The organism is Chloroflexota bacterium (assembly GCA_013152435.1).
GTDB lineage: Bacteria > Chloroflexota > Anaerolineae > DUEN01 > DUEN01 > DUEN01.
In genome coordinates this window covers 1-46,393 of record JAADGJ010000082.1, presented here as the reverse complement: position 1 = coordinate 46,393, position 46,393 = coordinate 1, and the positions used below count along the sequence as shown (strand labels likewise).

The 46,393-nt window shown below is 63.9% G+C and carries 35 protein-coding genes; 20 read left to right on the top strand and 15 right to left on the bottom strand.

All coding sequences use genetic code 11. The annotated features are described in order from the left end of the window. Positions 1-107: 107 nt before the first annotated feature. The 7 genes from GXP39_12370 to GXP39_12340 form a co-directional block, all read right to left on the bottom strand. Entirely contained in the window at positions 108-2,525 is a 2,418-nt protein-coding gene (locus GXP39_12370) for a beta-glucosidase (GenBank protein NOZ28832.1), read from the bottom strand. Between the two features lie 118 nt (positions 2,526-2,643). Beyond that, positions 2,644-3,582: an SDR family oxidoreductase gene (locus GXP39_12365; GenBank protein NOZ28831.1), complete on the bottom strand. Its 939-nt coding sequence runs from the start codon at positions 3,580-3,582 to the stop codon at positions 2,644-2,646. A gap of 21 nt (positions 3,583-3,603) precedes the next feature. Then, positions 3,604-6,621 carry a hypothetical protein gene (locus GXP39_12360; protein ID NOZ28830.1) on the bottom strand — a complete coding sequence of 1,006 codons (3,018 nt, stop codon included), beginning with the start codon at positions 6,619-6,621 and terminating at the stop codon, positions 3,604-3,606. Between the two features lie 507 nt (positions 6,622-7,128). Next, positions 7,129-8,157, bottom strand: a complete 1,029-nt coding sequence (locus GXP39_12355; GenBank protein ID NOZ28829.1) for an exo-alpha-sialidase — start codon at positions 8,155-8,157, stop codon at positions 7,129-7,131. An 81-nt stretch (positions 8,158-8,238) separates the two neighbouring features. Beyond that, on the bottom strand, positions 8,239-9,162 hold the full coding sequence (gene dapA / locus GXP39_12350; GenBank protein ID NOZ28828.1) for a 4-hydroxy-tetrahydrodipicolinate synthase: 924 nt from the start codon (positions 9,160-9,162) through the stop codon (positions 8,239-8,241). Positions 9,163-9,524: 362 nt separating this feature from the next. Beyond that, positions 9,525-11,915, bottom strand: coding sequence for a WD40 repeat domain-containing protein (locus GXP39_12345; protein ID NOZ28827.1), 2,391 nt, complete (start codon positions 11,913-11,915; stop codon positions 9,525-9,527). A gap of 183 nt (positions 11,916-12,098) precedes the next feature. Continuing rightward, entirely contained in the window at positions 12,099-12,341 is a 243-nt protein-coding gene (locus tag GXP39_12340; protein ID NOZ28826.1) for a hypothetical protein, read from the bottom strand. A 391-nt stretch (positions 12,342-12,732) separates the two neighbouring features. On the opposite strand from GXP39_12340, the gene GXP39_12335 reads away from it, so the two are divergent. Together GXP39_12335 and GXP39_12330 are read left to right on the top strand one after the other, a co-directional pair. Continuing rightward, positions 12,733-15,747, top strand: coding sequence for a tetratricopeptide repeat protein (locus tag GXP39_12335; protein NOZ28825.1), 3,015 nt, complete (start codon positions 12,733-12,735; stop codon positions 15,745-15,747). A gap of 156 nt (positions 15,748-15,903) precedes the next feature. Beyond that, complete coding sequence (locus GXP39_12330; GenBank protein NOZ28824.1) at positions 15,904-16,596, top strand: 50S ribosomal protein L25; 693 nt, start codon at positions 15,904-15,906, stop codon at positions 16,594-16,596. Between the two features lie 142 nt (positions 16,597-16,738). Here the strand turns inward: GXP39_12330 and GXP39_12325 are convergent, their stop codons facing one another. The 6 genes from GXP39_12325 to tilS form a co-directional block, all read right to left on the bottom strand. Next, on the bottom strand, positions 16,739-17,971 hold the full coding sequence (locus GXP39_12325) for a LysM peptidoglycan-binding domain-containing protein (GenBank protein ID NOZ28823.1): 1,233 nt from the start codon (positions 17,969-17,971) through the stop codon (positions 16,739-16,741). Further along, positions 17,961-18,521: a hypoxanthine phosphoribosyltransferase gene (gene hpt / locus GXP39_12320; protein ID NOZ28822.1), complete on the bottom strand. Its 561-nt coding sequence runs from the start codon at positions 18,519-18,521 to the stop codon at positions 17,961-17,963. The genes GXP39_12325 and hpt overlap by 11 nt, the downstream gene beginning before the upstream one ends. Positions 18,522-18,766: 245 nt before the next feature. Further along, positions 18,767-19,378 (bottom strand): hypothetical protein, encoded by a 612-nt coding sequence (locus GXP39_12315; protein ID NOZ28821.1) that lies wholly within the window; start codon positions 19,376-19,378, stop codon positions 18,767-18,769. Next, on the bottom strand, positions 19,375-19,866 hold the full coding sequence (locus tag GXP39_12310; protein NOZ28820.1) for an NUDIX domain-containing protein: 492 nt from the start codon (positions 19,864-19,866) through the stop codon (positions 19,375-19,377). The genes GXP39_12315 and GXP39_12310 overlap by 4 nt, the downstream gene beginning before the upstream one ends. Next, entirely contained in the window at positions 19,851-21,038 is a 1,188-nt protein-coding gene (locus GXP39_12305) for a class I SAM-dependent rRNA methyltransferase (GenBank protein ID NOZ28819.1), read from the bottom strand. The genes GXP39_12310 and GXP39_12305 overlap by 16 nt, the downstream gene beginning before the upstream one ends. Before the next feature lie 26 nt (positions 21,039-21,064). After that, a complete protein-coding gene (gene tilS / locus GXP39_12300) occupies positions 21,065-22,588 on the bottom strand; it encodes a tRNA lysidine(34) synthetase TilS (protein NOZ28818.1) in 1,524 nt (507 codons plus the stop codon). A gap of 215 nt (positions 22,589-22,803) precedes the next feature. On the opposite strand from tilS, the gene GXP39_12295 reads away from it, so the two are divergent. The 8 genes from GXP39_12295 to GXP39_12260 all read left to right on the top strand — a co-directional run bounded on the left by GXP39_12295 (position 22,804) and on the right by GXP39_12260 (position 30,640). Continuing rightward, positions 22,804-23,847 (top strand): rod shape-determining protein, encoded by a 1,044-nt coding sequence (locus GXP39_12295; GenBank protein NOZ28817.1) that lies wholly within the window; start codon positions 22,804-22,806, stop codon positions 23,845-23,847. A gap of 108 nt (positions 23,848-23,955) precedes the next feature. Beyond that, a complete protein-coding gene (gene mreC, locus GXP39_12290; protein ID NOZ28816.1) occupies positions 23,956-24,864 on the top strand; it encodes a rod shape-determining protein MreC in 909 nt (302 codons plus the stop codon). Between the two features lie 18 nt (positions 24,865-24,882). Further along, a complete protein-coding gene (gene mreD / locus GXP39_12285) occupies positions 24,883-25,383 on the top strand; it encodes a rod shape-determining protein MreD (GenBank protein NOZ28815.1) in 501 nt (166 codons plus the stop codon). 4 nt (positions 25,384-25,387) lie between these two features. Further along, a complete protein-coding gene (gene mrdA, locus GXP39_12280; protein ID NOZ28814.1) occupies positions 25,388-27,400 on the top strand; it encodes a penicillin-binding protein 2 in 2,013 nt (670 codons plus the stop codon). Then, positions 27,397-28,491, top strand: a complete 1,095-nt coding sequence (gene rodA, locus GXP39_12275) for a rod shape-determining protein RodA (GenBank protein NOZ28813.1) — start codon at positions 27,397-27,399, stop codon at positions 28,489-28,491. Before mrdA ends, rodA begins: the two co-directional genes overlap by 4 nt. A 177-nt stretch (positions 28,492-28,668) precedes the next feature. Beyond that, positions 28,669-29,205: an inorganic diphosphatase gene (locus GXP39_12270; protein NOZ28812.1), complete on the top strand. Its 537-nt coding sequence runs from the start codon at positions 28,669-28,671 to the stop codon at positions 29,203-29,205. 9 nt (positions 29,206-29,214) lie between these two features. Continuing rightward, entirely contained in the window at positions 29,215-30,096 is an 882-nt protein-coding gene (locus tag GXP39_12265) for a carbohydrate kinase (GenBank protein ID NOZ28811.1), read from the top strand. A 34-nt stretch (positions 30,097-30,130) separates the two neighbouring features. Then, a complete protein-coding gene (locus tag GXP39_12260; GenBank protein NOZ28810.1) occupies positions 30,131-30,640 on the top strand; it encodes a nitroreductase in 510 nt (169 codons plus the stop codon). A 127-nt stretch (positions 30,641-30,767) separates the two neighbouring features. On the opposite strand, the gene GXP39_12255 is transcribed toward GXP39_12260, so the two are convergent. Further along, positions 30,768-31,748, bottom strand: coding sequence for an aldo/keto reductase (locus tag GXP39_12255; protein ID NOZ28809.1), 981 nt, complete (start codon positions 31,746-31,748; stop codon positions 30,768-30,770). Positions 31,749-31,859: 111 nt separating this feature from the next. Continuing rightward, positions 31,860-34,040 carry a hypothetical protein gene (locus GXP39_12250; GenBank protein NOZ28808.1) on the bottom strand — a complete coding sequence of 727 codons (2,181 nt, stop codon included), beginning with the start codon at positions 34,038-34,040 and terminating at the stop codon, positions 31,860-31,862. Positions 34,041-34,336: 296 nt separating this feature from the next. Between GXP39_12250 and GXP39_12245 the strand changes: the two genes are divergently transcribed. From GXP39_12245 to glgX, 10 genes are all read left to right on the top strand, one after another. Further along, positions 34,337-35,038: a response regulator transcription factor gene (locus GXP39_12245; protein ID NOZ28807.1), complete on the top strand. Its 702-nt coding sequence runs from the start codon at positions 34,337-34,339 to the stop codon at positions 35,036-35,038. Next, entirely contained in the window at positions 35,038-36,489 is a 1,452-nt protein-coding gene (locus GXP39_12240) for a HAMP domain-containing histidine kinase (protein NOZ28806.1), read from the top strand. The genes GXP39_12245 and GXP39_12240 overlap by 1 nt, the downstream gene beginning before the upstream one ends. A gap of 446 nt (positions 36,490-36,935) precedes the next feature. After that, positions 36,936-37,148, top strand: a complete 213-nt coding sequence (locus GXP39_12235) for a hypothetical protein (protein ID NOZ28805.1) — start codon at positions 36,936-36,938, stop codon at positions 37,146-37,148. Between the two features lie 65 nt (positions 37,149-37,213). After that, positions 37,214-37,399, top strand: coding sequence for a hypothetical protein (locus GXP39_12230; protein NOZ28804.1), 186 nt, complete (start codon positions 37,214-37,216; stop codon positions 37,397-37,399). Between the two features lie 135 nt (positions 37,400-37,534). Further along, positions 37,535-38,086 carry a HEAT repeat domain-containing protein gene (locus tag GXP39_12225; protein ID NOZ28803.1) on the top strand — a complete coding sequence of 184 codons (552 nt, stop codon included), beginning with the start codon at positions 37,535-37,537 and terminating at the stop codon, positions 38,084-38,086. A gap of 244 nt (positions 38,087-38,330) precedes the next feature. Further along, entirely contained in the window at positions 38,331-38,933 is a 603-nt protein-coding gene (locus GXP39_12220; protein ID NOZ28802.1) for a PRC-barrel domain containing protein, read from the top strand. Positions 38,934-39,075: 142 nt separating this feature from the next. Beyond that, complete coding sequence (locus GXP39_12215) at positions 39,076-41,517, top strand: plasma-membrane proton-efflux P-type ATPase (protein NOZ28801.1); 2,442 nt, start codon at positions 39,076-39,078, stop codon at positions 41,515-41,517. 198 nt (positions 41,518-41,715) lie between these two features. Then, positions 41,716-42,774 carry a PrsW family intramembrane metalloprotease gene (locus GXP39_12210; GenBank protein NOZ28800.1) on the top strand — a complete coding sequence of 353 codons (1,059 nt, stop codon included), beginning with the start codon at positions 41,716-41,718 and terminating at the stop codon, positions 42,772-42,774. Between the two features lie 43 nt (positions 42,775-42,817). Beyond that, positions 42,818-44,059: a divalent metal cation transporter gene (locus tag GXP39_12205; GenBank protein NOZ28799.1), complete on the top strand. Its 1,242-nt coding sequence runs from the start codon at positions 42,818-42,820 to the stop codon at positions 44,057-44,059. Between the two features lie 33 nt (positions 44,060-44,092). Next, positions 44,093-46,231, top strand: a complete 2,139-nt coding sequence (gene glgX / locus GXP39_12200) for a glycogen debranching protein GlgX (GenBank protein NOZ28798.1) — start codon at positions 44,093-44,095, stop codon at positions 46,229-46,231. Positions 46,232-46,393 lie beyond the last annotated feature (162 nt).

Genomic DNA, 46,393 nt, shown 5'->3' with positions numbered 1-46,393 from the left:
GAGGGGCGGAGCCCCTCCGGGCCTCCCCACAGCAGAAGCAACGGCATTTCTCAGACACTCTCTCAAAGATACATCACATCACACGTGCCGGGCCGTTTCATCCGAGGTCATCCAGCGGTTACCCGGACGTCGGAGAAGAAGGCCCGATCACCGCCCACCTCCACCCGATCGCCGATGATCTCAAATTCACCTCGCAGCCGGATGTCCTCGGAAGAGTTCCCCACCATCACATCGACGTTCCCGGGCTCCACGACCAGCTGCATGGCCCGGTTGAGGAAGGCCAGCTGGCTCATGTACAAAGTGAAGGTCACCGTACAGCCCTCCCCCGGCCTCAGGTGGACTCGATGGAAGCCCACCAACTCCTGGACGGGCCGGGTGACATCCGCCTCTCGATCACGCACGTATAGCTGCACGACCTCGTCGCCGGCGAAACTTCCCACATTCCGCACGCGCACGGAGATATCGATGCTCCCCCGACTATCCACCCGCGCGCGGCTCAGGCGCAGATCGCTGTACTCGAACTCCGTGTAGCTCAGGCCAAAGCCGAAGGGGAACAGCGGCTTCGAGCTCTCCTCCACGTAGTCCCCCAGCCAGCGGGACTGCCCACCGGACGGCTTGTGGTAGTGATAGACCGGGACCTGTCCCACGCTGCGGGGGACCGAGATGGGCAGCTTTCCTCCGGGGACGGCATCGCCGAACAACACCCGGGCCACGGCAATCCCACCGCCTTGCCCCGGCACCCAGGCGTGCAGGATGGCCGGGACATGCTCGGCCGCCCACCGGATGGCCAGCGGCCGGCCATCCACCAATACGAGCACGACCGGCGTCCCCGTCGCGCACACCGCCTCCAACAACGGCTGCTGCACGCCCGGCAGCCCCAGATCTGTCCGGTCACGCGCCTCACCGCTGGTGGACTTCACATCCAACCCCGATCGCCCACCCAGGATCAGGATGGCCACATCCGCCCTCCGAGCGATCTCGACCGCCTCGGCAAAGCCCTCTGTGGACGCATCCATCACCCCACATCCACGAGCATACAACACCTCGGTGCCATCCCCAACGGTCTCCCGAATGGCCTCCAACACGCTCTTGGCGCCGTACGTATGCCGGATGAAGGACTCCGAGTTCTCATCCCCCACCAGATCCCGGAACATCTCCTCCAGGCCGCGACGCGCCACCGCATCGGTGATGGGGAAAGCGCTCTCATCACCCTCCTGCACCTTCTCTATGAGCCGCTCGATATGCGTGGGATAGGCGTAATCGCCGAACAGATTGCGCACGCTATCCGCATTGGGGCCGATGACGGCGATCGTCTTCAAGCCCTTGCTCAGCGGCAACAATCGATCCTCATTCTTAAGGAGGACGATCGACTTGACCGCGATCTCCTGGGCCAGCCGCTCGTGCTCGGGTCGGCCATATACCTCCGGAATCCGGTCCACATCCGCATAAGGATTCTCGAAGAGGCCCAGCCGGAATTTGGCCTCCAACACACGGCGGACGGCCAGGTCCAACATCTCCTCGCCGATCCTGCCCCCACGAATCGCCTCCAGCAGCGGCTCACCGTACCCCTCCACCTCGGGTAGCTCCACATCCAAGCCCGCCTCCAGCGCCTGGGCGGCCGCTTCCCGGATATCGACCGTGAGATGGTGGTAGTCGGCCAGGGTGGGAATGGTCCGGTAGTCGGACACGACAAGCCCTCGGAACCCAAGCCGATCTCGCAGCAGATCGGTGAGGATCTCCCGAGAGGCGCCACAGGGCACGCCGTCCAGCTCGTTGTAAGCGTTCATGATGGAGGCCAACCCGGCCGTGCGAATCGCCGCTTCAAAGGGACGGGCGAACACCTCGTACAGCTCACGCGGCGGGATATGCGCGGGCGCCCAGTTCATGCCGCCCTCGGAGGCGCTATACCCCACGAAGTGCTTCCCCGTCGCGATGACGCCCGCCCGCAGGTCATCGCCCTGCAATCCCCTCACGTAGGCGCTCCCCATGCGTGACACCAGATACGGGTCCTCGCCATACGTCTCCTCGGTGCGCCCCCACCGCGGGTCACGGGCGACATCCAGCACCGGCGACAACCCCTGCCGTCCCCCCACGGCCAGCATCTGCTCTCGGATCACGGTCGCCATGCGCTCGACCAGGCCTGGATCCCAGGTGGCCGCCAGACCGATGATCTGCGGGAAGACAGTGGCGCCCCGTGCCATATAACCGGCCAGGCACTCCTCATGGATAAGGGCCGGAATCCCCAAACGCGTCTCCTCCACCAGGAAGCGCTGGATCTCGTTGGCGATCCGGGCAGACCGCTCCGGAGATACGTTGAGCGCGCCTCCCACCCGGGTGATCTGTCCGATTCCCCGCCCGATCAGTCGCCTCATCTTCTCCGGATCGGGCACCTTTGACCCGATGAAGGCATAAGACCAATGAGCCCCCAACTGGGCCACCTTCTCCTCCAGCGTCATCCGCCGGAGGAGACCCTCCACGCGCTCGGGAATCGGTCGCGTCGCATCCTTGTATACTGGGCTCTCCATCGATACCTCCCCCCTGACAGCTTGGCGCCGCCACAGGCGACGGCGCAGGACGGCTCTCACAGACCAGTAGAGCGCCTCCGGTCATCCCGACTCGTAACCACGTCCTCGCCGAGGAAGGTCAACCGGCGGACACCTTCGCCCGAAAGTATTCGATGGTGCGCGCCAGCCCCTCCTCCAGGGAGATCTGAGGCTCCCACCCCAGCACCCGTCGGGCCTTGGTGATATCCGGTCGCCGCACGCGTGGATCGTCCTTGGGCAGAGGTTTGAAGACGATCCCCGCCTCATTGCCGGTCATCCGGTTGATCAGCTGAGCGAAATCCAGGATGCTCATCTCCTGCGGATTGCCCAGGTTCACCGGCTCCACTTCATCGGAGTGCAACAGCCGCACGATCCCCTCCACCAGATCATCCACGTAACAGAAGGAGCGGGTCTGTGAACCATCGCCATACACGGTCAAAGGCTGACCGCGCAGCGCCTGACCGATGAAGTTGGGCACCACCCGGCCGTCGTCCAGCCGCATCCGGGGGCCGTACGTGTTGAAGATGCGCACGATGCGAGTCTCCACACCGTGCACCCGATGATACGCCATGGCCATGGCCTCGGCGAAGCGCTTGGCCTCATCGTACACGCCGCGCGGGCCGATGGGGTTCACGTTGCCCCAATAGGTCTCCGGCTGCGGATGGACCAACGGATCGCCATACACCTCAGAGGTGGACGCCAACAGGAAACGGGCCCCCTTGGCGCGAGCCAGCCCCAACGCCTTGTGGGTCCCCAGCGCGCCCACCTTCAACGTCTGAATCGGCAACTGCATGTAATCGATAGGGCTGGCCGGAGAGGCGAAGTGCAATACGGCATCCACCGGCCCATCGATGTAGATGTAGTTCGTCACATCGTGCTTGATGAAGAGGAAATCATCCCGCCCCACCAGGTGGGCGATGTTGTCCGTGTTGCCGGTGATCAGATTATCCATCGCGATGACCGAATGCCCATCGGCCAGCAGTCGATCGCATAGGTGTGAGCCGATGAACCCAGCTCCGCCCGTCACCAGGATCCGCATACCTTCCTCCTCACGAATTGCTCAAGAGGCCATCGACCGTTCGCGCCACAGCCCGGCCAGCAGCCCCAGGGTCATCATCCACACAAAGCTCAAATCCACCAGGAAGATCGAGTTATCGATCAGGCCATGCGCCACCGTGGCCGCCAGGCTGGCCAGCAACCCCACCACCAACGCCCGCTCGTCGGCGGAGCACTGCCGCAACAGCCGTAACGACACCACGGCCGCCTGACCGAACAGGGCGAGCCCCACCGCCAATCCCGGGATCCCCAAGCGCGTCCACAGGTCCAACACAATATTGTGCGGGTGAGACAGGTTCAACTCCGCCCAGGCATCCGGCAACACGTACCGGTTGCGATATTGATAGAGGAAGTTGTCCGGCCCCACCCCCAACCAGGGGTGGTCCAGCGCCATCCGCCAAGCGCTCTGCCATAGCCGCAACCGAAAGAAGCCGGTGCCACTCTGAAAGTCCAACGAGCGGGCGAACCGTTCCGTATGCAAAAAGGGCACCAGCGCCACCCCCATGATGACCAACACGGACAAGGCGATCCACACCGGGCGTCGCCAGATCCGCCCCGACCGTCGAGCCATCCACACGCCGAGGCCGGCGATCACGACCAGCGCCGCGGGCACGCCTAGCAGCAAAGCCCCTTTGCTGAAGGTCAGGAAGCAGGCGGCGAGGGAGGGGATCGCGGCCGTCCCGTACAGCCAGCGCCGCCGATCTCGCCCGAACGCCGCCACGCCCAGCATCACCGGGATGGCCCGGTCCAGGTACAACGCCAGGTTGTTCGGTGAGCCGTATAGGGCCCGCACTCGCCACACGCCCTCAGCCGTGATCACACCAGCCCCGGTCACATACTGCCCGACGCCGATCAGGCTGACCAGCATCGCGCCGAGGACGAACGCGTCCACGGTGAGCCACGGGGAAAAGCGGCGACCCACCACGGCAGGCCCTCGGGTCAGAATCCAATAGAACAGCGCCGCCTCAACGATGACGACCCGCAGCTCGCGTAACGCCACGCCCCGCTCCTGCGCGGCCAACGTCGCCAGAGCGGCGACGAACACGAAAGCTGCGATCAAGACATCAAACGGGCCACCAGAGGGACGCTGGGGAGAACGCCCAGCCGCCCACCCCACCAGCCAACGCCCCAACAGGATCGCCAGGCCCAACCACACGACCAGCTCCGGCGCGCGAAACGCCCGCCCGGCCAGAACCAACGGCCGCAGATAGAAGGGGAGGTACAACATCACCAGGAGCGGGAGCAAATCCGGCCGAAACCACAGGGCGGCGGCCAGAGCCAGAAAGGCCGCCAAACGCACAGGGCCGATGGGCGCCAGCGCCACGAGGGCTCCCAGGGATACAACGAGGGCCATCTGCACGTGGTTCGGCACACGGCGTGCCCACGTGTCCAGGCGCTCGGACAGCGCCCTCAAGGCGGCCCATGTGGCCCGGGCATCCTCCCATCGCCACGATCGAAGCAACGCGATCCCCAGCAGGATCGACAGCACGCCCAGGATATGCCGAATCCACGCCCAGGCAGGCGGCGCCTGCCCTTGTACGATCACCCGCTCCAACGCCCACTGGCCCCAGCCGCCGGTGGCCTCAATCACCGCCTGGTGCTCCCCCAGGGGCAGGTCCACGGCCAGGTTCACGACCTCCGAACGCGGCTCCGGGCCATAGAGGACCAGGTAGGCCCGTCCCTGGGGATCGCGAGGCAACTCGGGAGCGGGTTGCCCATCGATCTCCACCGTCAGGTAAGCCCAATACGGGCCACGCCGCACCTGCAGTGCGATCCCCCGCCCCCAGAAGGGGATCACCAGCCGATCACCCGTCCGGCCGATATCCGCCGCCATGGGGGTCACGCGCCATTCCCCCTGGTAACGCAGCGCCGGATGGTCCGGCCGATGCGTGCCCAGCCCCACCCGTTCGGGCGGCCCCGACACCTCCGCCAACGCATCCCACGCCGCCCGCGACGAGCCATCGGGCTCCCACAGGGCGAATCCCCACCACGGATCGTCCTCGGGGACGGGCGGCTGCAACGTAGCCCATAGCATGGGCCCCATCCAGGGCCACTCCCGACGGGCTCGCATCACCGCCTGTCGCAGGTAGGCCGCCTGTGTGGCCTCGTCCACCTGTCCCCAAATGGAAGGACGTCCCCGCCAGCCAGCAGGCAACGCATTCCACCCGAACGCGACGGCCCACAAGGGCGTCGATCGATCGCCATGGCGCTCCATGATGGCCCGCAGCGCCCGAGCGCGTCCGAAGCCCTCGTCGCCGTCGGGAGGAGCGTCGAACCCGTATGGCTCGGCCGCCACTGCATCGAACCAGGCGCTCCCCCCCAGGGCATAGATCCGGTCCAGGAAGGTCAGATCGCTCAGGTTGGCGCCCCCCGGCTCGTCGTTAGGGGCCAGGGCGGCCAACACCACCCACGCGTCGGGGTCACGCGCCTTGACCTGGTAGTATCCCTCCCGTAGCAATCCCAGATACTCCACCGGATCGATGGCGCGCGCGCCCCAATGCGGGGCGATGTTCGGCTCATCCCAGATCTGATAGACGTCGACGCGGTCCCGATAGCGGTCCACAAATGCGGCGACGAAGCGGCCGTAATCCGCACGCTCATGCGGAGGGGCGAAGGGGTTCTCGGCGTCCACCGGGCTTCTGGCCCAGGCGGGGGAACGATCCAGCACGGCGATGAGGCGGAATCCCCGAGCGGAGGCGGCCTCAATGATGCGGTCCCAGGTCTCCCACTGAAACCGTCCCAGAGAGGGCTCGATCTGATCCCAGGGGAAGCGCTGACGCAGCCAGGAGATCCCCGCGGACTGCAAGCGGTCCAGGACAAGGGGCAGGGCGTCCGGATCATACTGTTCCAGGGCGACGTTTACGCCGATATCCGCATAACCCGGCAAACGGACGGCCGGTGGAGGGGGCGCAGGGCGAGATCGCCAATTCACAAAGGCGATCGCCAGCAACAATCCCGCCAGGACGACCAGGCCGACGACCTGCCGGGCCGATCTCCCTCGTGAAGACACCCGATGAGCCACGAACGGAAGCCCCCTTCCTCATTCCCTGGAAACGACGCATCATCGTACCACAACGCCTCGCGAGGAGCAAAAGGGGACAAGCCAGGGTAGTGAATGGTGGAAATTCCGCGAGGCCCATCGCAAGCCCACAGGGGAGGGGTGCGGAGGGACCTCCCTCCGCCAAAACATCCTCTTTTTCCGCTTTGCACCTGTCCTTTCCCGGCCTGATTCGGGTGGGCAAGGCCGGGCAAGGCAGGTGAGGGGCGGAAACCGGGAGGTTTCTTTTGAGGGGCTGCGCCCCTCAAAGCTCCCTGCTGTATTTCCACCGAAAAAGATACACTACCCAAGCCAGGGATCGTGCAGGGCCATGGAGGCAAAAGCTGAACGCACAAAAGAGCAGGAGCCGGGACCTTTTGAGCGTCCCGGCCCCCGATGGATTTCCCTGGGATCTCTGAGCGCATGAACAGATGGGGCTCGCCGGCGGCAGTCCTCAAATCGCCGCCGAGAGGCCCAATGAGCGAGCCCCCTTCAGCTCTCCCAGGCCAGTTCGTCAGGGAAGAAGGCCAGATGGGCGATGCGCTCCCGCTGATGGGTATACACCATGTGCACACGCCCATCGGGGCCCTGGATGACGGATGGATAGGAATACTCCCCGGCCCCCGTCTCGATGTCCTTCCGCCAGGGCCAGGTCTCGCCGTTATCCTCCGACATCAGCAGGGAAAGCGGAGTGCGCCCCTGGTGGGTCGGATTGCAGGCCAGGATGATCCGTCCATCCGCCAGACGGACGGCATCCAGCCCGCTATTGGGGTGAGGGATGCCCGTGAGCGTCACCTCCGACCAGGTGCGTCCGTAATCGTCAGACGTGGCGGAGCATACGAAGCCCACCGCCCGGGTGGAGCGCATTAACATCTTCAGCCGGCCGGGGGCATACTCCCATACCGTCGGCTGGATGATGCCATGATGCTCCTGGGGCAACCGCAGTTCCCCGGCCGACGCGTCCCACACGGCGCTGACCCGATCGTCCCCGCCGCCATCGTATCCGGGCGCCACCAGAGGGCCGTACCTCACCCAGGACCGTCCCGCCTCCCGGACGATCTCCACCCAACACGCCCAGGACCGCCACGCCTCCTGAGAAGTGCCACAGAGGATGTCGCCATTGCTGAGCAGGATGGGCTTGTTCTTGGCCGGGCCCAGCAGGCCCGCCGGGAGGAAGACGGGATCGGTCCAGGTCTCCCCCCCATCGAACGACCGTACGTATGCCCCCGTCCAGGCGGGGACGGTCGGCCCCACCTTGTAGAAAAGCCAAACCACGTCCTCGCCATCCAGAAACAAGACGGGATTCCACAACGGGACGTCCAGGGCGTCCGCCACCTTGATCGGCGGGCTCCATCCCACGCCATCATATCGGGACAGCCAGATAGCCACGTCGGGATGTCCCTCATGGGTGCCGGCGAACCAGGCCGCCAGCAGCCGGCCGTCGGGCAACGCGACAAGGGTGGAGGCATGGCAGGATGGCGCCCCCGGGATGGCTTCGAAGATGGGCTCCGATTGAGGCATCTACCCTCCCCGCTCAGGCGAGTCCCGATATATCCAGGCTACGCCTGGATTCCCCAGACCGCACATCCGCACATCCTTCGCCTATTCGCTCGGCCACTTGCCCAACGGCTGAAGCGCAGCCTTGATCCCGACCAGCTCCTCCTCCGTAGCCCCCAGGGAGGGCAAGCGCGGCGCGCCCAGATCGATTCCGGAGGTTCGGGAGACAACGATCTTCAAGACGGGAATGGGATTGACGCGATCGCCGGGGGTTAACGAGTGGAAGAAGGGGAACATCTTCAGATAGATATCGGAGGCGCCTTCCACATCCCCCTCGATGTAACGCTGGATCATCTGCTTCATCAGATCACCCACAACGTGGGAGCCGCCACTGACCACGCCCACAGCCCCCTGAGGGAAGGTTTGGAGCACCATCGTGTCGTCACCACAATAGATGGTGAACTCCTCTGGCACGACCATCTTGAACAACGTCGTCTGGGTAGGGTTGATCCCCGCCTCCTCCTTAATGCCCAGGATGTTCGGCACATCGCGCACGAGGCGCCCCAACGTCCTGGAGTCAATGTTGACCCCGGTGAACAGCGGGATGTTGTAGAGCATCACCGGGAGTTTTGTGGCCTCCGCCACGGCCTTGAAATGCAAATACAGCCCCTCCTGGGTAGCCTTCTGATAATACGGGGAGACCACCATCGCACAGTCGTATCCGAGCGCTTCGGCCTTGCGCGTGTAGGCGATGGCCTCCCGGGTGGTGGCGGCACCGGTCCCGGCGATCAAAGGCAACCGTCCCGCATTCGCCTCCTTGACCACCTCAAAGGCCCGAATCCGCTCCTCAAAGGAGAGGGCATAGAACTCCCCGGTGGTCCCTGCCACAATCAGGGAATCCGCATAATCCTGCTCGATCACATAATCCACCAGAGCCGCCAGGGCTTGCACGTTGAGCTGATCCTCCCCATCGAAGGGGGTCAACAGAGGAAGCAAGACCCGGCCCAGCTTTTCCAACAGTACTTGCATTGCATAACCTCCTTGCAGCGATGTTCTGGAGATGAGTCAGCCCTTGGCCTGAGCGGGAGCCACAATGACTCGCCATAACGGAGCATGAAACGACGTTCACGATCCCGGGGACAGGATACTGCAAAACGATACCCCGGTCAATTTCGACACACCATCGCACGAGGCCTTTTCAAAGTCCCGCCTGCCGGACAGTTTGACTGAAGCAGGGAGACCACGAGGCCGCGTTGGCGGCTCCGCGAAGCCTGTAAGATCGGCCAAACGACCACGAGGCCCTCAGGGGTTCTTACCCCAAGGGCCTCGCGTTTATCCCCGTCAGATATGTGCGCTCACAGTAGCACTGTCCATCCCCTTCGCCGGATCCCCTATCGCAGGATCAACGGCAGATATTGCTCCCACAGCCTCACCGTCGGAGTGGGGGTCGGGGTCGGCAAGGGCGGGGTACTCGTCGCCGTCGGGGATGGGGTTATCGTCGATGTCGGTGTAACCGTCGGCGTCGGGGTCACCGTCGGAGTCGGCGTGAATGTCGGCGTCAGCGTGAACGGCTGCTCCCCGAAGTTCACAATGTGCTGCTGTCCCGCCACCACCTGCACCTGCACCCGATCCGGGCTGGTGCTGACATACCCAGCCGGCTGCTCCTCCTCTACCACATATGCGCCGGGGTCCACGTTATCGAACTGATACCAGCCACTCGGATTCGTATTGCGCACCTGCATCACTACGCCGCCGTTCGGATCTCGCAGCGTCAAGAGAACTCCAGGGACCCCTGTCGTCTCATTGGCCGGGGGATACGGATCACGATGGCCATCGCCATTGGTGTCGATGAAGACCCAACCGGCCACCTGGCCCACCTGTCCAGTGGGCGTGGACGTCGGCGTAAGCGTGGGAGTTGGGGTCGGCGTGGGGGTCGGACTCGGCGTAGGGGTTGAGGTCGGCGTGGGAGTTGGAGTTGACGCGAGAGTAGCCGTCGATGTAGGCGTCGGAGCAGCAATGAACTCGCCGCTATGCCGCAAAATGGTCCCATTCCATCCCACCAGATAAAGGGAGCCTGCCCCGTCTCCCCAGACACCTTCCAGGTCATTCGAGGTGCCGCTTATCAGCTGGCTCCACGAGGAACCATCATAGTGAAGAAGCGAACCGTTCCATCCGACCGCGTAGACGTCATTGGGGCCCGTCCCCCACACATCCATAAGTGACTCCGTCGTGCCCGAGGTCATGGTCATCCAAGTACTACCATCATAGTGGAGGATCGTACCACTCGACCCCACCGCGAACACATCGTTGGGGCCGGATCCCCATACGCCATGTAGGCTATCGCTCGTGCCACCGGTCATGGAGGTCCAGGTGGAGCCATCATAATGCAAGATCGTCCCGTACCATCCCACCACAAAGACATCATCAGGACCAGAGCCCCACACATCCGTGAGCCAGGATCCTACATCCCGCGTATAGACGGTGCTCCAAGAAACCCCATCATAGTGCACAATCGTCTGGCCAATGCCTCCTCCCCCCACGGCGTAAATGTCATTGCCTCCGCTCCCCCAGATACCCATCAAATCAAAGGCCGTACCGCTGGACATAGACGTCCACCCGGAGCCATCGTAGTGGAGAATCGTGCCCTCGTATCCCACCGCATACACATCGTTAGGCCCCGTGCCCCACACATCCTCGAGCCACACCGATGTGCCCGAGGCCATCGCCCCCCAAGCGCTGCCGTCGAAATGGTAAATGTAACCACGATTACCTACCACAAAGATATCATCCGCTCCACTACCCCACATACTCTCGAACAAGGTGGTCGGCCCCTGTCTGATAGGCGTCCAGGCGCTCCCATCATAATGATGGATTGCACCGTTCTCGCCGACGACATACATATTGCTTGCGCTACTCCCCCAGATGCCGAAGAGGTCATCTCGCGTGTTCGGCCCACTGAGCTGCGACCAACTGCTACCATCATAATGGTAAACATTCCCTCTCTCGGCAGCGACGTAAACATCACTAGGTCCCGTTCCCCATATATCGAAGAACGCGTCCCTACTGGTGTAGACCTCACTCCATCCTGTGCCATCGTAATGGTAAATACGCTCGTCGCCTCCCACCCATGGATCGAAATCCTCTCCTACAACATAGATATCATTGGGGCCGGTACCCCAGATACCATACAGGGTCACAGAGGCGGAGACGCTGGCATCAGAAAAATCACTCCAACTGGTGCCGTCGTAGCGAAGGATCGTACCGTTATCTCCCACGGCGTACACGTCTTGATCACCCCATACACCATACAGGTCAAAAGACGTGCCACTGGTCATCGTAACCCAGCTGGTGCCATCAAAGTGCAAAATCGTTCCTCTAAAGCCCACGGCATAGGTGTTTGTGATGCTATCCCCCCAGATCCCCTGCAGATTCTTGGTGACCGGGCTGGGCATCTCACTCCAGGTGCTGCCATCATATCGCAAAATGGTCCCATTATCCCCCACGGCAAAGACGTTGGATGGATCATACACCAGCACATCATTGAGATCGGACGTCGTGGGCACGTTGGACATCACATCCCAGGTGCTTCCATCGTAGTGCACAATCGTCCCCACATCCCCCACGGCGAAAATATCATTCGGCCCACTCCCATCGACTCCTTGCAGACGATTCCCTTGCGGAAGCGGGTTGATCCACGTCCATCCCCCTCCCTGCGCCTGAGCGGAGGGGGCCAAAACCCACACGGCCACCAGAGCCCCCAAGATGACCGACAATACCCCCAAGCAAACGAGCATTCTCCTCACCATGGTTTTCTCCTCCTTGATACATAGCTTGGCATGTGAGAAGAGGATACGCTTGCAGACAGCCCCATCCTCATACAACACAAGGGAACCGTTCAACAGCAGCCCTTCCACCACCCTTCCATGAACGAATACGGCATCCAGCCCCGTCTCCCTGGGCCTTTATCACGGCTCAAATCCCTCCACAGGCGACGCGCTGTCGCCGCCCGGCCCCTCCTCACCCTCTCCCATCACCTCCGAGCGCAGAAAGGCCATCAACGCCTCCAGGTCGCCAAACCCCCATCGGCGCCACTCCCTTCCCACCTCCAACAAAGCGAAGCGCCAGACCGGAGCCCTCCCCGGCCTGGCCTCCTCCTGCCAACAGCGCAATAGGTAGGATCGATAACGCCGTCCCTTCCCCGGGTGCATTCGCCCCTTCCTCTGAGTTGACCGGCAAGATGTTTTGAGGGGTCTCCCTCAGCTACCAGCCCCACAGGAGGAGGTGTGGAGGGGTCCTCCCCTCCACGGAAACCCCACTTTTCCGGTCTGTACCTGCCTCTCTCGGCCCTTTCCGCAGGACCCAGGCCGAGGCCAGGCAAGTCGAGGGCAAAAGAAGGGCTTTTTCCGGAGGGGCTCCCCCCAGCAGAAGCAACAGCATTTTTCAGACACACTCCGAGAGCGTGTCTGAGAAATAGCGAAAGGAGATACGATCCCTGGAGCGATCTTTGCCCCCTCGTGCTACCGATGCTATAGTGTAACCACATAGCCGTTCGCAAATCGTTCACAAACCGCCTTCACGATCATCACGGAGGAAAAAGCGGTGAGCGTGATCCGCCTGCGTGTCCTGGGACCTGTGCAGGTGGAACAGGATGGCAAGCCCGTACACGGCTTCGAATCCCAAAAAGCCCTGGCACTGCTCTGCTACCTGGCCTTGCACTCCCACCCCATTCCCCGCAGCCACTTAGCGGCCCTCTTCTGGGGCGATAGACCAGAAGCTCGGGGGAGGAGCAACCTGCGCCGGGCGCTGAATAACCTGACCTCCCTCCTGCCTGATTCCCTTCAGGCCGACCGACACATGGTCCAGTTCCGACGCACGCCTGAGCACCAACTGGATGTGGACCAATTCCATGCGCTGATGGATCAGGGAGATCCGGGCTCGCTGGCCGCTGCGGTGGCGTTGTACCGAGGGGAATTGCTGGCAGGCCTGTCTCCGGCCAACTGCCCCGACTTTGAAGCATGGCTGGCCATCGAACGAGAGCGCTGGCATCAACGGATCACCTGGGCTTTAGACCAGCTGGTCACCCACCACATGCAACAAGGCGAATATCGCACGGCCCTCGACTTCGCCTCTCGCCTGGTGGCCCTGGACCCATGGCGGGAGGAGGCGCATCGACAGAAGATGCTGCTCCTGGCCCGCACCGGTCAGTACAATGCAGCCCTGGCCCAATTCGAGAGCTGCCGCCGCATCCTGGCGGAAGAGCTGAACGTGGAGCCATCCCCGGAGACCATCGCCCTGTACAAGCGCATCCGGACGGCGAGGACGACGCGACGCCATAACCTGCCACCGCAACCCACCCCTTTCGTCGGCCGAGAGAGGGAACTGCAAGAGATCCGCCACCTGTTGGCCAACCCGGAGTGCCGCCTCCTCACGCTGACCGGACCCGGGGGGATCGGCAAAACCCGCCTGGCCCTCCGGGCGGCCGCCCAGAACAGCGACCATTTCCTCCATGGCATCTGTTTCGTCCCGCTGGCCCCCGTCCCCACAGCGACCCTCCTGGCCTCTGCGATTCTGGACGCCCTGTCCCCTCCCGTACATAGCCAGGAGGAGCCCAAGACCCAGCTCCTGCGCTATCTGCGTGATAGGGAGATGCTGCTCCTCCTAGATGGCTTTGAGCACCTGCGAGAGGGCGCAGATCTCCTCGTGGAGATCCTGGAAAACGCCCCGGAGGTAAAGCTCCTGGTCACCTCCCGGGAGCGGTTACACCTGCGATGGGAGTGGATCTTCGAGGTCGAGGGCCTAAGAATCCCGGAGAACGGCGAAAGCCCTCTCCAGGACCTGAGAGCCTGTGGGGCCGTGCAGCTGTTTCTGCAGATCGCCCTCCGAACCCATCCACGCTTCTCCCTCGAGCGAGAAAAGACCTCCGTCATATCCATCTGCCGATCGGTGGAGGGGATGCCTTTGGGGATCGAGCTGGCTGCCGCGTGGGTGCGGAAGTTCCCCTGCGCCACCATCGCCCGAGAGATCAAGCGCAATCTGGACTTCCTGACCACTCCCCTACAAGACATGCCTGAACGTCACCATAGCCTGAGAGCCACGTTCGACTACTCCTGGCGGATGCTCTCAAAGGAGGAAAGGCGGACGCTCAGGAAATTGTCCGTCTTCCGAGGGGGATTCCGGCAGGAAGCGGCAGGGTTCGTCGCAGACGCCTCTCCCGCCTTGCTCGCCGCGTTGGAGGAAAAGTCCCTCCTGCGCAAAGGGGTGGACGGGCGATACGAGATGCACGATCTGCTGCGTCAATACGCGGAGGAAAAGCTCCAACAGGTCCCTCAGGAGAGGTCCGAAACCCAAGACCGCCATTGCGCTTATTACGCCGCCTTCCTTCACCAGAGAGAAGCCTCTTTGGGCAACGCGGAGCGAGAGGAAGCCCTGGAAGAGATCAGCGAGGAGATCGAGAACATACGGGCGGGATGGACCTGGGCGATCACCCAGGGGAAGATCGCAGAGATCGACCGGATGCTGGAGTCCTTGTACCTCTTCTATGAGATGCGTAGCCGGTTCCGGGAAGGCGAGGAGATGATCAGGAGGACGGTGGACTCGCTGAAGGAGGCACATCACCTGGATTCCGACCGAAAAACGCTGGGGCGTCTCCTGATACGACAGGGCATACTCACTTACTACCTTGGCCGCTATCGGAGGGCGCAAGAACTCCTGGAGGAAGGCCTTGCGATCGCTCGGAAGGTGGGCAGCCGACGGGAGATGGCCCTCGCCTTGAATAACCTGGGCGTCGTCGCCGGGCTGCAAGGGGACTACGAAGAGGAGAAAAGGCTCTTCCGGAGAAGCCTCTCCCTGTATCGGGCGCTCGGCGACCAACGCCGGATGGCCGTACTGCTCAACAACCTGGGCATCGCAGAGCGCACCCTGGGAGCATACGAGGAGGCCCGACAGCTCAGCCAGGAGAGCCTGGCAATCTGTCGAGCGATCGGATATCGCCGAGGGATCGCCCGAGCCCTCCAGAATCTGGCCCTGGTCGCCCACTGCCAGGAGGCGTATGACGAAGCGAAGCGGTTCTACCAGGAGAGCCTGGACATCTTTCGGGAGAACGGCGATCAGTGGGGGGTGGCCCTCACCCTGGGCAACCTGGGAGACATGGCCTACCACCAGGGCGAATACGAGGAGGCCCAACGTCTACTTCAAGAAAGCCTGGCCCTACGTCGGGAGATCGGGGAGCAGCTGGGGGTCGCCATCGTCCTCAACACCATGGGCAGCGTCGCCCGGGCGATGGGGAACAGGCAGGCGGCCGGACGATATTTCCAGGAGGCGCTGGAGATCTCCGCTCAGATCCCATCGCTTTTCATGGTCATGGATGTGCTGGTCGAATCCGCATGGCTCCTGGCGGAGGAGGGGGAGGCGGAAAGGGCCATCGAGAACCTGGCCTTCGCCCTGCAACACCCCGCCACCGAAACCCGCACAAGGGAGAAGGCCCAGGATCTCCTCAACCGCCTGTCCGCCCGATTATCGCCCGAGGCGGCAACCGCCGCACAGGAGCGAGGAAGGAACAGCAAACTGGAAGATGTGATCGCCAGAAAGGTGTACCGCCCCGCTTCCATTTCTTGACGAAAGAGGAAACCTCTTGTAGAATCCCTTTGCGTATGCCCCCTGCGATTGCGGGGGGTTATGTATGCACACAAACCACGGCGCAATCCATGCACCGGGCCCAGGCCCAGTGGAGGCATACACGAGAGCCTTTGGCGCCAGGTAGGAGTTTAGGATATGGCAACTGTGGAATTGAATGCGCAACCACGCTCGGTTACGGGACGGAAGGTGAAGCGATTACGGGCCCAGGGATGGATCCCGGCGGTCGTCTACGGGGCGAACAAGCCCTCACAGGCGATCCAGGTGAACGAGCATGACATGGAGCGCGCCCTGCGGCAGGCCGGATACACGCAGCTGGTTACGCTTCGGATCCAGGATGGCAACGGCGCCACCAGTGACGCCGTCCTCGTGCGAGAGGTACAACGCCATCCGGTCCGGCGCCACCTCCTCCACGTGGACTTCTACCGTGTGACCATGACGGAGAAGCTACGCGCCGAAGTGCCCGTGCACATCGTGGGCGAGGCCCCGGCCACAACCCTGGGCGCCATCCTGGTGCAGAACATGAGCACCGTCGAGGTGGAATGTCTCCCGGCCGATATCCCGGAATCCATCGAGGTGGACATCTCCGGCCTTGCCGACGCCGGCCAATCCATCCTGGTATCTGACCTATCCGTGCCTGATGGGGTGGAGATCGTCTCCGATCCGAACGAAACGGTCGTGAGCGTCGTCATGTCCCGTGCCGTGGCCTCCGAGGTGGGCGAAGAGGAAGAGATCGTCGAGGAGCCTGCCATCACGGAACCTGAGGTCATCGGCAAGGGCAAAGCCGCCGAGGAAGAGGAGGAAGAGGCGGAGGAATCCGAGGAAGAGTGATCCGCCTCCGGAGCCAACGAGTCAGGCCTGCGCACGTGCGCAGGCCTTTTCTTTAAGAGCGTGTCCGAAAATCTGCCGGCAAGGCGCCTGAGGGGCTCCCTCAACCACCAACTCCATAATGAGGAGATGTGGAGGGTACCTCTCAGGGGAAGGACCGTCGCGTCCACGTCAGGGGATCCACGGGGACATCGCCGATACGCAGCTCCCAATGCAGATGCGCCCCGGTGGAGAGCCCGGTCGTGCCCACCCGGCCGATCACGTCCCCCACCTGCACCCTCTGGCCCGGCTTCACATCGATGCTCGACAGGTGCCAATAGCCGGTGTGCACGCCCAGGCCGTGATCGATGGCCACCGCGTTCCCCCGCACGGCCAACGGCTCGGCGAGGACCACGCGTCCGGCGGCCGGGGCGACCACGGGCGTGCCCTCCGGAGCGGCAAAGTCGTGTCCCTCATGATAGCTGCTCACCGGGCCGCCATTGTAGGAGCGCCGCGTGCCGAAGGGAGACGACGTGACAAAGCGGGGTGGCAGAGGCGTCACGAACGGTCCCTCCCACAACGGCCGATCCACCGTGTCCGCCCAGACCTCGGCCAGCTTCTCCCGCTCCGCCCGCAGCTTCTGAGGGTCCAGGAGATCGCCTTTGGCCGGGGGCAGAACCACGTGCTGCACGTCATAGTCCCCCTGCACGATCCACACCGGCCACTCGATCTCGGTCACCTCTCCGCCTGACGCCACGCGCACTCGCAGGGATTTGCGCCCCGGCGCCATCAGAGCGCCGACAGGGGCCACCCCCCAGTATCCATCCTCGTCGGCGACCATGAGCACGGGCGCCCCCTCAAACGTCACCGTCAGCGCAGACGACGTGGCCAGCCGCACCCGCACGAACAACGTCTGCCCCTGTTCCGCCACGGCCGGATCCACACGAACCGCCGTGATCGGCCCCTTGGGCAGGAGAGGCGCCTCGTCGGCGAGCACTGTAGGCACGGAGAGCAGCTGCCCCACCACGATCAGATCGGGATCTTCCAGGCCGTTGGCCTCAGAGATGGCCTCGACCGTGGTGCCAAAGCGCTGCGCCAGGATGGACAAGGTGTCCCCTGGCTGCACGCGGTACGGCAGCGTCCCGCTGATCGGAACCATCGGGGAGCTGGCCGTCCCCGGGATGATCAACCGCTGCCCCACCACGATCAGGTCGGGATCACTCAAGCGATTCGCCCGGGCCAGCTCCTCCACGGAGACCTGGTAGCGAGAGGCGATTCGAATCAGCGTGTCGCCCGGACGGACGATGTAGGTCTCGCCCGAGGAGGCGGCCACGGCCGGCGCCAGGCACAGGAACAACGCCAGGACGAGAAGGCCACCCCACCAGCCCTTATGGACCACGCGAATACACCTCCGGCTTCAGCACGCCAATGAACGGCAGGTTCCGATAGATCTGAGCATAATCCAGGCCGTACCCGATCACGAACTCGTTGGGGATGGTGAACCCCACATAGTGAACGGGGACATCGACCTCCCGCCGTTCCCGCTTATCCAGCAGGGTACAAACCCGCAGCGAGGCCGGGTTGCGCTCCTCCAGGATGCGCAGCAGGTAATCCAGCGTTCGCCCGGTATCGATGATGTCCTCTACCACCAGGACGTCCTTCCCCTCGATGGGTTCATCCAGGTCCTTCAGGATACGGACCACGCCGCTGGACTCCGTGCCGCTGCCATAACTGGACGTCGCCATGAAATCGATCGCGTGAGGGATATGAATGGCGCGCATGAGATCTGCCATAAAGAGCACGCTCCCTTTCAACACGGCGATGAGCAACAGCGCCCGCCCTTTGTAGTCACGGCTGATCTGCTCACCCAGTTCCGCGATGCGAGCTTGGAGCTCCTCCTCCGAGATCAACACGCGCGCCACATCATCCAGGAGTTGATGATTCGTCATGAGCGCCTTTCTCCCACTCCTATCGCCCCGCCTGCGAGGATGCCGGGGATGAATCTGGAGGGAACGACCCGGCCGGGCTTCCCAGCACCAAGCCGTAAGAGAAGAAGCCGCCAGCACGATACTGACGGCGCTCCGGTAGGCAATGAATCATGTCAACGACCCCTTGCGGCGCCATTTTACCACACTCGGGGAGAGGGAGGCAAAACACGCCGCCAGGGGGGACGCGCGACGCGATCCCCCTCTGCTCACAGCGTCTCGATGGTCTCGCCGACGAAATCGCCATGGATGTCAATGCGCCGCAGATCATCGTCCAGGTCCCGAGCCAGAGCATTCTTCAGGTGGGCGAACACATCCCGCAGCCGGGCAAACGAACGACCGTGCCGCCGGTCCAGAAGCCATTTCGCCTTGAACCTCGCCTCCTGGCGCCGGATCGGACGGCGGACACGTCGCCGGGGGATACAAAAGAGGTCGATGATGGAGTAGAGCACATACGGCTGATCGGGATCCGTGTGATCCCAGAACAACAGGAAGGCCCTGGGGGCGTAGGCCAGCAGCAGGCGGGCGGATACCTCGTCCTGAACCAACAGATGGCGCTCATCGATCCCCGCCAGCTCGGCCCAGCGCGGGCGATAACGCTGCCGCTTCTCCTTCACCTCCAGCGCCACGCGCACCACCTCGCCACGCACCCGGGTGTGAATCAGGAAATCGGGCCGATGCAACGCCTTCGTGTGATCCTCGTAGTCCCACCCCAACAGATCAAGCTGCTCCCGCACGGCCATCTCGAACGTGCGGTCCTCCAGATCCTCCGCCCAGTAAGAGGCCCGTCTTTCGTACAGGCTGCGTCGTTTTCCCGTCATGCGAACACCTTATAATCCGATCCTGAAGAAGGGCATTCCAGCTCGTGCAGGGGCACATGTCCGTTCAACGCCCGGAGCGCCAGCGTCCGGGTCAGCGGGAAAATGGGCTCCAGAGCAAGCAACTCATCCGGCGAGAAGAAACGGGCCTGGCTGACCTCCTGTCGATCCGGCCTGGGCTCACCATCGGCCTCGACCCGGAAGACGACGAAGATGGAGGAGAACCCGGGTCGGGAGCGGGTGCGCAACCCCACCACGCCGACCACACGGCCGTCCAGCCCTGCCTCCTCACGCAGCTCCCGCAGCGCCGCCTCGTCCGCCGTCTCGCCCGGCTCCACCACCCCTTTCGGGAAGCTCCACGTCCCCGCGTGAGGCCCGGCCGCCTCCCGCACCAGGAGCACACGGCCATCCCGCACCACAGCCGCCCCCACGCCGAGATCATACGCCCGCATACGCCTTCCGCCCATCCGATCGCTCACCACACCCGACATAGCAGCCCCTTCAGATACTCCGACTCCGGAAAGCTCAACAGGACCGGATGATCCGATCCCTGCGCCAAGCGCCCGATGACCTGTACATCTCGTCGGGCGTCGATCGCCGCCCCGAACACGATCTTCTGAAACAGATCCGACGAGATCAGACCCGAGCATGAGAACGTCGCCAGCAATCCCCCGGGCCGCAGCAAACGCATCGCCGAGAGATTGATATCCTTGTATCCCCGTGCGGCCGACGCCACCTGCCCTCGCGTGGTGGCGAACTTGGGTGGATCCAATACGATGACGTCGAATTGCTCCCCCGCCGCACGGTAATCCCGCAGGATCTGGAACACGTCCCCTTGGATCAGCTCGTACCGATCGTCAGAAAAGCCGTTGAGGGACAGGTTCCGCTCGGCCAGCTCCAGGGCTTCATAGGAGGTGTCGATATTCACCACGGAGGTCGCGCCGCCGGCCAGGGCATAGACGGCGAACGCCCCCGTATAGGAGAAGGCGTTGAGGACCCGGGCTCCACGACAGATCCCGCCCACAACGCCCCGATTCTCCCGCTGATCCAAATAGAAGCCGGTTTTCTGCCCACGACGCAGATCGACGAGAAACCGGTATCCCGCCTCTCGAATCTCGACCAGCTCCGGCGGCTCCTGGCCGACGAGCACTCCCTCGGATAGCCCCAACCCCTCCCGGCGCCGGGCGGTCGGATCGACCCGCTCGTAGATCCCCGCCGGCTGGAGCAGCTCCTCCAACAACGCCACCAGCGTGTCTCGCACCGCCTCGACACCCCGGGAGGAGAACTGAACCACCAGCCAGCCGGCATAGTGATCCACCACCAGGCCGGGGATCCCGTCGCTCTCGCTGAAGACCAGACGGTAGGCGTCCGTCTGCGAATCGGCGGCCAGGTCCGCACGGCCTTGGATCGCCCGCTCCAGCCGTCGCCTCCAGAACGCCCGATCGATCTCCTCGTCCGGATCCCAGGTCAGCAGCCGGACGACGATCTGCGAGCGGCGATTGAGGAACCCTCGCGCCAGCCGGTCCCCACGCGCGTCGACCACCTCCACGACCTCGCCATCCCGGGCCGCGTCATCGATGCTCTGGATGGCGCCGGAGAACAGCCAGGGATGCCGGAAATGCACCGGGCGCTCCTTGCCGGGCTTCAGCACGACCCGGGGCAGCCTCCCATTACCTGCAGCGGGAGAGCTCACGCCCCGGCCTCCCGACAGACCAGGTGCACCACATGCCGCGTCGAGGGGCAAATCTTCGCCCGCTCATCCACCCGATAGCCCACCACCCAGGCGATGCCCTGCACCCCTTCCACCAACGGCCACCTCGACCGCAGGGCGGCCGGCAGCTTGACGTTGATCATGAACTCGTTCAGCTTCACCCATTTGCCTCCCATCCCCAGCGGCTGGAATCGATCGCCCGGACGCCGTGGGCGCACCACGGGCGATTCCCCCAGTGCGTCCGCGTCCAGCCACGCCTGCCAGGGGTCCGGGTTCTCTCGCCACCCGGATGGCAGCTCCTCGACGGGGAGACGCCGAGCCTCGATCTCCCAGCCCTCATCCAGCGGCGTGATCCCCGGACAGGTCAGCGGGCGAGGCTCCCGTACCTGGGGGCCGGGCAGCTGTGGGGTGGCCTCCTCATCGGCGATCTCGATGCGATCGTAGTCCACCCGCAACATCAGCCCCCGGGGCAGCGTCGCCCGATCGCCGGTCTCGCCGGATCGAGCCACGCGCAGCGCCTGCTCGATGTGCACGAAGTTGATGTCCCGCAACGTCCGGCGCAGGCGGTGTACCGCCTCCCGCAGCGTGGCCCGCTGTAGCCCTCGAGGCAGGGCGCGCCACTTCACCAGGTCGAACGCGATGCCGCCCGCCGGCGATGGCCGTTCCACGCGCGCCCATGCGTCGTTCAGGGCAGCACGTAATATCTCGTAGTCGTCCGCCATCACCGCCGCTGAGCGCCGGATGACCTGACGCACACCCGGGTTATAGGTCTCCAACAGCGGCAACAGCTCGTGACGCAGCCGATTGCGGTAATATGTGGTGTCCAGGTTGGAGCGATCGAAGCGCGGCGTGAGCCCATGAGCGGCACAGTACGCCTCCACATCCGCCCGGGGAACGTCCAGCAGCGGCCGCACCAGCCAGCGGGGATGCTCGCCCTCCACAGGAGATGTAGGCTGACCGCCCAGCGCTCGCTCCAGCGGCTCCAACAGGCGATACTCTCCCCAACGCGTCTTATACAACATGCCGCGCAGGCCGGAGATCCCGGCCCCGCGAAGGAAGTGCATGAGCACCGTCTCCGTCTGGTCATCCGCGTTGTGCGCCACGGCCACCACGGGGGCGCCCATCCGCTGGGCAACCTGCCCCAGGAAGGCATATCGGGCGCGGCGGGCCGTCTCCTCCACGGCGATCCGGTAGCGCTGAGACAGGGCGGGCACATCTGCGTGGCCGATCTCGCACGGAAGGTCCCACTCGGCGGCGATCCGGCGCACGAACTCGGCGTCGGCGTCCGCCTCGGCGCCGCGCAACCCATGATGCAGATGGGCGACCACCAGGCGAATCCCCAGATTCGGCGCCAGCGAGCGCAGGACGTGCAGCAGACAGAGCGAATCCGGCCCCCCAGACACGCCGACGACCACGGTATCGCCAGGGGCCATCAACGATTCTCGCTCGATTGTCTCCAGGACCGTCCGCACGACATCCATGTTGCCATTATACCACAGCAACAGCACCCCCTCGGAATATGCTACCAAACGGGCGATGCGTGGGGCGATCAGCGCCTGCGCGTCACCCCCACGTCTTTTTGGGCCTCACAGTCATATGGTATAATCTCAGATGGCACGCGGCCGGTTGCTATCCGCCCTGTGTGTCCGCGCCCCACTATCACCGGGGGTGATCATGCTTAAGGAAGAGGAAACGCGTGTTTAACCCGCTTAACTGGCTGCTCGGGTTGTTCTCACTGGACATCGGCATTGACTTGGGAACCGCAAACACGCTGGTTCATGTCAAAGGACAGGGGATCATCATCAACGAACCCTCGGTGGTGGCCATCGACACCCGCAAGAAGAACCGCGTGGTCGCCATTGGGGCCGAGGCGAAGGAGATGGTCGGGCGCACGCCGGCGCACATCGTGGCGATCCGCCCTCTGCAGGACGGCGTGATCTCCGACTTCGACGTCACGGAGCAGATGCTCCACTATTTCATTCACAAGGTCCATGATCAAAATCTGCTGAGCATCCCACGGCCGCGAGTGGTCATCGGCATCCCCAGCGGCGTCACGGAGGTGGAGAAGCGTGCCGTGCATGACGCGGCCATCAGCGCCGGGGCGCGTGAGGCCGGGCTGGTGGAGGAGCCCATGGCCGCCGCCATCGGCGCCGGACTCCCGGTCACGGAGTCCATCGGCAGCATGATCGTGGACATCGGCGGTGGCACCACCGAGGTGGCCGTCATCGCCCTGGGCGGCATCGTGGTCGCCCGGTCCATCCGCGTCGCCGGGGACGAGATGGACCAGGACATCATCGACTACGCCCGCCAGAAGTACAACCTCCTCATCGGGCAGCGCATGGCCGAGCAGGCGAAGATCGCCGTCGGCTCCGCCTACCCGCTGGAACAGGAGGAGATCATCACGTTGCGGGGGCGAAACCTGGTCACCGGGCTCCCGGAGGCGATCGACGTCTCCAGTGTGGAGATCCGGGAGGCGCTGAGCAACTCCGTCTCCGTGATCGTGGACACCGTGCGAGAGACCATCGACGAGACACCTCCCGAGCTGGTAGCCGACCTCATGGAGCACGGCATCGTCCTGGCAGGAGGCGGCGCCCTGCTCCGCAACCTGGACGTCCGGCTGAGCGAGGAGACGAAGATGCGGGTCTACGTGGCCGAGGATCCGCTGACCTGCGTGGCCCGTGGGGCCGGGATGATCCTGGAGCGCCCGGAATACTATCGAGAGACTCTGACCAGCCTGCAGCGAGGGAGCACCATTCACTAGCACGAGGAGCGGAAAACCGGGGATGCCCCTCGATACCACGCCGGCTGCTCGAACGGCAGCACGTGGAAGTCCCCGATGGCAAGTCGCCATCAGGGGTGAAAAGAGCTCATGATGCGCAATCGTCCCCTCCAACAACCGTTGGCCTGGACGGAAAAGAGCGTTTATGTCAAGAGACCTCGAAATCGCCTAGCCTGGTTGGGCGGGTTCGTCATCCTCTGCCTCCTTACCATGGGACTATATGCTACAGGGTATCTGGAGCCAGCTCAGGACATCGTCCTCCAAGGGCTGGCTCCGGCGCAAGAGGGGATCAGCGACGCGGCGGATCAGATCGGCGGCATTGTGACGACCGTGCGCGACCTGCGGACCCTGCGCCAGCGCAACGCGGAGCTGGAAGCCCGCGTCAACCAACTGATCATCGAAAACGTACAGCTCAAGGAGCTGGAGGCGGAAAACGCCAACCTGCGGAAGCTCCTGCACTTCGCCCAGAAGCATCCCTTCCTGGAGTTCCGTGGGGCGGAGATCGTCGCCCGGGTGATCGGGCGCGATCCCACAAACCTATCCAACTACCTATTGATCAACCTGGGCCGGGAGCACGGCATCCGGGAGGGTATGCCCGTCGTCACCGAGCGAGGCCTGGTGGGACGCATCAGCCGGGTGAACAACACGACCAGCCAGGTCTTGCTGCTCACCGATCCGGCCAGCGCGGTGAACGCGCTGATCCAGAGCTCACGCCTGACCGGGCTGGTGGAGGGACAGGCGGGAGGCGGGCTGATCATGAATTACATCCCCCAGGATGCCGTCGTGACCCCCGGCGAGATCGTGATCACCTCAGGGTTGGGCGGCCACTTCCCACGCAATCTGGTCATCGGACAGATCACGGCCGTGCACCAGCGCGATTATGAGATGTTCCAGAAGGCCATCGTGCGCCCATCCGTGGACTTCAACCAGATCGAGCAGGTGCTGGTGATCACCAACTTCGTCCCCATCGAGGGGATCGAAGACCTTCCCAACCGATAGTCGGACCCGAGGCTACCCATGACGCCTTTGTTGTTCATCCCTCTGCTGGGCATCCTAGCCATATTGCAGTCCACCCTGTTGCCGCGCTTCCCCCTGTTGAACGTCCACCCGGACCTGGTCCTGCTCACCGTGATGAGCTGGGCCCTCCTGCGCGGCATGACGGAGGGATTGACCTGGGCCTTCATCGGCGGCATCTGGATCGACCTGCTCTCCGGCGGGCCGTTCGGCCTCTCCCCGCTCACCCTCGTCATCACCGCCTTCCTGGTCAGCCTGCTGGAATCCGGCCTCTTTCAGGAGCACATCGTGCTGGTGATCCTCATGATCGCCGGAGCCAGCCTGCTGCATGGCACGCTCTATCTGTCCTTTCTGCGCCTTGGGAATCACCCGGCCGCCACCACGGCCGCGCTGTGGCGCATCATCATCCCGACGGCGCTCTACACCAGCCTGCTCACGCCTATCGTATTCCCCATCATGCGATGGCTCCACCGGGTGACCGGGCGGGAGCAATTGGAGTGGTGAGGCCATGAACCGGGAGCGCTCAGCGCCGCTGCTGCGGCTGGTCCTCTATCGGGTCGCCATCATCACGGCGTTCCTGGTGATGGCGGGACAGCTATGGCGGCTGCAGATCGATCAGGGCGCCATGTACCGCGTCCTGGCCGATCGCAACCGGTTCCGCCAGGTGACGGTGCCCGGCCCCCGCGGCGTGATGTACGATCGCAACGGCCACATGCTGGTGCGCAATCGCCCCTCCTTCGCCGTCGCCATCGTCCCTGCCGATCTGCCCGATGACGAGGAGGAGGCCTCTGCCGTGATCCACCGCCTGGCGGAGATGCTGGGCGCGCCGGCCAAGCCCACTCGCGAGAATCAGCAGATCCCTCCCATCGGCAACGCGCTCCCTCGCTTTCGGCTGCTGCTCAGCGAACAGGAGATGCACGAATACGTGGAGCGCGCCCGATGGGGCAGCGCCTACCGCCCAATCCCTGTCGCCACGCAGGTGGACCGGGATCTGGCCTTCCAGATCGAGGAGATGCGCCACGTGCTCCCGGGCGTGCACCTCATCGTCGAGCCGGTCCGGGAGTACATCGCCGGATCGCTGACCGCCCACATCCTGGGATACATGGGGCCTATCCCAGAAGCGGAGGCGGAAGCCTACAAGGAAAAGGGGTACAACCCTAACGACCTGGTGGGGCTGGCCGGGCTGGAGTACACTTATGAGTCCGAGCTCCGTGGGCGGGCCGGCAGCCGATACATCGAGGTGGACGTCTTCGGCCGGGAGATCCGTACGGTCGCCGAGGTCTCTCCGCCGGTGCCCGGGCACAACCTGACGCTGACCATCGATCTGGCGCTGCAGACGGCCATGGAGGCCGCGTTACGCAAGGGGCTGGAGAAAGCCGGATCCAGATCGGGGGTCGCCATCGCCATGAACCCCAAGACGGGGGAGATCCTGGGGATGGTCAGCCTCCCCTCGTACGATAACAACCTGTTCGCCCGGGGCATCAGCATGGAGGACTACACGGCGCTGTTGAACGATCCCGCCCGCCCCCTGGTGAACCACGCCATCAGCGGGCTCTACCCGCCCGGGTCCACGTTCAAGATCATCCCCGCCGCCGCCGCCCTGGAGGAGGGGATTATCACCCCGAAAACGAAGGTGCACGACGAGGGGATCCTGTGGCTCCCCAACCAGTACTTCCCGGACGATCCCTCCCAGGCCCAGCCCTTCTACTGCTGGATCTACAAATACGGGCGGGGCCATGGAGACGTCAACGTCACCGCCGCCCTGGCCGTCTCCTGCGATGTATTCTTCTACGTCGTGGCCGGGGGATACAAGGAGTTCCGGGGCCTGGGCGAACCTCTGCTCGCCTACTACACCCGGGAGTTCGGCCTGGGAGAGCTGTCGGGCATCGATCTGCCGGCCGAGAACCCGGGGCTGGTGCCGGACGCCCGCTGGAAGCGCATCACCCTGGCCGAGACATGGGTCACGGGCGATACGTACAACATGGCCATCGGCCAGGGGTTCGTGCTGGCCACCCCCCTGCAGATCCTGAACGCGACCGCGGCGGTCGCCAACGGAGGCTATCTGTACCGACCGCAGCTTGTATACCGGATCACCGATGCCGACGGGCGTGTTGTGCGTGAGTTCCAGCCGTACCTGATCCGACAGCTCCCCATCTCCCCGGAGAACCTGGAGATCGTGCGACAGGGGATGTACGGCGCCGTACACTGGCCAGGCGGGACGGGCCACCTGGGCGACGTCCCCGGGCTGGAGGTGGCCGGGAAGACGGGCACGGCCGAGTTCCCCGGCGAGCGAGATGAGAAGGGGAATCTGCCCACCCACGCCTGGTTTACGGCCTTTGCCCCATATCAGGACCCCGAGATCGCCGTAGTCGTGTTCGTCGAGGACGGCGGCGAGGGCTCCGAGATCGCCGCGCCGGTGGCAGCCGAGATCCTGCGTGCCTACTTTTACCCCTCGGTCCCCGGCGGCCCCGTCGAGCCAGAGGCCACGCCGCAAACGCCGGCAGGAGGGCGCAGGCCATGAACGAAAGGCGGATGTGGCGTGACTTCGACTTCATCCTGCTGGTGGTCGTGTTGCTGTTGATGACCTACGGCGTGGCCATGATCCGATCCACCACCATGAACTCGACCAACCTGCAGGACCTCCCACGCCGCCAGCTCATCTACGGCATCGCCGGGCTGGGCATCATGCTGACGCTGGCCCTGATCGACTACCGGATCCTATGTAGCCTGCAGAAGCCCATCTACCTGGTGTTGGTCGGCCTCCTGCTGGCCGTGGACGCCATCGGGGTGACCATGGGAGGCGCGCAGCGTTGGATCGACCTGGGCATCATCCCCCTACAGCCATCGGAGTTCAGCAAAGTCCTCATCATCCTGGTCATGGCACGTTTCCTGGCCGACCACGAGGCACAGATGAGACGGCTTCTCTACGTGATCCTGGCGCTGCTCCTGCTGGCGCCCCCCGTCGTCCTCATCTACCTGGAGCCAGATCTGGGTACGGCCATCTCGGTGGCCGCCATCGGGAGCATCATGATCCTGATGAGCGGAATGCGCCTGTTCCACGTGGCAGCCCTGGGGGCCATGGGGATCGCTGCCGTCCCGGTCGTGTGGATGTCCCTGGAGGACTACATGCGGGACCGGGTCCTCCTCTTTTTGTACCCGGAGAGCGATCCAGCCGGAAGCTACAACGTCTATCAGGCGCTGATCAGCATCGGCTCAGGGGGATGGCTCGGAAAGGGATACGGACAGGGGACGCAAAGCCAGCTACACTTCCTCATGGTGCGCCACACCGACTTCATCTTCTCCGTGATCGCCGAGGAGCTTGGCTTCGTGGGCGCCGTCCTCCTGATGTTCCTCTTCCTCGTCCTGTTGCTCCGCCTGATTCGCATCGCGGAGCGCGCCCGTGATCCGCTGGGCCGGTCCATCGCCGTAGGGGTCGCCACGCTGATCTTCTTCCAAAGCGTGGTGAACATCGGAATGAACCTCCGGCTGATGCCGGTGACCGGCATCCCTCTGCCATTCGTCAGCTACGGCGGAAGCTCCCTCATCACCATGCTCATGGCCATCGGGCTGGCCGAGAGCGTCGCCCTCCACCGCCGTAAGATCGAGTTCTGATCTTCGCAAGCGGAAGTGTTCATTGTATAATTCCCGTGATCGGCCCCATCGCCTGTCGGAGGCGAACGCTCAGGCACCGAGCGCGCTCCCAGGCGACGCGGCGTCACATCCCCCGGAAGACGAACGTGAATTCACCGTCATAAGCGGAGCGAAGGGAGATACCGCACTATGCCCGTTATGAACCTGTGGCGAGAGCTACCGCCAGGGCCGGACGTGCCCAACGTGATCTACGTCGTCGTGGAGATCCCCCGGCGCTCACGGAACAAGTATGAATACGACGAACAAGGCGGATTCATCAAACTGGATCGGGTGTTATACTCATCCCTTCACTACCCAGGGGACTATGGCTTCATCCCCCGCACGTTGCACGACGACGGCGATCCACTGGATGTCCTGGTGATGACCAACGAGCCGACCTTCTCCGGCTGCGTCATCGAGGCCCGACCACTGGGCATCTTTCATCTGGAGGATCGCGGCAAGCTGGATGACAAGATCCTGGCCGTACCCCACACGGATCCCCTGTTCGACGGCTACCATTCGCTCGAAGACCTTCCCTCCCACTTCCTGGATGAGGTGGCGCATTTCTTCAGCGTCTACAAGGACCTGGAGCAGGTCGAGGTCAAGCCGCTGGGATGGGAGGGGCTCCAGCGCGCCCATGCGGAGATCGAGCGGGCGATCCAGATGTACGTCCAGACGCTGCGAACCATGCGATAGGAGATGCGCATGAGCTACGATGTGGTGTTCATCGGCCACTTCGCCAAGGATAAGATCGTCGTTGGATCCCAGGTGCAGATCTCATCCGGGGGTTCCGTCTATTACGGCGCCGTCGCCCTGGCCCGGCTGGGCTATCGGGTCGCCATCATCACCCGCCTGCATCCGGATGACTTCCCCCGGCTGGAGGAGGTGCGAGAGGCCGGCGTGGAGGTCTATGCCACGCCGGCGCCGGAGACATCCGGCATCGAAAACACATACCTGACCCCCGACATGGACCGACGACTCTGCCGTCCGCTGGGGTTCGCCGGCCCCTTCCGCCCGGAGGATATCCCCGACGTGAAGGCCCGGGTGTGGCTGGTCGGCCCCATCATCGCTGGAGAGGTGAGCCTGGATCTGCTCGAAAAGCTCGTCGGCCGTGGCACCGTGGCCCTGGACGTCCAGGGGTTTGTGCGTGTGCCCCGAGGCGACGACCTGGTCTCCATCGACTGGCCGGAAAAGGAGCGAGGGTTGGCGCTGGTCGATGTGCTCAAGCTGGATCAGGCCGAGGCAGAGGTGCTCACGGGGCAGGATGATCCCCGGCAGGCGCTGGTGGAGCTGGCCCGATACGGGCCCCGAGAGCTGCTCCTCACCCGTGCCGATGGGGCCCTGCTCTACGCCGATGGCAAATTCTACGAGGCCCCCTTCCGGCCCCGCTCGCTGGAGGGCCGCACGGGGCGAGGGGATACCTGCTTCGCCACCTACGTCGCCAGGCGGCTGTCAGCGCCCCCAGGCGAGGCGCTTCGCTTTGCAGCGGCTGTCACGTCGCTGAAGATGGAGCGCCCGGGGCCATTCCACGGCACCCTGGCCGATATCGAGGCATACCTGGCAAACGCGGCGGAGGATTCGGGATAGCACCGGACACGAGCAACGAGGAGGAGGAAGCATCGTGGAATTCACAGAACTGATCGCCAGGCGCTACAGCGTGCGGGCCTACAAGCCTGACCCGGTGGAGGAAGAGAAGCTGCAACAGGTCCTGGAGGCCGCCCGACTGGCACCGACGGCGGCCAACCGGCAGCCTTTCCGCCTCATCGTGATCCACACATCCGGCCGGGAGGCGGAACTCAAGCGCATCTACGATCGAGATTGGTTCGTGCAGGCGCCGCTGGTCATCTGCGCCTGCGCTGTGCCCGCCGAGGGGTGGGTGCGCAGGGATGGCAAACGTTATACCGATGTGGATGTCGCCATCGTCATGGACCACCTGGTGCTGGCCGCCACAAACGTCGGGCTGGGAACCTGTTGGATCGCAGCGTTCGATCCCGACGCAGCTCGAGAGGTGCTGGGCCTGCCCGACGACGTGGAACCCATCGCGCTCACGCCGCTGGGATATCCAGCCGACTCCCCGCGGCCCAAGGAGCGTAAGCCGTTATCCGAGCTGGTGAAATACGAACGGTGGTGACGCACGACCACACGCCAGGATTCTCCCCTTCAAAAGGCACGAAAACACGGTAGGGGACGCACGGTTGTGCGTCCCCTACCGTTCGTTTCGCAAGGCCAGACGCCATCTTCTCGCTGTTCACACCTGATCAGGACGCCTGGCTCTTCTCCTCAGTGCGGTCCGTGGCCGGAGGAGGCTCGATGGAAAGAGCGGAGATCTCCGCCCGCCATTCGGGCGTCATGGGCACCTCCAGCGCCTTCAGCGACGGCTCCAGCTGCTCCAGGTTGCGGGCGCCAATGATGGGCGCCGTGACGGCCGGATGTGACATCACCCAGGCAACCGCCAACGAAACCGGGTGCACGCCCCGCTCCCGGGCATGCGCCACGAAGCGCTCGGCGATCTCGTAATAGATCGGGTCGCCGTACCGCTTCTGGTACATGGGGTTTTCCACCAACCGGCCCTGCTTCGGGCGCTGCTTCGTGCCATACTTGCCGGTCAACAGGCCACCGCCCAGCGGGCTATAGGGCACCACACCCAACTGCTCCGATTGGGCCAGCGGCAGGATCTCCACCTCCGCCTGGCGCTTGACCAGATTGTACATGGGCTGGATGCACACGAACTTCGCCAGCCCCTCCCGCTCGGAGATGCCCAGCGCTTTGGCGATCTGCCACGCAGCCCAATTGCTCACCGCCGGATACAAGATCTTTCCCTGGCGCACCAGGTCATCCAACGCCCGCAACGTCTCCTCCATGGGCGTCCCCGGATCGTCATGATGCACGTAATACACGTCGATCCAATCGGTCCCCAGCCGCTTCAAACTCGCCTCGACGGCCAGCATGATATGGCGCCGGGAAAGTCCTCTGGCGTTCACATCCTCACCGACCGGGAAATACACCTTCGACGCCAGCACGATCTCCTCACGGCAATCCCGGATCAGCCGGCCTAGGATCTCCTCGGAGCGGCCGCCAGCGTACACGTTCGCCGTATCGAAGAAGTTGATGCCGAGCTCACGGCAGCGATGGAACATCGCCGCCGAGGTCTCCTCGTCCGCCTCCGCCCCAAACGACATCGTGCCCATACACAGGCAGGAAACCTGCACCCCCGTTCGCCCCAATGTCCGGTACTCCATCCATAGACCTCCTTTGCGTGAAAGAATCCGGCGGGAACTCTCCCCTATCCTAGACAACCCCTCGAAAGCTGTCAAGCGAGCTGGACATCTCCAACATGACCTGTCAGCTTTTCACCACAAGGCCGCCCAACCGGCCAGCGCTATCCACACGATCACAACGCAAGTGCGGGGAATGCCGAGCACCGGCACGAAGAGCACCACCCCCAGCAGCGCGCCCAAGCATCCGCCCAACAGGTCGGCCCCGTATAACACGCCCACCGCGTGACTTGCCCTCCCTCGCATGAGCGCCACGGCGAACGGGAAGGAGATCCCCCCAATCCCGCCCGCCCACAAAGCCAGCAGCGGGAAGAGGACGGGCACAGGGGGCATCCAGGAGAGGAGTCCCAGGAGAACGCCGCCGTAAACGGCCATGGCCAGCTGGGTCATCATAAACGCTCGTCTGAAAGCCCTCTCCCCCGCCTCCGTGGAGCGCCATCGCAATACCAGCCGGTGCCCCGCCTCGGCCCCGAGCGCCAGTCCGGCCATGAACGCCATCACGATCAGGCTGATCTCGGCGTACACGTAGCCGTGCAACACCTGGAAGGTAAACAGGATCACCACCTCCAATACCATCTCCACCAGCCCGACGCCGGCCACGGCGATTGGGACCGCCCACCCGCGCCGCCAACGGGCCAATCCCACGACCAACGCCAGGGGGATGATCACCCACCCCAGATTGACCACCCCCGCGCTCTCGAAGATCCCGCGCAGGCTCGGGTAAAACAGAGAAAGCCACAGCGCCAAATCATAGTAATAACAGATCGGAACCAGATCCCTGTTGACCCGCACCCCCTGCGTCGACTCTAACTCCCGTCGCACCTGCAGGAATCGATCGGTGGTGAAGATGTACTCGATGTAGGCCGGCGTCACCCAGCGCGTCTCGATCCCACGAGCGGCCAGCCGGGAGACCAGAAGGCCCGGATCCGTCGGCAGCGGGGCCCCCGAGGCGAGGAAGAAATTGTGCTCGCCGGGCAACACCACCACCTCCGGGAAGACCGCCCGCAACGTCCAAAAGATGCTCCCATTGCGCCGGGCCAGCTCCGGGCTCCAATAGTTCTCCGCCGAGGGAAGCCCCAGGGCGAAGATGCCGCCCGGGGCCAGGATTCGGCGCACCTCCTCAAAGAACTCGAGCGTATAGAAGCGGTTCAGAGTGCCGGTGGACGGCTCGGGCAGATCCAGGATCACCACGTCAAAGGCCCGAGGAGTGGTCTTCACGTACAGCCGGCCATCGGTCAGGGCCAAGATCACCCGGGGATCCTCCAGAACGGCGGCGTCTTCAGAGGGCAGATATCTCCGAGCAGCCTCGATCAACAGCGGATCCAACTCCACGTAGACCGCCTCGTCGATGGGATGCTTGAGGGCCTCGCGCAGGTCTCCGGCTACCCCTCCCCCAATGAGCAGAACGCTTTGAGGATTGGGATGGGCGAGCAGGGGGAAATGGATGACCTCCTCCGGAAACGTGCTTTGGGTTTCAAAGGACAGCAAGCCATTCTGGAAGAAGATCCGCTGCCCGTCCCGAGCCTGGATGATGAGACGGCCGTAGGGAGAATCCGCGGCGAAGGCCAGATCGGGCCATTGCCAGCGAAGGGTGGCATCGTGCAGCACGGGCCCCAGGGAGAGAGCCACGACAATCAAGACGGCGAGGACGGCCAACGGGATAAGGCGGCGCAATGGATGGGAGAGACCGGGGAGATGAGAGGCAAGCAGAGTCATCGCCACGGTCAGGTTGACGGCGCCGACGAGCAAAGCGGTCTGAAAGGGATCGAGCCAACGGATGAAGAGGAAGCTGAAGAGCGCCCCGCCGACGACCGAACCGATGCTCTCCCAGGCATAGGATCGGCCCGCTGATCCGCCTCTTTCGATGATCCACCGCGCCCCCAACGTGAACAGCGAGCCCGTCACCAGGCACAAGGGAGCCACGATCAGGATCACGGCGGCCACCATCGGGCCGAACTCCACGAAGGCGCCCGGCGTGACCCCGAGCAAGGCCCGCACATCACGCACCCATGCGATCTGCGCCGGGAACAACACCGCAGCGAACGCCATCCCCGCCGCAAACGCCTCGATCCCTCTCCAGCGGCGCGCCACCCACCGGGCCAGCCCCCATGCTCCGACCGCCCCCCACGCCAGCCAGGCCATGAGCACGATCCCAAAGAGCAGCTCATTGCCATAGAAGGTAGCGAAGAGCTCCCGCATCAACACGATCTGGGCGACGGTCGACGTAAAGCCAACGGCAGCCAGGGCACCACGCATTCGCCCTATCCTCCCCGCAAGATAGCGGAATCTCGACAGAGGCGTGATAGCCAGCCTATCCCTCACCCACCCGTCCCTCGCCCTAATGATGCACGGGATCAGGTCGGTCGTCAACACCGATCGTGAAGTCGAAACGAGAGGGTTTCCACTGAGAGGTCGTGTCCCCAAAGCCTCCTCGTCGTATCCCCACACGAACAGGATATACGTCCCCCGAGCGATCCGCTATTGGGGGTTCGCCGGGATCATGGTATACTTGGTTTACCGGCATTCCCCGCCACGCATGCCCGGAGAAGACCATGCCACCTGCCCATATCCTGTTGGTAGATGACGACGCGCTCCTGCGCCAAAGCCTGGCCTTCAACCTGGAGCAGGCCGGTTATCAGGTCAGCACAGCCGCCAGCGCGGAGGATGCGTTGGCCCTCGCCCATCGTACCCCACCGGACCTGGTCCTTCTGGACATCGGGCTGCCGGGCATGGATGGCCTGGAGGCCCTGCGACATTTCCAGGAGCACCTCGGCATCCCGGTGATCTTCCTCACCGCACGTCGGCGTGAGCTGGATGAAGTGCTGGGCCTGGAGCTGGGGGCCGACGACTACATCACCAAGCCCTTCGATCTGGATGTGCTTCTGGCGCGCATCAAAGCCGTCCTGCGCCGGGCCCGCTCATCGGAATCTCCGCCCCGGGAGCCGGCGCCGCTCGTGGTTGGGGACCTGGAGATCGATCCGGCCGCCCACACGGTCACGGTGGCGGGCCGCCCCGTCGATCTCTCCCCCCGTGAGTTCGATCTGCTGTACACCCTGGCGCTGGAGGCCGGCCACGTAGTCTCCGTGGACGATCTCCTGGCCCGTGTGTGGGGGTCCGAGTACGCGGGGGAATCCCAGGTGGTCTACGTGCACATTCGCTGGTTGCGGGAGAAGCTCGAGGAGACGCCCAACCATCCTCGCCGTATCCTCACGATACGAGGGGTGGGCTATAAACTGGAGCCGCAGGAGGCCTGATGCTACGCACATTACGCCAGCGGTTCATCCTCAGCCATGTGCTTCCCCTGCTCGTCCTCATCCCCATCATGGGCATCGCGCTCATCTACACCCTGGAAACGCAAATCGTCCTGGCCAACCTCTCCGGCGAACTGGCCGGCCAGGCGGTCCTGATCGCCGAGCTGGCCGCCGCACAGCCGAACCTCTGGGACGACCCGGCGGAGGCGCAGAAGTTCGTAGATCGCATCAGCTCCCGGGTGAAGGCACGGCTGATGCTGTTGGATCGAAGCGGGCGCCTGTTGGCCTCCAGCGACCCCGCCGATACGGAATCGCTCGGGCAACCCATCGACCTGCCCGGCCTGTCCGACGTCCTATCGGGCGAGATCAACGTGCGGACCTCATACAGTCGCCACCTTCGTGCGGAGATAGCCGACGTCCTGGTCCCCGTCCCGGGCCCAGATCAACAGGTCGTCGGAGCCATACGCCTGACCTACCATCTGGCCTCCGTCTACGAGCGATTCCTGCGCATGCGTTCCCTCGTCGTCATGGTGCTGGCGGCAGGGCTCCTTCTGGGCGCCATCATCGGATGGATCCTGGCCCTAAACCTGGAGCGCCCCTTGAGGAACGTGACCCAGGCCGTCTACCAGCTGGCCGCCGGACAGCGGACCACCCCGCTCCCCGAACAGGGACCACAGGAGATCCGCCTGCTGGTTCACGCCTTCAACACGCTGGTGGAGCGCCTGCGCACCCTGGAGGAGATCCGCCACCGGCTGCTGTCCAACCTCATACACGAGCTGGGACGCCCATTGGGCGCTCTCCACTCGGCCATCCAGGCGCTGCTCAGGGGCGCAGATCAGGACCCTGCCCTGCGGCATGACCTGTTGACGGGCATGGAGGGCGAGCTGAATCACCTGCAACGCCTGCTGGACGATCTGGCCCTGCTCCACGATCAGGTGGTGGGCACCCTGGAGCTGGATCGCCGCCCGATCGCCCTGAGCGAGTGGCTTCCCCAGGCGCTATCTCCCTGGAAGGCGGCCGCCCAGGAGAAAGGGCTCCGCTGGGAGGATCGGATGCCGGCCGAGCTGCCCGTCGTGGAGGCCGATCCCGATCGGCTGGCCCAGGCGCTGGGGAACCTGCTCAGCAACGCCATCAAATACACGCCCCCCGGGGGCACCATCGCCGTTCACTCCGGCGTCGAGGATGGGAGCATATGGATCCGGGTAAGCGACACCGGACCTGGCATCCCGCCGGAGGAACTGGAGCATATCTTCACCCCCTTCTACCGCAGCCATACCCACGCCCGCTTCCCACAAGGCATGGGATTGGGACTGAGCATCGCGCGGGACCTGATCACCGCCCACGGCGGCCGGCTGGAGGTGGACAGCGCCCCCGGCCAGGGCAGCCGCTTCACCCTCTGGCTGCCCCTCAGCCCAGCAGAGGATACCCCTGATGATGATCAGACCCCGACATAGCCATCTCCCCATGCGCCTCCACGAATAAGTTCCCTCACCTGCCGCTCCTCCGCGCTCGCAGAATCTTAGAGCGGTCTGAAAATTTACCGGCACGGTGTCTGAGGGGTCTCCCTCAACGACCAGCTCCACAGGGAATGGCGTGGAGGGGATCTCCCCTCCACGGAAACCTCTTTTTTCCTGCCTGCACCTGCCTTTCTCGGCCCTTTCCAAAGGGCTCAGGCCGAGGCCAGGCAGGTTGAAGGCAGAAGAAGGGCTTTTTCCGGAGGGGCCCCGCTCCTCCGGGCCTCCCCACGGCAGAAGCAACGGCGTTTCTCAGATACATTCTTAAGGTTCGCTTAAGGTCCCCGTCAGATTCCCATAAGGACGTTTGGGCTCTTCTGAGCCATGCTAATAAGCGAGGCAACGCTCCCCCGTTCGCTTAAGAATTCATTGTAAGGACTCATTCCATGCCATCTGTGCACGCAGCACCCCTTCTACTCAGCATCCTGGTAGGGCTGTTGCTTAGCTTCATCGCCTGGGGCTTCTTCCGGGTCCAGGGCCACGACACCAGCGACACCCTGGTCAAGCCGCGTGACGATATCCTCCTGGGGCTGTTGGTGCTGGCCGCCTTCGCTCTGGGAGTGTTCGTAACCTATGTGTTGTTGATCACCGACCTTTGAGGGCGAAACCCAATCGGCCCGCAGGACAACGGGGGAACACCCCGGGAAATCTCACGGAGGGAATCATGGCAGAGCAGAACGAACAGCAAACCACATCAAATCCACCCATCCCGGACAAGTGCGCACACTGTCGTTTCCTGGACAAGGAACACGACCATCTGGCCCAAACGACCCACCTGTACTGTCGGGCGCCCTGGTGGCATCCCAAGCGATGGACCTGCGCCCTGCCGCCTGGGGTGGCCAGAGCCTGACGCACGCAGATGAGATCCGCAGACCACAACGACCACATATAGCCGAAGAAGCAGGCTGCACCCTGCGCTGATCGCGCAGGGGACGAGGACGCCGGAGCACATTCCGGTCACGGGAAAGGGGACAAGGGAGGAAGCATGTTTGAACGATTGAGTCAGGAAGGCAAGAAGGACGTACATACGTTGATCAGGACCCTGGCCGATGATGACGGCTGGGCGCGTGAGGAAGCGCGGGAAGCCCTGGTCGCACTGGGGAAGCCGGCGGTAGCCCCTTTGATTGCGGCGCTCTCGGCTCCCAACGACCACATGCGTTGGGAGGCCACCAAGGCCTTGAAAGAGATCGCCGACCCGACGGCGGCATCGGCATTGGTGAAGGCCCTGGAGGATGAAAACGGCGGCACCCGCTGGCTGGCCGCCGAGGGGCTGATCGCCATCGGGCTCGCCGGGCTCCCCCCCTTGCTGCAAACCCTGGCGGAGCATCCCCAATCGGCCTGGCTACGGGACGGGACCCATCACGTGCTCCACGCCCTATCCGAAATGGGCTATCGAGACGAGGTGGCGCCGGTGTTGAAGGCGTTAGAGAGCATCGACCCGACCACGGAGATCCCGGAGGCCGTGGACACCGTCCTGCGCAGGCTGGCGCAATCTGCGGACCTGAACACAGGGGAGAAGGCCGGCGACGGCCATTGAGAGGGCCGAGGATCCTCAAGGCCAGCCCGGCCTTTGCGCTCACGCACGAACACTCGCCCTACATATTGCGATACCATCGACGCAAGCAACAATATGTAGGGCGAGTGTTTTGTTGTCAGCCACACGAACAGGCACTTCTTTAAGTTCTCTTAAGCCAGCCTTTATACGGGCATAAAGACGGGGCACCCCGGCACGGTTATCATGAGGTAGGCTGTTACCCATTTCACGACAGGAGATCACGACGATGGACATCCCAGTGAATGCAGAAGTGCATTGCGTTGATGGCCCTTGCGGCCATGTGACCAGTGTGATCGTGAACCCCACCAATTGGGAGATCACCCACCTGGTGGTGAAGGAGAAGCGGTTCCCGCATACGGAGCGCCTAGTCAGCATCGACGAGGTGGTGGAGTCCACCCCTCGCCTGGTACGACTGCGCTGCACCGCTCAGGAGCTATCCGCCATGGATCCCTTCATCGAGACGCAGTTCATCCGTGCGGAGGCGCCCGAGTACACGGGCGGGCCGTATCTGATGTGGCCCTATGTCGTCCCGGAGGACCTGACCGTGCGGCTGGAGACCGAACATATCCCCCCGGGCGAGCTGGCCGTGCACCGGGGAGACCACGTGGAGGCCACCGACGGACGCGTGGGGCGCATCGATGAGTTCCTGGTCGACCCGGCGAACGGCCACATCACCCATCTCGTGCTACGGGAGGGTCACCTCTGGGGGCAGAGGGACGTGACCATCCCCGTCTCGGCCATCGACCGCATAGAGGAGGACACCGTCTACCTGAAGTTAGACAAGCGAAGCATTGAAGCGCTGCCGACGATCCCGATCCGCAGAAGATGAGGGATCGCTCTCGGGGCACATCCGGTGCGTCGGCGAAACGGGAGGTCATATCCATGATGTCCCATCAACCGGTTCATGAGGAGAAGGAGCGATGATGGAGAAGAGCAAACAAAAGCAGGACTCGTCGGCGTCCTCGGCCGACATGTCCCACATGGCCGGCGACCAAGCCGCAGCCTTATCACTGGAGGAGCTGCTGGCACGCCTCAACGCCTCAACGGATGGCCTCAGCCAGGCGGAGGCACAGCGCCGGCTTACCCAATACGGCTACAACGAGCTTCCCGAGGAGAAGGGCAACCCTATCCTGAAGTTCCTTTCCTACTTCTGGGGGCCGATCCCCTGGATGATCGAGATCGCCGCCGTCCTGTCCGCACTGGTGCATCATTGGGAGGACTTCGGCATCATCCTGGCCCTCCTGTTGATGAACGCCGTCGTGGGCTTCTGGGAGGAGTACCAGGCCGGGAACGCCATCGCGGCGCTCAAGGAGAAGCTGGCGCTGAAGGCCCGGGTGAAACGAGATGGCACATGGACGACGATCCCGGCGCCGGAACTCGTGCCTGGTGACATCATCCGGCTGCGCATCGGCGACATCGTGCCCGCCGACGTCCGCCTGCTAGAGGGCGACCCAATCACCGTGGATCAGTCCGCCCTCACCGGCGAGTCCCTCCCCGTCACGCACAAGCCGGGGGACAGCGTCTACTCCGGCTCGATTATCAAACAGGGAGAGATCGACGCTCTGGTCTACGCCACCGGAAAGGACACCTACTTCGGCAAAACGGCCCATTTGGTGGAAACCGCCCACACCGTCAGCCACTTCCAGCGCGCCGTCCTGAAGATCGGCGATTACCTGATCGTGCTGGCCCTGGCGCTGGTGATCCTGATCCTCTCGGTCGCCCTATTCCGAGGCGACAACATGCTCACCACGCTGCAGTTCGCCCTGGTGTTGACCGTGGCCGCGGTGCCCGTGGCCATGCCCGCCGTCCTATCGGTCACCATGGCCGTCGGAGCCAGGCTGCTGGCTCGGAAGCAGGCCATCGTCAGCCACCTGGCCGCCATCGAGGAGTTGGCCGGTATCGACATCCTGTGCTCCGATAAGACCGGCACACTGACGGAGAACAAGCTGACGCTGGGCGACCCATACTGTGTGGAAGGGGAAAGCCCGGACCAGGTGATCTTCTACGCGGCGCTGGCCTCCCGGGCGGAGGACCAGGATACCATCGATCTGGCTGTCCTTGGCGGCCTAAAGGACCCGCAACAGCTGAGCAAATACCATGTGATCCACTTCCGCCCCTTCGATCCCGTCCACAAGCGAACGGAGGCCACCGTGAAGGGGCCGGACGGGAAGACGTTTCAGGTGACCAAGGGGGCGCCCCAGGTGATCCTGGCCCTATCCGCCAACGCGGCCCGGGTGAAACTCCAGGTCGAACAGGCGGTGAACGAGTTCGCCACCCGTGGATTCCGCTCCCTGGGCGTGGCCCGCACGGACGAGAGCGGCCAATGGCAATTCCTGGGCGTGTTGCCCCTGTATGACCCACCCCGCAAGGACTCACAAGCCACCATCGAAACCGCCGAGAAGATGGGGATCAAGGTGAAGATGGTGACCGGGGATCAGATCGCTATCGCCAAAGAGATCGCCCGGCAGCTGGGCCTGGGCGCCAACATCCTGGACGCCAGCCTCTTCGCGAAAGCACGGTTCCACGAGACCGGGCAGCTCTCCGAGGCCATCGAGCAGGCCGATGGGTTTGCACAGGTCTTTCCTGAGCACAAGTACCACATCGTGGATGTGTTACAACAGCATGGGCACATCGTGGGCATGACCGGCGATGGGGTGAACGACGCGCCGGCGCTGAAAAAGGCGGATGCCGGCATCGCCGTCTCGGACGCCACGGACGCCGCCCGGGCTGCGGCGGACATCGTGCTGCTGACGCCCGGACTCTCCGTCATCATCGATGCGGTCAAGGAGAGCCGCAAGATCTTCCAACGCATGAACAGTTACGCCATCTACCGCATTGCCGAGACGATCCGGGTTCTGCTGTTCATGACCTTATCCATCCTGGTCTTCAACTTCTACCCGGTCACGGCGGTGATGATCGTCCTGTTGGCACTACTGAACGATGGCGCCATCCTGTCCATCGCCTACGATCACGTCCACTACTCCGACCAACCCGAGGCATGGAATATGCCCATCGTGTTGGGGATCGCCACGGTCCTGGGCATCGCCGGGGTGTTCGCCTCCTTCGGCCTCTTCTACCTGGGCGAGCGCGTGTTCCACCTCGACCGGCCGACGATCCAGTCCCTGATGTACCTGAAGCTGTCCGTGGCAGGGCACCTCACCATCTTCGTCACCCGCACCCGGCGCCCCTTCTGGTCCATCCGGCCCGCCCCCATCCTGCTGGGCGCGGTGGCGGGGACGCAACTCGTGGCGACGTTGATCGCCACCTACGGAATCTTCATGGCCCCCATCGGGTGGCACTGGGCGCTGGTAGTCTGGGGATATGCGCTGGCCTGGTTCCTGGTGAACGACCGGATCAAACTGGCCGCCTACCGGATCTTCGACCTGCACCAACCCAGCCTGTTGGAACACTGAGAGAGCGCCAGCCACGGGGCCATTGGAGCAACAACAACCGAGAAAGGAGCGACACCATGAAGCACGACTACTGGGACGAGGCGACCGAAAAGGCCTTCCGATCCATCTATCCGGATCCATACAGCGGGATGATCTATCAAGATCCCTTCGATGAGGTCAGGCCGGCCCTGCAGTTCGGCTGGAACCACGCCCTGGCCGATGAATATCCCGGCGAAACCTGGGAGGAGGTCGAGGAGGACCTGGAACGCGCCTGGCGAGAGGCGCACAGCCACCAGGGAGAGTGGGAGAAGATCAAGAAGCACGTGCGTGAGGCGTGGGAAAGGGCAAAGGCCGATTGGAACGGGCTGGCCGGCCGAAAGCGGGCCTCCTGACGTCCATTTGAACCTGCAGGAGAGGAGCCGAACCGTGGTCCAGGGATCGTTACGACAAACGACGCAACACCTACCCCGGCGCACGAACGCATGGTGGCGTGTGCTGCTGATCGGCCTGCTGTTCTACATCCTGGGTGTCCTGGTCCTGGGCCTGACCGGGAACCCCAACCTCTTCCCGACCGTGGTCATGCTGGGCAGCTTCATGGTCCCCGTGACCTACGTGGCCTTCTTCTATGAGCGCCGGCACCTCAGCCAGATCACCCTGCCGACGACAGCCATGAGCTTCTTCTACGGCGGGGTCCTGGGGGTCTTCGCGGCGGCACTGCTGGAGCCCCTCTTCATCCGACGCCTCGACCTGTTCACGGCCTTCACCGTCGGCCTGATCGAGGAGTTCGCCAAGATCCTGGGGGTGTTGGTGATCGCACGACGCCGGCGGCACGGCTCGGAGCTGGATGGGATCATCATCGGCGCCGCCGCCGGCATGGGGTTTGCAGCGCTTGAGAGCAGCGGGTATGCCTTCAGCGCCTTCCTCCGCAGCGGGGGCAACCTCTCCATAACCGTCATCGTGACTCTATTGCGCGGGCTGCTCTCGCCGGTGGGCCACGGCACCTGGACGGCCATTCTGGCCGGCGTCCTGTTCCGTGAAAGCAAAGGCGGACGCTTCCGCGTCAACCGGAAGGTGCTAGGGGCTTACCTGACCGTCTCCGCCCTGCATGGGCTGTGGGATGGGCTGCCCACGCTGATGGCCGTACTCCCGCTTCCCGGCCTCGATTTCTTCATCGCACAGTCCATCGTGGGCGGGATCGGCCTCTTCATCCTCTGGCGGCGATGGAACGAGGCCAAGCGGATGGCCACAGCCCAGGGCCAGCCGGTCGCCAGTTCCTGAGAGCTCAGCAGCTCATAGACCAAGGAAACGTCCGGAGAGAGACATGGCCAATCGCCACCGATTGCGCGAGCGGAGAGCCCAAGTGGCCACCCTGGCCCGTGGGGCACTGCCGGCGCTCATCACCGGCGGGGCGGGAGACGATCCGGCCGGCGTGCTGACCTACACGATGGTGGGAGCCAGCACCGGCCTCAGCCAGCTGTGGCTCCTGGTGCTCTCCACACCCATGCTGGCCGCCGCCAACAGCATGGCCGCTCGCATCGCCCTGGCGGCCAATGACGGCCTGGCGGCCATCATCGAGAGACGTTACGGACGGGCCGTGAGTTTCCTCGTCGTGCTACTGCTGGTGATCGCCAACGTCGCCACCATCGCGGCGGATACGGCCGGCGTGGCCGCCGTGCTGGCGATGCTCACCGGCATCCGCTGGGAGATCTTCGTCCCTGGCATACTGCTGGTCCTGCTCTTGATCCTGCACAAGGGATACCTCCAGGTGAAGAAGATCCTCACGGCGCTGACCGCCGTCCTGCTGACCTACGTCATAGCGGCTTTCCTCGCGCGGCCGGACTGGGGGACTGTGGCCCAGGCCACCCTACTCCCACACGTCGTGCCACGACGGGTTTGGCTGGTTGCTGCACTGGGCCTGTTGGGCACCACCATCTCCCCCTATATGCTCTTCTGGCAAGCGGGAGAGGAGGTAGAAGAGCTGCATCAGGGGATCACAATCCAGGCCTCTCGTGAAGATGCAAACGCCTGGGTGGGCATGCTCTACAGCAACCTGATCGCCTTCTTTATCATCGTGGCCGCGGCGGCCACGATCCACGCCACGGGCGGACGGATAGAGAGCGTAGCCGATGCGGCGAGGGCGCTGGCCCCCCTGGGGCGATGGGGAGAGGCCGCCTTCGTCGTGGGGCTGCTGGGCGCCGGGCTGTTGGCCCTGCCCGTACTCGCAGGCTCTACCGCCTACGCCGTAGCCGAGCTGTTCGGCTGGCCGGAGGGCCTGGGCGCTCGGGTTGCGCACGCTCGCGGCTTCTACATCGTGCTGGCGGGCAGCCTGATCGGCGGGGGGCTGATCTCCCTGTGGCCCAACTTCCGCCCGGCGGACGCCCTCTTCTACAGCCAGGTATTGGACGGCGTCCTTCTGCCCATCCTCATGCTCATGCTGCTGGTGCTTTCCAACGATGAGCGGATCGTCGGCCCGGCCCGGAACCCACGATGGGCGAACTGGGTGGCGATCCTCACCATCCTCGTCGCGCTGGCAACGGACTTCATCGCATTGCTCGGCTCATAAGCTGAGATCGATCCTCCTTAAGGGGAGCATAAAGTGAACGAACGAGCCCTCTCCGAATACCTGCACGAGATCTCCGAAACCGGCGAGGTCCGGGTGGGAATCCCCCTGCCTCTGGGAGCTCACCGGCTGGGAGACGGGGTGAACTTCGCCCTCTTCAGCCGCCATGCCACCCACGTCTACCTGGAACTCTTCGAGCGCCCTGGAGACGACGCTCCCAGCCGCGAGATCTACCTGGATCCCGTTCGCCATCGCACAGGGGACATCTGGCATGTCTGGGTGCGCGGGATCCGCCCCGGACAGCTGTACGGATATCGGGTCGACGGGCCTTACGCTCCCCAGAGTGGGCATCGGTTCAACGTCCACAAGCTGCTCCTGGACCCCTTCGCCACCGCGATCACGCACATCGCCCATTGGGACTTCACGCCCGCCCTGGGCTACGATCCCGCCTCTCCACAGCAAGACCTGTCGCCCTCCCAGGTGGATGACGCGGGGGCCATGCCCAAGTGCGTGTTCACTCACGAGCACTTCGACTGGGAGGAGGACCGTCCGCCACGCCATCCGTGGTCGGAGACGTTGATCTACGAGACCCACGTGCGAGGGTTCACCATCCACCCCAGCTCCGGCGTGCAACATCCCGGCACGTATCGGGGACTGATCGAGAAGATCCCCTACCTGCGGGATCTGGGCATTACCGCCGTGGAGCTGATGCCCGTACAGGAATTCAACGAGCATGAGCTATCACGCACCAACCCGCTCACCGGCGAGCGGCTGCGGAACTACTGGGGCTATAACCCGGCGGCCTTTCAGGCCCCCAAGGCCTCCTACGCCAGCGCCGGCGGATTGGGCCAGCAGAAGCTGGAGTTCAAAGAGATGGTGAAGGCCCTACACCGGGCAGGTATCGAGGTCATCCTGGATGTGGTGCTCAATCACACGGCGGAGGGGAACGAGATGGGCCCCACGCTCTGCCTGCGCGGCGTGGACAACGCCATCTTCTACATGCTGGAAGAGGACCGGAGATTCTACAGGGATTACACCGGCACGGGCAATACCATCAACGGCAATCATCCCGTCGTGCGAGATTTCATCCTGAGCGTGTTGCGATACTGGGTCACGGAGATGCACGTGGACGGATTCCGCTTCGACCTGGCCTCTGTGCTGGGCCGGGACGAACAGGGGAACCTACAGGCCAATGCCCCCCTCCTGGAGCGCATCGCGGAGGACCCGATCCTGCGCGATGCCAAGATCATCGCCGAGGCATGGGATGCGGCCGGCGCCTACCAGGTGGGTAGCTTCTCCGAGCGCCGCTGGGCGGAGTGGAACGGACGCTATCGAGATGAAGTGCGGCGCTTCTGGCGAGGAGATGAGGGGATGATCGGCCTTTTCGCCAGCCGCATCTGCGGCAGCGCCGACATCTATCAGCAATCGGGCAAGGGGCCCGAGTGCAGCATCAACTTCATCACCTGCCACGACGGGTTCACCCTGAATGACCTGGTGAGCTATCGCCGGAAACACAACGAGGCCAACGGGGAGGGGAACCGGGACGGCGCCGAGGAGAATTACAGCGAGAACCACGGGGTAGAGGGCGAGACGGACGACCCGACGATCGACGCCGTGCGCAGGCGACAGATCAAGAACTTCCTGCTCACGCTGTTCATCTCACGCGGCGTCCCGATGTTGCTGGGCGGGGATGAGTTTCGGCGCACCCAGCGAGGCAACAACAACGCGTACTGCCAGGACAACGAAATCAGCTGGTACGACTGGTCATTCCTGCAGCGGCATCAGGAGATCTATCGCTTCACGCGGGGGATGATCGCCTTCCGCCGCGCGCATCCCGTTTTGCGACGGGAGGAATTCTACACGGAGGCCGATATCCGCTGGTTCAGCCCGATGGGGGAGCCACCTAATTGGTCAGACCCCCGAGAAAAGCGGCTGGCCTGCCTGATCCTGGGAGAGGAGGAAGAGGACCTATATCTGATGTTCAATGCGGACGAGAACGCTACAAGCTTCGTCCTGCCCCCACCGCCACGGGGCGGCCGCTGGCATCTGGCTGTGGATACATCCCGGCCTTGCCCCCACGATCTGCATGAGGAGGGCGAGGAACCTCTTCTCGACTCGCAGGAGGCTTACCGGGTATCGTGCCGCTCCAGTGTGATTCTGATCGCCCGGGCATAATCGGTGGCGCCCCGGGAAGACGAGCAATGCGGAGGCTCTGAGAGCGTGTTTGAGGAATGCCATCGCTGGAGGCTCGGAGGGGCTCCGCCCCTCCCTGAAGTTTGGCTTTTTGGAGAAGGGACTAGTCAAAAGGGAACGCCTTGGGTAAAGTAGAGAAAGTAA

What these genes read in the sequence shown, in the direction of transcription:
- GXP39_12225 (NOZ28803.1), top strand. Translation starts at nt 37,535, where the DNA reads ATGTTTGAACGATTGAGTCAGGAAGGCAAGAAGGACGTACATACGTTG.
- dapA (NOZ28828.1), bottom strand. Translation starts at nt 9,162, where the DNA reads ATGCAAGTACTGTTGGAAAAGCTGGGCCGGGTCTTGCTTCCTCTGTTG.
- GXP39_12355 (NOZ28829.1), bottom strand. Translation starts at nt 8,157, where the DNA reads ATGCCTCAATCGGAGCCCATCTTCGAAGCCATCCCGGGGGCGCCATCC.
- GXP39_12365 (NOZ28831.1), bottom strand. Translation starts at nt 3,582, where the DNA reads ATGCGGATCCTGGTGACGGGCGGAGCTGGGTTCATCGGCTCACACCTA.
- GXP39_12330 (NOZ28824.1), top strand. Translation starts at nt 15,904, where the DNA reads ATGGCAACTGTGGAATTGAATGCGCAACCACGCTCGGTTACGGGACGG.
- GXP39_12210 (NOZ28800.1), top strand. Translation starts at nt 41,716, where the DNA reads ATGAATATCCCGGCGAAACCTGGGAGGAGGTCGAGGAGGACCTGGAAC.
- GXP39_12265 (NOZ28811.1), top strand. Translation starts at nt 29,215, where the DNA reads ATGAGCTACGATGTGGTGTTCATCGGCCACTTCGCCAAGGATAAGATC.
- GXP39_12240 (NOZ28806.1), top strand. Translation starts at nt 35,038, where the DNA reads ATGCTACGCACATTACGCCAGCGGTTCATCCTCAGCCATGTGCTTCCC.
- mreC (NOZ28816.1), top strand. Translation starts at nt 23,956, where the DNA reads ATGATGCGCAATCGTCCCCTCCAACAACCGTTGGCCTGGACGGAAAAG.
- GXP39_12230 (NOZ28804.1), top strand. Translation starts at nt 37,214, where the DNA reads ATGGCAGAGCAGAACGAACAGCAAACCACATCAAATCCACCCATCCCG.
- GXP39_12270 (NOZ28812.1), top strand. Translation starts at nt 28,669, where the DNA reads ATGAACCTGTGGCGAGAGCTACCGCCAGGGCCGGACGTGCCCAACGTG.
- GXP39_12250 (NOZ28808.1), bottom strand. Translation starts at nt 34,040, where the DNA reads ATGCGTGGTGCCCTGGCTGCCGTTGGCTTTACGTCGACCGTCGCCCAG.
- GXP39_12315 (NOZ28821.1), bottom strand. Translation starts at nt 19,378, where the DNA reads ATGACGGGAAAACGACGCAGCCTGTACGAAAGACGGGCCTCTTACTGG.
- hpt (NOZ28822.1), bottom strand. Translation starts at nt 18,521, where the DNA reads ATGACGAATCATCAACTCCTGGATGATGTGGCGCGCGTGTTGATCTCG.
- GXP39_12370 (NOZ28832.1), bottom strand. Translation starts at nt 2,525, where the DNA reads ATGGAGAGCCCAGTATACAAGGATGCGACGCGACCGATTCCCGAGCGC.
- GXP39_12255 (NOZ28809.1), bottom strand. Translation starts at nt 31,748, where the DNA reads ATGGAGTACCGGACATTGGGGCGAACGGGGGTGCAGGTTTCCTGCCTG.
- GXP39_12235 (NOZ28805.1), top strand. Translation starts at nt 36,936, where the DNA reads ATGCCATCTGTGCACGCAGCACCCCTTCTACTCAGCATCCTGGTAGGG.
- GXP39_12245 (NOZ28807.1), top strand. Translation starts at nt 34,337, where the DNA reads ATGCCACCTGCCCATATCCTGTTGGTAGATGACGACGCGCTCCTGCGC.
- mreD (NOZ28815.1), top strand. Translation starts at nt 24,883, where the DNA reads ATGACGCCTTTGTTGTTCATCCCTCTGCTGGGCATCCTAGCCATATTG.
- rodA (NOZ28813.1), top strand. Translation starts at nt 27,397, where the DNA reads ATGAACGAAAGGCGGATGTGGCGTGACTTCGACTTCATCCTGCTGGTG.
- GXP39_12340 (NOZ28826.1), bottom strand. Translation starts at nt 12,341, where the DNA reads ATGCACCCGGGGAAGGGACGGCGTTATCGATCCTACCTATTGCGCTGT.
- GXP39_12310 (NOZ28820.1), bottom strand. Translation starts at nt 19,866, where the DNA reads ATGTCGGGTGTGGTGAGCGATCGGATGGGCGGAAGGCGTATGCGGGCG.
- GXP39_12220 (NOZ28802.1), top strand. Translation starts at nt 38,331, where the DNA reads ATGGACATCCCAGTGAATGCAGAAGTGCATTGCGTTGATGGCCCTTGC.
- GXP39_12205 (NOZ28799.1), top strand. Translation starts at nt 42,818, where the DNA reads ATGGCCAATCGCCACCGATTGCGCGAGCGGAGAGCCCAAGTGGCCACC.
- mrdA (NOZ28814.1), top strand. Translation starts at nt 25,388, where the DNA reads ATGAACCGGGAGCGCTCAGCGCCGCTGCTGCGGCTGGTCCTCTATCGG.
- GXP39_12215 (NOZ28801.1), top strand. Translation starts at nt 39,076, where the DNA reads ATGTCCCACATGGCCGGCGACCAAGCCGCAGCCTTATCACTGGAGGAG.